This is a genomic window from Arthrobacter sp. Y3221087 (assembly GCF_059089905.1).
Map to the genome: position 1 here is coordinate 55,853 of NZ_JBNHFE010000010.1, position 41,969 is coordinate 97,821.

General features: G+C 61.7%; 36 protein-coding genes and 2 pseudogenes (1 of these 38 cut by a window edge). 18 read left to right on the plus strand and 20 right to left on the minus strand.

From position 1 onward, the window contains the following. Together AC5RUO_RS18930 and AC5RUO_RS18935 are read right to left on the minus strand one after the other, a co-directional pair. On the minus strand, positions 1-372 hold the 5' end (the start) of the coding sequence (locus tag AC5RUO_RS18930) for an ROK family protein (RefSeq protein ID WP_494104336.1). Its footprint begins 867 nt before the window's first position; only the first 372 of its 1,239 coding nucleotides appear in the window; its start codon is at positions 370-372; its stop codon lies off the left edge, out of view. 171 nt (positions 373-543) lie between these two features. Continuing rightward, complete coding sequence (locus tag AC5RUO_RS18935; protein ID WP_494104337.1) at positions 544-1,305, minus strand: FadR/GntR family transcriptional regulator; 762 nt, start codon at positions 1,303-1,305, stop codon at positions 544-546. Between the two features lie 96 nt (positions 1,306-1,401). Here AC5RUO_RS18935 and AC5RUO_RS18940 point away from each other — a divergent pair, with 96 nt between their 5' ends. From AC5RUO_RS18940 to AC5RUO_RS18950, 3 genes are read left to right on the plus strand one after another with little or no spacing between them, the layout of a single operon-like run. Continuing rightward, a complete protein-coding gene (locus tag AC5RUO_RS18940) occupies positions 1,402-2,280 on the plus strand; it encodes a carbon-nitrogen hydrolase family protein (protein WP_494104338.1) in 879 nt (292 codons plus the stop codon). Positions 2,281-2,289: 9 nt separating this feature from the next. After that, positions 2,290-3,639 carry an APC family permease gene (locus AC5RUO_RS18945; protein WP_494104339.1) on the plus strand — a complete coding sequence of 450 codons (1,350 nt, stop codon included), beginning with the start codon at positions 2,290-2,292 and terminating at the stop codon, positions 3,637-3,639. A gap of 47 nt (positions 3,640-3,686) precedes the next feature. Further along, positions 3,687-4,466 (plus strand): carbon-nitrogen hydrolase family protein, encoded by a 780-nt coding sequence (locus AC5RUO_RS18950; RefSeq protein ID WP_494104340.1) that lies wholly within the window; start codon positions 3,687-3,689, stop codon positions 4,464-4,466. Between the two features lie 58 nt (positions 4,467-4,524). Here the strand turns inward: AC5RUO_RS18950 and AC5RUO_RS18955 are convergent, their stop codons facing one another. Beyond that, positions 4,525-5,109, minus strand: coding sequence for a DUF2510 domain-containing protein (locus AC5RUO_RS18955; RefSeq protein ID WP_494104371.1), 585 nt, complete (start codon positions 5,107-5,109; stop codon positions 4,525-4,527). Positions 5,110-5,396: 287 nt separating this feature from the next. Next, the gene (locus AC5RUO_RS18960; RefSeq protein ID WP_494104341.1) at positions 5,397-5,918 is read right to left on the minus strand and encodes a DUF6650 family protein; all 522 of its coding nucleotides are present in this window, start codon (positions 5,916-5,918) and stop codon (positions 5,397-5,399) included. A gap of 536 nt (positions 5,919-6,454) precedes the next feature. On the opposite strand from AC5RUO_RS18960, the gene AC5RUO_RS18965 reads away from it, so the two are divergent. The 7 genes from AC5RUO_RS18965 to AC5RUO_RS18995 all read left to right on the plus strand — a co-directional run bounded on the left by AC5RUO_RS18965 (position 6,455) and on the right by AC5RUO_RS18995 (position 18,351). Beyond that, a complete protein-coding gene (locus AC5RUO_RS18965; RefSeq protein ID WP_494104342.1) occupies positions 6,455-6,802 on the plus strand; it encodes a hypothetical protein in 348 nt (115 codons plus the stop codon). Between the two features lie 46 nt (positions 6,803-6,848). Further along, positions 6,849-7,163, plus strand: a complete 315-nt coding sequence (locus tag AC5RUO_RS18970) for a nitrilase-related carbon-nitrogen hydrolase (RefSeq protein WP_494104343.1) — start codon at positions 6,849-6,851, stop codon at positions 7,161-7,163. Positions 7,164-7,181: 18 nt separating this feature from the next. Beyond that, entirely contained in the window at positions 7,182-9,230 is a 2,049-nt protein-coding gene (locus AC5RUO_RS18975) for a hypothetical protein (protein WP_494104344.1), read from the plus strand. 7 nt (positions 9,231-9,237) lie between these two features. After that, entirely contained in the window at positions 9,238-10,689 is a 1,452-nt protein-coding gene (locus tag AC5RUO_RS18980) for a hypothetical protein (RefSeq protein WP_494104345.1), read from the plus strand. A 10-nt stretch (positions 10,690-10,699) separates the two neighbouring features. After that, positions 10,700-16,261 carry an ATP-binding protein gene (locus tag AC5RUO_RS18985; protein ID WP_494104346.1) on the plus strand — a complete coding sequence of 1,854 codons (5,562 nt, stop codon included), beginning with the start codon at positions 10,700-10,702 and terminating at the stop codon, positions 16,259-16,261. 83 nt (positions 16,262-16,344) lie between these two features. Next, positions 16,345-17,826 (plus strand): DNA cytosine methyltransferase, encoded by a 1,482-nt coding sequence (locus AC5RUO_RS18990; RefSeq protein WP_494104347.1) that lies wholly within the window; start codon positions 16,345-16,347, stop codon positions 17,824-17,826. 111 nt (positions 17,827-17,937) lie between these two features. Then, positions 17,938-18,351, plus strand: a complete 414-nt coding sequence (locus AC5RUO_RS18995; RefSeq protein WP_494104348.1) for a very short patch repair endonuclease — start codon at positions 17,938-17,940, stop codon at positions 18,349-18,351. A 366-nt stretch (positions 18,352-18,717) separates the two neighbouring features. Here AC5RUO_RS18995 and AC5RUO_RS19000 read toward each other — a convergent pair whose 3' ends face one another. The 7 genes and pseudogenes from AC5RUO_RS19000 to AC5RUO_RS19030 all read right to left on the minus strand — a co-directional run bounded on the left by AC5RUO_RS19000 (position 18,718) and on the right by AC5RUO_RS19030 (position 25,481). Further along, the gene (locus AC5RUO_RS19000; RefSeq protein WP_494104349.1) at positions 18,718-20,235 is read right to left on the minus strand and encodes an RNA-directed DNA polymerase; all 1,518 of its coding nucleotides are present in this window, start codon (positions 20,233-20,235) and stop codon (positions 18,718-18,720) included. A 309-nt stretch (positions 20,236-20,544) separates the two neighbouring features. Beyond that, positions 20,545-20,850: a YciI-like protein gene (locus AC5RUO_RS19005; protein ID WP_494104350.1), complete on the minus strand. Its 306-nt coding sequence runs from the start codon at positions 20,848-20,850 to the stop codon at positions 20,545-20,547. Positions 20,851-20,907: 57 nt separating this feature from the next. Beyond that, positions 20,908-21,679 (minus strand): annotated as a pseudogene (locus AC5RUO_RS19010) (DeoR/GlpR family DNA-binding transcription regulator). Next, the gene (pdxA, locus tag AC5RUO_RS19015) at positions 21,673-22,776 is read right to left on the minus strand and encodes a 4-hydroxythreonine-4-phosphate dehydrogenase PdxA (protein WP_494104351.1); all 1,104 of its coding nucleotides are present in this window, start codon (positions 22,774-22,776) and stop codon (positions 21,673-21,675) included. Before pdxA ends, AC5RUO_RS19010 begins: the two are co-directional and overlap by 7 nt. A gap of 502 nt (positions 22,777-23,278) precedes the next feature. Next, on the minus strand, positions 23,279-23,764 hold the full coding sequence (locus AC5RUO_RS19020; RefSeq protein WP_494104352.1) for a GNAT family N-acetyltransferase: 486 nt from the start codon (positions 23,762-23,764) through the stop codon (positions 23,279-23,281). A gap of 47 nt (positions 23,765-23,811) precedes the next feature. Continuing rightward, the gene (locus AC5RUO_RS19025) at positions 23,812-24,078 is read right to left on the minus strand and encodes a type II toxin-antitoxin system TacA family antitoxin (RefSeq protein WP_494104353.1); all 267 of its coding nucleotides are present in this window, start codon (positions 24,076-24,078) and stop codon (positions 23,812-23,814) included. Between the two features lie 122 nt (positions 24,079-24,200). Beyond that, positions 24,201-25,481, minus strand: coding sequence for a GAF domain-containing protein (locus AC5RUO_RS19030; protein ID WP_494104354.1), 1,281 nt, complete (start codon positions 25,479-25,481; stop codon positions 24,201-24,203). 170 nt (positions 25,482-25,651) lie between these two features. Between AC5RUO_RS19030 and AC5RUO_RS19035 the strand changes: the two genes are divergently transcribed. Together AC5RUO_RS19035 and AC5RUO_RS19040 are read left to right on the plus strand one after the other, a co-directional pair. After that, positions 25,652-27,451 (plus strand): NAD(P)-binding domain-containing protein, encoded by a 1,800-nt coding sequence (locus AC5RUO_RS19035; protein WP_494104355.1) that lies wholly within the window; start codon positions 25,652-25,654, stop codon positions 27,449-27,451. A 15-nt stretch (positions 27,452-27,466) separates the two neighbouring features. After that, positions 27,467-28,521: pseudogene (locus AC5RUO_RS19040) on the plus strand (2,3-butanediol dehydrogenase). A 123-nt stretch (positions 28,522-28,644) separates the two neighbouring features. On the opposite strand, the gene AC5RUO_RS19045 reads toward AC5RUO_RS19040, so the two are convergent. Genes AC5RUO_RS19045 through AC5RUO_RS19065 form a run of 5 tightly spaced genes read right to left on the minus strand, consistent with a single transcriptional unit; the run spans position 28,645 to position 34,476 of the window. After that, complete coding sequence (locus AC5RUO_RS19045; protein ID WP_494104356.1) at positions 28,645-29,493, minus strand: sugar phosphate isomerase/epimerase family protein; 849 nt, start codon at positions 29,491-29,493, stop codon at positions 28,645-28,647. 33 nt (positions 29,494-29,526) lie between these two features. Then, positions 29,527-30,750 carry a substrate-binding domain-containing protein gene (locus tag AC5RUO_RS19050; protein WP_494104357.1) on the minus strand — a complete coding sequence of 408 codons (1,224 nt, stop codon included), beginning with the start codon at positions 30,748-30,750 and terminating at the stop codon, positions 29,527-29,529. Beyond that, positions 30,750-31,862 carry an ABC transporter permease gene (locus tag AC5RUO_RS19055; RefSeq protein WP_494104358.1) on the minus strand — a complete coding sequence of 371 codons (1,113 nt, stop codon included), beginning with the start codon at positions 31,860-31,862 and terminating at the stop codon, positions 30,750-30,752. Before AC5RUO_RS19055 ends, AC5RUO_RS19050 begins: the two co-directional genes overlap by 1 nt. Continuing rightward, positions 31,859-32,896, minus strand: coding sequence for an ABC transporter permease (locus AC5RUO_RS19060; protein WP_494104359.1), 1,038 nt, complete (start codon positions 32,894-32,896; stop codon positions 31,859-31,861). Before AC5RUO_RS19060 ends, AC5RUO_RS19055 begins: the two co-directional genes overlap by 4 nt. Continuing rightward, positions 32,893-34,476, minus strand: a complete 1,584-nt coding sequence (locus AC5RUO_RS19065; RefSeq protein WP_494104360.1) for a sugar ABC transporter ATP-binding protein — start codon at positions 34,474-34,476, stop codon at positions 32,893-32,895. The genes AC5RUO_RS19060 and AC5RUO_RS19065 overlap by 4 nt, the downstream gene beginning before the upstream one ends. Before the next feature lie 296 nt (positions 34,477-34,772). On the opposite strand from AC5RUO_RS19065, the gene AC5RUO_RS19070 reads away from it, so the two are divergent. Continuing rightward, a complete protein-coding gene (locus tag AC5RUO_RS19070; RefSeq protein WP_494104361.1) occupies positions 34,773-35,453 on the plus strand; it encodes an SAM-dependent methyltransferase in 681 nt (226 codons plus the stop codon). 86 nt (positions 35,454-35,539) lie between these two features. Here AC5RUO_RS19070 and AC5RUO_RS19075 read toward each other — a convergent pair whose 3' ends face one another. Continuing rightward, positions 35,540-35,890, minus strand: coding sequence for a hypothetical protein (locus AC5RUO_RS19075; RefSeq protein WP_494104362.1), 351 nt, complete (start codon positions 35,888-35,890; stop codon positions 35,540-35,542). Between the two features lie 175 nt (positions 35,891-36,065). Here AC5RUO_RS19075 and AC5RUO_RS19080 point away from each other — a divergent pair, with 175 nt between their 5' ends. Together AC5RUO_RS19080 and AC5RUO_RS19085 are read left to right on the plus strand one after the other, a co-directional pair. Then, a complete protein-coding gene (locus AC5RUO_RS19080) occupies positions 36,066-37,313 on the plus strand; it encodes a S8 family serine peptidase (protein WP_494104363.1) in 1,248 nt (415 codons plus the stop codon). A gap of 31 nt (positions 37,314-37,344) precedes the next feature. Beyond that, on the plus strand, positions 37,345-38,100 hold the full coding sequence (locus AC5RUO_RS19085) for a hypothetical protein (protein ID WP_494104364.1): 756 nt from the start codon (positions 37,345-37,347) through the stop codon (positions 38,098-38,100). Here AC5RUO_RS19085 and AC5RUO_RS19090 read toward each other — a convergent pair. Beyond that, the gene (locus AC5RUO_RS19090) at positions 38,065-38,640 is read right to left on the minus strand and encodes an HNH endonuclease (protein WP_494104365.1); all 576 of its coding nucleotides are present in this window, start codon (positions 38,638-38,640) and stop codon (positions 38,065-38,067) included. The two genes, AC5RUO_RS19085 and AC5RUO_RS19090, sit on opposite strands and share 36 nt — an antisense overlap. 163 nt (positions 38,641-38,803) lie before the next feature. Between AC5RUO_RS19090 and AC5RUO_RS19095 the strand changes: the two genes are divergently transcribed. The 3 genes from AC5RUO_RS19095 to AC5RUO_RS19105 all read left to right on the plus strand — a co-directional run bounded on the left by AC5RUO_RS19095 (position 38,804) and on the right by AC5RUO_RS19105 (position 40,088). Then, positions 38,804-39,034 (plus strand): hypothetical protein, encoded by a 231-nt coding sequence (locus tag AC5RUO_RS19095; RefSeq protein ID WP_494104366.1) that lies wholly within the window; start codon positions 38,804-38,806, stop codon positions 39,032-39,034. An 80-nt stretch (positions 39,035-39,114) separates the two neighbouring features. Next, positions 39,115-39,591 (plus strand): DUF2087 domain-containing protein, encoded by a 477-nt coding sequence (locus AC5RUO_RS19100; protein ID WP_494104367.1) that lies wholly within the window; start codon positions 39,115-39,117, stop codon positions 39,589-39,591. Positions 39,592-39,614: 23 nt separating this feature from the next. Further along, on the plus strand, positions 39,615-40,088 hold the full coding sequence (locus tag AC5RUO_RS19105) for a nucleoside deaminase (RefSeq protein WP_494012006.1): 474 nt from the start codon (positions 39,615-39,617) through the stop codon (positions 40,086-40,088). A gap of 30 nt (positions 40,089-40,118) precedes the next feature. On the opposite strand, the gene AC5RUO_RS19110 is transcribed toward AC5RUO_RS19105, so the two are convergent. Both AC5RUO_RS19110 and AC5RUO_RS19115 read right to left on the minus strand, forming a co-directional pair. After that, positions 40,119-40,601, minus strand: coding sequence for a DUF4231 domain-containing protein (locus AC5RUO_RS19110; RefSeq protein WP_494104368.1), 483 nt, complete (start codon positions 40,599-40,601; stop codon positions 40,119-40,121). Between the two features lie 25 nt (positions 40,602-40,626). Beyond that, the gene (locus AC5RUO_RS19115; RefSeq protein WP_494104369.1) at positions 40,627-41,763 is read right to left on the minus strand and encodes a toll/interleukin-1 receptor domain-containing protein; all 1,137 of its coding nucleotides are present in this window, start codon (positions 41,761-41,763) and stop codon (positions 40,627-40,629) included. Positions 41,764-41,969: the final 206 nt, after the last annotated feature.

Sequence of the window (41,969 nt, forward strand, 5' to 3'; positions counted from 1 at the left end):
TGCTTCATCAACACTGAGGATCGTGGAAACCAGGTCCGTGATGGCCACCATGCTGTGCGAGCCGCCGATGTCAAGGGCTAGCAGTACGCCGGAATCGGGCTTCACGGCGAACGTTTCAGGTGGGCGTCCTCCGCGTGAGTCGAGTTGGCCTACGCTCATGATGATGGAGGCGTTGAGCAGCTCTTCGAGCCGCCGGGCCAGGGTGATTCGCGACCATCCCAGCCGCTCCAGAAGGTCACTCCTGGTGGTAGCCTGCCCGGATCTGATCAGGTCCAGGACAATGCCCGATCCCGTCGAAAGTGATTGCGCCATTTCAACCTCTCGTGATTCGGTCACTGCCTCCGGGATCTGCACCGGTCCCGATTTATGCATACTAATATTCGAAAGCCTACCCCCATGCGTACCCTAACCACTCGAGGCTTAAACAGGATACGGCGGGGCTAAATCCAGAAAACCTTCGGAACTTCGCCGCGTGGACGGCCGGGCCATCACTGGGTCCCGACGTGTTGTTGCCATGCGCTTTCGGCGCCCCAGGTTTTGAAATCAGCCTGACGCGGCGGCATGGTCCTTCGCCAGTCCCATGAACATGGTTCTATGCAGGATGTCCACATGCTTCCGCGACACCTCCACCGCTTCCTCAACATTGCGGGCGCGGAGGGCTGCCACTAGGGCGATGTGGTCCTGGTTGGACTTGTGCAGCTTCTCGATGGGGTAGGGGATGAAGTAGTCGTAGAGTTCGGCGAGGGTCTCGTGGTAGACCTCGACGGCGGAGTCCAGGCATGATGCAGCGCCCACCAGCTGATGGAACTGCTCGTCCATCCGGTGGTAGTAGGACCAGTCGGTCGCCTCGGCCATCTCACGCGTCAGCCGCTCCAGTTCATCCAGCTGCTCCGGTGAGGCGTTGACCGCCGCATAGTGGGTCACCGCGCACTCAAACAGGAGCCGCCGGTCCACCAGCCGGTTCACCGCCTGGGACTCGGCGGGCGACGCCGAAAGTGACGCCAAAACCTCAGTAGGCGGCGCATCCGCCACGAACGTCCCGCCGGCCCGGCCGCGCCGGCGCACCACCACACCCTGGTCGGCAAGACTGGCCAAAGCGCGGCGGGCGGTGATCGGGCTGACCGAAAGGCCCAGGGCCACGTCCTCCTGGTCCGGCAGCCGTTCACCTGGCTTCAGAAGCCCCAGCGAAATCGCCATCCCGATCCGCATCCGCACGGCGTCCATGGCACTGCGGCGCTCCATCCCGGGCATCCTGCCGGCGCCGAGGCGCGGGGGCTCGGCGGTGTCCTCCAGCTGACGGGTCATATCCGCTACCTTACGGCCCACGCCGGCCCCCTTCCCTTTATTGGATCATTCTGATCTAATATAACCCGGATCACACCCCAACGCGGAGAAAAACCCATGCAACGCATCCTTCCCCTCATCGCCGCCCAGGCCCGGCCGCGGCTCATCGGCGAACCCGTCTCGGCCTTCGCCGACGAGGTCAAGAAAGCCCTCGAAGCCCAGCCGCACAGCAAGCTGGTCGTCTTCCCCGAGCTCCACCTCTTCGGCGACGAAAACCCGGACCTGCAGCGCACGGAAATCCTTCAAGAATCCGCCGAGCCGCTGGACGGCCCAAGAGTCAAAGAGCTCCAACAGCTCGCCAAGGACCTCAACATCTGGCTGGTCCCCGGCAGCGTCTGCGAACGCGGCCCTGAAGGCCAGCTCTTCAACACCCTGCTGGTCCTGTCCCCGGAAGGGGAGCTCGCCGGCTACTACCGCAAGATCTTCCCCTGGCGCCCGTTCGAGCCCTACGATCCCGGCGACCGGTTCACCACCGTGGACCTGCCCGGCATCGGCAGGGTGGGCCTGAACATCTGCTACGACGCCTGGTATCCGGAGGTGTCCCGCCAGCTCGCCTGGATGGGCGCCGAGGTGATCCTCAACGTCGTCAAAACCACCACCCCGGACCGCAAGCAGGAACTGATCCTCGCGAAGGCCAACGCCATCGTGAACCAGGTGTTTATGGTCAGCGTCAACTGCGCCGGCCCCACCGGCCAGGGCAAGAGCATCATCGTGGACCCGGAGGGCAACACCCTCGCCGAGGCACCAGACGATCAGCCGCTGCTGCTCACCGCGGAACTGGACCTTGCCGCCGTCGACCGCGTCCGCACGCACGGCACGGAGAACCTCAACCGCCCCTGGTCGCAGTTCCGCGAGGGGGAGCCCGCCGTCGAACTTTCCGTCTACCAAGGCCGGATCAATCCGGCCACCTGGACACCGCCGTCCTACAAGCCGTAAGGAAACACCGTGACAGCCACCCTCACCCGCACGCTGAAGCTGCCCTCGCTGGTCCTGTTCGGGCTGGCGTACCTGACCCCGATCATCGTCCTGGGAATCTTCGGCATCATCGCCGAAACCACCGGCGGCGCCGCGCCCGCCGCGTACCTCGTGGCGCTCGTGGCCATGCTGTTCACCGCGCACAGCTACGGCCGGATGGCCATCGCCTATCCCGTGGCCGGCTCCGCCTACACCTACGTCCGCCGGTCCATCGATTCCCGGGTGGGGTTTCTGGTGGGCTGGGCCGTGCTGCTGGACTACCTCTTCCTGCCCATGGTCATCTGGCTCATCGGCGGCTCCTACCTCAGCGCCCAGTTCCCCGGCATCCCCATCGGCGTCTGGATTGTTGGCTTCATCCTCATCACCACGCTGCTGAACATCCTGGGCATCAAGGTGGCGGACAAGGCCAACTACGTGCTGATGGCGTTCCAGCTGCTGGTCCTGGTGTTCTTCGTGGCGCTGGCCATCGGCAGCGTGGTGTCCGCCAACGGCGCCGGGGGACTGGCCAGCGGCCAGCCGTTCTTCAACGACAGCGCCAGCTTCGCCACCATCTCCGCCGGCGCGGCCATCGCAGCGTACTCATTCCTGGGGTTCGACGCGGTCACCACCCTCACCGAGGAAACCATCAACCCGCGCCGGACTGTGCCGCGGGCCATCATGCTGGTGGCCCTGATCGGCGGCGGCATCTTCGTGGCCGTGTCCTATGTGACCCAGCTGGTGCACCCCGGCGGCGTGTTCGAGGACTCGGCATCCGCGGCCAGTTCCATCGCCCTGCAGATCGGCGGGCAGCTGTTCGGCGCGGTGTTCCTCGCCGGCCTGGTGGTGGCGCAGTTCGCCTCCGGCCTCGCCGCCCAGGCCAGTGCCTCGCGCCTGCTGTACGCGATGGGCCGGGACTCGGTTCTGCCAAAGGCTCTTTTCGGCCGGCTGAGCGCGAAGTTCCATACCCCTGTGGTGAACCTGGTCATCACAGGCATCGTGGGCCTGATTGCGGTCTTCCTGGACGTGGCCACGTCGACGTCGTTCATCAACTTTGGTGCCTTCACCGCCTTCACGCTGGTGAACGCCTCGGTGGTGTTCCACTATGTTCGACAGCGCCGGGCCGGGCAGCAGCTGAACCCGGTGTCCTACGTGGTGGTCCCGGTGGTCGGCGCGATCATCTGCGCCTACCTGCTCTCCCGGCTGGACAGCAACGCCATCACGCTGGGTGTGTCCTGGCTGGTGCTGGGCGTGGTGGTCCTGGCCCTGATCACCCGCGGCTTCAGGGCGGCGCCGCCGGAGATGACGGCCACGGAGAAGGCAACGGTCGAGGCGGCCGCCTGAGCCTTGCGGTTTGTAGTGTGGCCGTTGGGCCGAGGGAAGGAACTCTTGTGAGGGTAGCGCTGGGGCAGCTGGAGTCGGGCGCCGACATCCGGGCCAACCTGGCTGCGATCGACCGGTTCGCCGCCGAGGCAGCGGGCGACGGCGCCGCGCTGGTGGCCTTCCCGGAGTACGCCACCTACGAGAAAAAGAAGGTGGACGCGACCTTCCCCGCGGTGGCCGAGCCGCTCGACGGGCCCGTCTGCCGGGAGCTCGCCGACATTGCCCGCCGCCACCGCATCGCACTGGTGGCGGGCGTGGTGGAAGCGTCGGATGAGCCGGGCAGGGCGTACAACACGCTGGTGGCGTACGGGCCCGACGGCGGCCGGCTGGCTTTCTACCGGAAGATCCACCTTTTCGACGCGCAGGGCTTCGGGGAGTCGACGTTCATCAAGCCGGGACCGTCCACCGCGCCGGTGGTGTTCGAGCACGGGGGAGTGCGGTTCGGGCTGATGACCTGCTACGACCTGCGGTTCCCCGAACTGGCCAGGTCATTGGCCGACGCCGGCGCGCAGGTCCTGCTGGTCTGCTCGTCCTGGGTGCCGGGGGAGCACAAGACGGAGCAGTGGCTGGCGCTTAACGCCGCGCGGGCGATTGAGAACAGCGTGTACGTGGCAGGGGTGTGCCAGGCGCCGCCGGTGTCCGTCGGGTGGAGCGTCCTCGTTGATCCCATGGGGGTGGTGGAGGAGGACCTTGGGCTGGCTGCTGGGGTGCGGGCCGTGGAGGTTTCGCTGGAGACGGTTGAGCGGGTGCGGGAGTCGTTCCCGATGTTCCGGCAGCGGCGGCTGTAGGGAGCGCGCTTAGTTCTGGTTGCCGATGACAAGAGTTGGCCAGGAACGTCTGCCTGTTCTAGCTATCCGTTCTGGTTTGACCGGTCCACGCGTGTCCGTCCCAATATGCCAACACCCCTTGCGTAGGCGTTGGGTACCAACCGGCCGGGGAAGCCAGCTGTCCCGTCGACGGAGGTGGAGCCGCTAAAGGCGGGACCTGCTGCCTTGCCAGTGCCTCCTGAACGGAACATACGTGAACCGTCCACCTTGTCCCATTCCACCAGCGCGCGGTGCCGCGGCCTTCGTGATACCAGCCAGGAGCAGGATCGCGACCAAGAATATTGTCTAGAGCCTTCCATGGAGATGAAGTAACTAGCGAGGAGCTTTTTGGCGGGGGAGTCAACCGGTTATGCCACTGTTCGGCGACAAATACTTCGGCTTGCTCTTTGGTCATGCGGCCTGCGTGAAATTCTTTGTCTGCCCATTGGCATAGATTGGCGTACTCATTTGCCATTTGCTGACGCCGAAGCTGGTCAAGCTGAGCAGCTGCAAGTTGCGCCTGAATCGCTCCCTGCATCGCCAGCTGTCTCTGAATATCGAGCTGCTGCCGGGACGTGATGAAGCTGCCTACGTTGGCTGCCGTGTTCAGGCGGTTGCCTTTCATCTTCCCCACGGGACTTTCCTTCTTCCGAGCGGCCTACGAGTACTTGCCCCAGCCCTTGGCGGCAGATTATCGGAGATGGCTTCGCATGGCTAGATCTCGTTCACACATCTCGAGTCGCCTTGGCTACGCATGTCACAAGAAGTTCACATCCCGATACAAAACCTGAAAGTCATCGGTCTTGTAGGCCCGATCGCAATAGCCCAGAACCTGGCAAATGTCGACGTCGAATTAGCAACCTCAGGGTCATCACCGCCCTGACGCCCGCGAATGCTTTGGTTGTGTTCCGGCTATCTGCTCCTGCCCTGGTCGTCCTCTTTGTTATCTGCTTGGTCCGGCGCCGAACCTGGTGGCGGAGGTTCCAGATAAGGAACCTTTGAGCGTATTTCCACTACACCGGAATGCAGCGATTTCCGCAGCTTCATGAGCTCATCCTGGTAGTTATCAGGATTACGGTCGGAGCGGCTCAGATGGCGGTTACAGGCCACCAGCATTCCAGAAAGTGTTGGGCTGGCATGGGAGCGTGGGGGCAGGCTGTTACGAGCTGTTCTGATCCATTCGCGCATCTCCAGCACGCTTTTCGTTGTGCGGTCGAAGTCGGGAGACTCTCTAGCATTCGGAACCCGTGTGGGGGTGATGGCTCGAAGGGCCCGTTTGTGATGGAGATCGTGAATTAGGTTGGTCAGGACCTGCTTCTCCGTATGCCTTTGTTGTAGCTGAAAAGTCTTGTAGGCAATACCTACAGTCAGGCATGCTCCCAGAACTGCTCCAATGATGGTTACAAGAGTGTCCGACAAGAAGGTGTCCCACATGGTCAAAGTATGCAGCACCTTTCCCGCGTGACCGTCACGACAGGCGGCGCTTATCCATCGAGCCTCCCTACCACCGCCCCTGGTTACACGCTGTCACCACCCTCACGGACAAAACCATCAAACCCCGCCGTACATGTCTCGCGCCGTCATGCTAGTGCCTGATCGGCGGCGGCATTCTCGTGACGGTGTCCTAGGGAACCTAGTTGGTCTACCCGGGCGTGTTTGAGGACTCGGCTGTAATGAAGCGAGCACATCGACTGCTTCCGGGCTGTCGAGCGAGTAAGCTTATCGCCGGATTTGCCCGTAATAGCACTATCGCATGCGAAATTACAGGCGCGAGGAGATCCTAGCGTCGGTGGAATAGGGTTCGCTGGAGCAGGGCAAGAACACCCAACACCGCGAGGGCGTGGCTTGATGCCCGCGACCTCCAGGACGCCTCCTTCGTCACGGTGAACAAGGACGACAAGAAGCACTCGGCGACCAACATGATAGGGACTATGCCATCGGTCCTGAACTGTTCCAGTGGGAGTCGCAGAATGCGACGTCACGGAGCAGCCCGCCTGGACGTGGGCACGTCGACGTCGTTCATCAATTTTGGTGCGTTCACCGCCTTCACGCTGGTGAACGCCTCGGTGGTGTTCCACTATGTGCGCCAGCGCCGGGCCGGGCAGCAGCTGAACCGGGTGTCCTACGTGGTGGTCCCGGTGGTCGGCGCGATCATTTGCGCGTATCTCCTCTCCCGGCTGGACGGCAACGCCATTACGCTGGGTGTGTCCTGGCTGGTGCTGGGCGTGGTGGTCCTGGCCCTGATCACGCGCGGGTTCAAGGCCTCGCCGCCGGAGATGACGGCCACGGAGAAGGTGACGGTCGAAGCCGCCGCCTAACCCTGCCAGTTTGTAGTCTGGCCGTTGGGCCGAAAAAGGAACTCCTGTGAGGACAGCGCTGGGGCAGCTGAAGTCCGGCGCCGACATCCGGGCCAACCTCGCCGCCATCGACACGTTCGCCGCCGAGGCAGCGCGCGACGGCGCCGTGCTGGTCGCCTTCCCGGAATACGCCACTTATGAGAAGAAGAAGGGCGATGGGGTAAGCCGAGCAGAGCGGCCAAGCTCAGGGTCTTTGGGAAGGCCAACAGAGAATAGACGGCACTCCTATTTTGCTCTGGCAGAAAAAAATCTTACACGTCAAAAGAGTGCCTCCGAGGCACTGAATCCGTTCAACCAGTACTGTTGCCGGAAAGAGGCATGAACCATTTAGGAGACTAGCATGACCGTTCCACGCGATTCCGAAGAAGTACTGTGGGAATTCCTAGGAAATCTGTGGGACCGTTTTACCGGCGGAAAGGACGTGGCGGCGCGTCCAGACAAAGCGGTCGATGACGTTTGGCCGTCCGCAACCCGACCGCCAGGGGTTGGCGCTGCTTTGAGTTGGCTTGAGTCAGGTTCGGAAACCGGCACGCCGCGCGTGCTACTGCTAGTGGGTGGTCCCGGAGCAGGTAAGTCGCATGCCACCACGAGTGCCGTCCGTAACATGACAAAAGTATCGATCGGGGACAAAGGGCTAGCGAGCCGGGCGTACCTCTACCAGAGCGATCACCGCAAACTGTTAGTGGTTAATGATGCCACGATTAGCGACGGGAACGAAAGCACGCCTTTAGTCCTCGATATCAATGATTCCTTGACCGCTGGATCAGATGATTCTATCCCCACTGATATTCTGGCGTGCGTCAATCGCGGCATCCTAATTGAAGAAGCTGGGCACCTTTCCGAGAGGGATGAGACACCAGGAGCTCTCCTCGTGTCTTGGCTTGCAGATGGTGCAACCTCACGCGGTGCACTTGGACTATTCAATGATGTAAATCTCACATGCGGTCGGTCGGCAGAACTGCGACACCTAAACAAACTTTTAGCACACGTCGTGGTGATATTTGTAGATGAGTGCTCATTATTCGAGGAAAGCCCCGAACTTGAAATTATAAATAGCTCAATTGTAGAAACATCACCCTACATTATTCGTCGAGTTTTTGAACGCGCTGGCCTCAGTTCAGAAGCTCAGAGGGTACCAGCAGCCGACCTCTTGCATTCGGTGCTAGCGACAATTCACGAACGAACCGACTTCGTGAAACAATCCCAAGACGTGTGGATAGACCCATTAGCGGCGAACCTAAAGTCGCTGGAGTCGGCCTCTATACAGGCATCGATTCTGACGCTTGCCCGGGCAGCAGAACTTGCAACTTCAACCCGCATGACCTACAGGGAGCTGTGGGGATTTTTCGTACGGGCAATAGTTGGATGTGCTCCAGAACAATTAGCACGAGGCGAACTTGCCGCCTTCATCCGTGACAACCAACCCGAAGGTGCGACCTCGATTTCTAGGTTCGAAGCGCTGCGACAACTCTCAGCTCTTCGTTTAACGCAGGGGATATTCGGCGCCGGGACAGAACCGGTCGCATCCGCACGTGTTACCAACGACCCCGTTTTGCGGTTTACCGTAGCCATAGATCCAATTGCCGACGCACTTCCTGGGAATGATCCAACAAACCCTCGTGCCGGCTGGGCGGATCCCGTTCACGAAGCGTTTTCTATGCAATCCGAGCATGCCTCTCCCTTGTCAGCGCTCCTCGGGGGATGCGCCGAGCGTGCGGACGGTCAGCATGTATTCGAAACCCTCTCCGAGATGGTAACGGAGTTTGATTGGGAAGTTGACAAAGCGTTCTCGAAAGTCTGGATCGACGATGCAATTCCTGACGCAGAGCGATTGGCAGCGTCATCCTGGTACGGTGCCTACCTGACTCGTCTCTACGCTGTGGGGCTTGGTATCTGCGGCTTTCGCCGTGAAATTGATGCCTTGATTGAAGCCATAGTCTCAGCCCCCCGGCTACCAGACGTTTTGCGTAAGCCAATGGAGACACTCCTTAGGCCGAAGCGCGACCTTCGCGACGGCGACAGCGAGGCGTTGCTACCACTATTTGACAGCAGGACCGAACCTGTTGTGGGCCACCTAATAGAGCCAAAAGTGGCAGTACGTGTTGAAGACGGAAAGCTAGTCACTTACCGAGGTGATAGCGATCAGGTCTTCCTAGAGATAAAGCACGAGGGAGAGGTCCACGGCAGAATCAACATCGACTTTGCTCTGGTTCGTGAAGCGCTTGCCTGTATTGACGATCATGCAGGCGTCACAAACCTCGTCGACGTGACTGCACCCCGTCTTGAGCGTGTGCGGTCATCGCGGCTTCGAAGCAACCTTGTTACCGGTGCCGAAGTGCGCATCGCAACAGCAGTTGAAAGCCATCTTTTGACCCTGCGGGATAATTAGGATAAGAGTGAAAGAGTCTTTTGCAAAGCATCTGCTTTTGCCGTTCAACCGTCCAGAATATTTTGCCGTACCCGAGGCTTTAGTGTCCGCCCTTGCCTGGAGGGCATATGAGCCAGTGGTGGGGACGGAATTTGGTGTTCCTTTTTCGCGCTTGGGGTTCATGTACAAGGCGGAACCACAAAATCCTACGACTTTTGAGTTTCGTGTCACCTGGCCCGGAGGCCCAAAGGCCGAAAAGTTTGGAGCTGCATTGAAACAAAGGGGCCGATTCTCGACTGAGGCTCCAGATGATCTTCTGGGCAATGCCTTTGCACGAAGCGTGCTCGGTATTCGTAGTGAAAATTCCGGTAGTCAGCCAGCGAGTCCTATGACACCAGCTTTAGCGCTGATGCAAAATTCACGCGGAGTTATGGTAAAGCCAAGTCCTCCGGATTACGGGAACATTATAGAAGCGATGTTCGCGGCCGGCCATTCCGGGCTCCCATCAGCCCAGGGTGAATCTGCGACTAAGAGGTGGATAACTGCTGTCGATCAGCGTCTTGAGGCGGACAAAGTTCTAGCCGCAGTCGATGTTTCCCTCATGGATATGGTTCACGGTGGGAGTTTCAAGCGCCGTCCAGATTTCCCTGTTCACGAAAAAGCCGCAGAGTGGTCGGGATTACTTGGGGGAACTCCGTTCGAGTGGTTGACCACCTCTTGGGAAAGACTCACCTCGCAAGAATGGGTGGATGCACTCCCCGCTCGCGTTTGGGTGGACTGGGCAACCACGGTTCTTCGGTTGGGGGTCGGATTCGGATATCTCTGGGAAGCAGCCTGGTACGAACGAATTGCTGAAGCCATCCTGAGCGATGATAGGATGCCAGCGAGTTTCCAAGAACTTGTCCGCTCAGTTCCCGCACCTTTGCCCTGGAAGTCCAAGCAGGCTTCCATTTCGGTAAGAGAAGTCGGATCCATGATCAAGCTGCGCCTGAATCGCGGTGAACAAGTGCGGAAATTCTTGGACAAAAAGCTGAATTCGCCAGTTCTTGAGAACCGATTCGCGGTACACAGCCAGAACCCGATCGACTTTCTAAAAGACCTTTCAGCGGATTCTAAGGAAGAGCTGCGAGCTGCACTAAATTTCACGGGCGAACCAGCAAGATTAACGAATGAAACTGTTCGATATGGACTTTCGATTCGCGATTCTAGTGGGCCGTTCACGGATTACTATGGCCTGCTCAGGTCTCGCGGGCGGCGGTGGCTTATTATTGACCCGGGCACTGAATGGGTCACTGTTGTTGCAAGCCTTGCATGCATAGTGCCGGGGAAAACCTGTAACGTTGGAACCCTGTTAGGGGACCTATCTGCATTAGGCGTTCGGCCGGATCTAGGTGATCTTGTGCAACTTCTGGAAAAAGCGGGACTTGCGCGTGGAAGTGCCGACGCTGACATTGCGGTTGTGGTTGAAAGTGCATACTAAGGAGTTTGGCGTGGATTTTCCCCTTTCGGTAGCACTTGGAAAGAGCTTCCTGGGCGTAAAAGATCTGACTTGGGTCCATGTTCCCGATGGATTAAGTAAAGATGAGGCTCTTGCCATGGTTGACGCAGCGAATCAAACCACCGGTTTTGATCCTGCATACGCTTTCTTGGTATGCGACGACCCTGATCCGAAGGCTAGCGATAACCGTCCGGAAGTTTCCGTAAAGAAGTCCATTCGTTATCGTGAAGGCCAACATGTTGCTGTCGTTTATGGACGTAGACCTGACTTGCCGTCCTTTCACAATACTTTTCAAGAAAGCTTAGGACAGAGTTTTCCAGATGAGACCGGGGGCGGGATCTCCCTTCAGCGAGTGTCGGAAGTCTTAGTTAGGGACTTGCTGGTGCCGTTGGGCAAAGATGTGACGGACGACCAGCTTGCAAAGGTTGTTGAGTCTTGCCTTGCACAGGTACGCGACTTGTATATCGAAGGTCACCTTGACGTTCGTAGTTGGAACAGCGTTTGGTTCCTTCACTGCAACGCCGGGGTACGCAACTTACGCAGTCTTCTTATGGAGGCCAGCCATGAACAGAGTAGACTGACTCCCCGGGAATTCTTCCACAGATATACTCATGCTGCCTTTGGACTCCCCACGCCGCAACGTCTTTGGCGCGAGAGACGTTCTCAGCAAAGAGACGCCAAGCTCCTCAACGATGCCAGAGGGGATTATTGGAATTCGGCCGAGACGGTTGAAAATTCGGTTCGAATTCTGGGTTTCGCCGCGCGATCGGGTATTGGCTCCTTACTCTCCATGAGTTGGGACGGCTTCGATGAGATGCTAGGTTCCTCGCCGAATCCGTGGCTCGCAATGACTGAATTTCTCGGTAGTGATACCGCGCGCATCAGAGCTTTCTCAGAATTGGATGAACGGGACTTTCTGAATCCTGGGGGTGACGCGCAAAGCAACGTTTCGCTAGCCATTGTTAACGCGCAAGGCGAGAGCCTCAACCTCACTACCGGTGACCTCGCTTCACCTGTTTTTGTTCCGATGGTAGAAGCAAGCGATGGCAATGAGGGCTACGTCTCTGGTGAGTTATCTGTGGTTGTTCCTCTAGCTCGCTCGATTGATTCTAGTTTTCTTACCGGCCGTGAGGTGAAGGTGGTGGTTTCACCTTCATCTCAGGCGGAGTGGTCGACGGTTGATATCGATAGCACTTCAACCGAGTTATTCGTTCGAGGGCAGCTGAAATGGAAGACTGGGACTGGGAAGAACGCGCAACCATTCCGTCAGCTTCGTTTATCTGCCATATTCCAGTCTGGCTTACCAGCCAGCCCGCACCTGCCGTTGAAGGCTCAAACAGTAACGGTCTTTTCATTTGATTCCAGCGGTAATTTCCTCGCATTAGCGCCAAAGAAATCTAAGGGTGCGCTCGGCCAAGCGATCGTTAGAGGTTTCTGGAAAAACGCGGTCGAAACGATTGACCCCACCGTGGAGCTGAAGCCTGCACTTCAAGGCTATCAGGCCTTTGTTTGGAGCTCAAACGGAAACCCTTCATACCTTGACCGGACGGAAATTCCGCACCATAGTGTCCTACCCAAAATGGCTATAAGCCATTTTGTTCCGACCAGCTCGCATGAGTTCATATCCGGTGAGCATCGTTATCGTGTAAATAGCGTTGAGGCCGATTCAGGACAACAATCTGCTCTTCTGGCCGCTGCCCTGAAGCAACTTGTAACGCCCCATCGTCCCGCGTCCGCGACGGTGGAATCCGTTAGGGGCCAGTACGAAGTTTATGCGGCACAGACATTGTGCTCCCCGGACGCTTCCGATTTTCTAAACGCGCTTGGTCATATTGCCTTTCCTGTGGACTTACCGGGAACAATGAGCGAGGTCAGGAGTCAGGATGGCGGTGCCATTCTGATGTCCGACAAAGCCCGACTCGCACTTCGGAACGTTGATTTCGTATCATTCGATTATCCTGAATTTGTCTACGGTGACGAAGTGCGAAACTTTCGAAACGCATTCGAGAAGCTTGCTGTTTCCGCTCGTCTTGGAGTTGAAGAGGACGATGACGGTCTTACATATGAATGGCCCTCCCGTACGTCGTGGCGATTCATTTGGCAGACGGAACAGCTTGCCAACTATCTTCAGGCGTACACAGAGATGGTGCAAAGTGCTAGACGAACCAATAACCCGGGGCTGATTTTTTGGGCAACTTATCCTTTTTGCATAAGCATATGGGATGTGGATAGCGGCGCAGGTTGTAGCAGCCTACTGCTTAGCCCGCTGCATCCAATTCGTTTGGCATGGCTCGCTGGGGTTGAAAATGTTCTTGCCAGTTCCACTGACTCACTCAATTTCTTGGGGTCGATTGAGGGTTGGAACTTTCCGACAGCAGGACCGGGTTCACGATTGGAGCATAAGCTGCTTGCGGTTCCATGTGATAGCGGGGAAGGCCAGCTTTTCGCAAGCTGGGGAATGCTGGTTAAGGCATCAACTTCCGATCCGACGCCCCTCTTATCCCCGACATCTATAGGCAGTTTCGACGCACCAGGAACAGCCGTAAGCGGCTTGAATGCTTCCGCCGTTGACGCGGCTCTCCGTTCGTATCGCAAGATGCACCCACACGTTACTACCCTGACTGTTGACCTCAGCGGCAATAAAAGACAGCCTCGACTGACAGAGATCGACTCCGCTGTGCTGAAGATGGCCGTCAACTGGAAGGACTCCGGTCAAGACGGTTTGCTGGGAGGCATTCGTGTGTTGGACTCGGTCAATCGGTTGGGGAGTCCACCCAGAGCCGAGCTGACACGTTTAGTCCGCGATAATCCCGACCTACTGTTCACGTGGTCCAGATACAACCCCAAAAAAGTCCCGGACAGGGCTTGCAGCGTTCGTTTCCTTCAGGACTCGAGCAGTGTGATTCGGTCAGGCGACAGCGATAAGGCCAACGGGACTGTTGGGCAGGTGCCGCTCCGTCGGTTCGAGGCCAATAGCGGAATCCTCTCAGAATCATTTCTCAACAATGCCTACCCGGGTATCAATCCGTCTGCGGGGTGGCAGCCTTTCACCAGAGCGTTGGCAGCCATAGAAACTCGTCCAGTGGTTTCGTCTGGAATCTCCCGAGGAACTCTTAGTAACAAGTCCGCGAGTTGGACGGTGATGGGAGAAACGTACTTAAGTCCGTCGACCATAGCTGCTCTCATGGGGAATGAGCATCATGGTGATCAGATGCTTTGGGAATGGCGGCCTCCTTTGCTAGATGAAGGCCCGGTTCGAGCCTTGCTAGAAAAGAGACCCTTTGTTTCGGTCGCCCGGGTGCCACGGGCTTTTAGTCGCGAGCTGGATAGGCTCCTCAGACGTGCCTGCCCGGCAGAAGAAACAGGAGAGCTTCGTCGTCAGGTCATGACCACGTTGGGATCACGTGGTGTGGGACTGTCGTCCTTGCTGGCAATGGGAGGTACGCAAGTAGCTGGGGCCATAGGTTTTTACTTGGCGCTTCGGCTCTTTGACCAAACGGCATCTGAAACTAGCAACCGCCTAGTTGTTCCTATCGACGCCGCGGACTACTTCCTCAGGACCTTGGCTGATGGAGCGGCACACGCAGGCCTGCAACGAAGGGCTGACCTCCTAATTTTGGATCTTTCAGATGAGGGCTTGAGGATGACTCCCGTCGAGATAAAGGCATATGGAATGCAGAGCCAAAGGGAGAGCAATGTGCTTCCGCGCCCTACGTCTTCCGATCTCAATCCGGCCTTGGATCAATTAAGGGATAGCCATGGTTTGCTTGTGAAGGTACAAGAGCTTTCTGAGTCGTTGAAAGGCAGTGACGCAATACTCTGGCGTAACAGTTTGGCTGCCCTCGTCGAAGTGGCGGCCAAACTTAGCCCACGCACTTTGGGGTCAGTGCCGGCCTTTGTCCGGCGTATTTCTGCTCTGATAGAAGGTAACCTCCCACTAACAGTGGGGCGACCGATATTGACCTACTTCTCGCACAACGCTCGCACGGACGACGGCAGAAGTTATTACGTCGGCCCGGTGGGCGGAAGCGAGCTCAACGCATGCGGACTGCTTTGTGACGTCGAAGCTGGATTCAAGTTTGCCCGAGCCGGTGATGAGGATTTCACGTCGAACTGGCAAGCAATGGTCAACTCATCCTTTGGTAGTGCACCTACAGACGTTAAAGTAGATTTGCCTGCCAGCGTCCTAGGGGCTGGGGTTCGAGAAGGCTCAGATGAACAAGCTCCAGAAGTCCCAGCGTCGCAGGCCGATTCGGCTTTCGACGTGGGAGGTCAGCCTGATGCGCCTGAGAAAGATGGAAGTGTTGCGGGGGATCCTCAGATAGTTGGCACAGGAGAAATTGAACCAGATGAGGATAGGGATGAGCACCCTACCAAGGAGCCAGAGGAAGTCGCATCTCCAATCTCTTCATCTTCGCCTGGGTGGGGTGTCAAGGGTGAGGGAGTCAGAATAGAAATTGGTTCGATCCTAGATTCTATTGGAAATGCCTCTGCCGATTTCTGGCCGAGCAATACCGGCTTGAACCAGCCGAATATTGGTGTTGTAGGTGATCTTGGAACGGGAAAGACCGAACTAATTAAAGCTTTGATTTACGAAATTCGGCGACAGGTCAAGGTGGTCCAGCCAGGTGTGCCCACTTCTATGCTCGTTTTTGATTACAAGGGCGATTTTCAGCAGCAGGAATTTCTCGACCGTGTAGGGGGCCTGGTTCTTGATCCACATCAGATCCCTCTAAATGTATTCCTTCCGGTAACAAACGAATATTCACGTAGGCCCTATCAGCAGGGCGCGGCTCTAGTCGATACATTCAAGAAGATATACTCCGGTATCGGTCCCAAGCAGATGAGTCTCCTGAATCAGGCTGTGAGGGAATCTTTCGAGGATGCAGATACACCGCCAACTTTGGCAGATGTGAGAACGCGGTACATACAACTATCACCAGATCCCGACTCGGTTAGCTCGATCTTAGATACTTTCGTTTTTGGTGAAATTTTCAGCAGCCGCCAAGACGATTTGCGAAGCTTTGACGAGATTCTTGAAGGCCGGGTCGTAGTACTGGCATTGAATAAACTGGGGCAAGATTCAAATACTAAGAACTCTCTCGTAGCTCTTTTTCTTAATCTTTACCATGACTATATGTTGCGTCTTGGAATACTCCCCTTCGTCGCAGGTACGCCAACGCTTCGTCATCTGAAATCGTTCCTGCTTGTGGACGAAGCCGTAAATATCATGCGCTATGAGTTCCAAGTGCTCGAAGACATAATGCTCAAGGGGCGCGGTGCTGGCGTTGGAGTTATATTGGCAAGTCAGTATTTATCTCATTTCAAGGCCACCAAAACCAACTACATGGAGCCGTTGAGAACCTGGTTCATCCACAAGATACCAAGCCTGAGCGCGAGAGAATTAGCTGCGATCGGCGTAACCGAAGGGGCTGATGAGGTAGCACAACGTGTGCCAGCGCTCGGTAATCATCAAGTGTTCTACAAGTCCTTTGGTTTCGATCAAGGACGCTTCGTTAGAGCGACGCCATATTACGAGTTGGTGAGAGAGTAAGATGTATCTTTGCTTGCCGCCTGGACAGAAGGGCCCAGACGGCTCATACTTGAAGATGTGGTATTCGTAGATATGTTCGAACAGTGAGATTCGTTGACCTCTTTGCCGGCTGCGGTGGTCTGTCCCTTGGTGTCCACCGAGCCGGCGGTACCCTTCACTTTGCTGTAGAAAAATCTGATATGGCAGCGAGGACGTTCTTCCATAACAACGTCGCCAGCACGAGATCGGCTAGCGAATGGACACGCTACCTGCGCCTGCCGATTGCCGCTCAGGCCGATAGAGGCGTTGTCGTCAGTCCGATTGCAGATGTTCTCGCGGACCTCGACGTTATGGAGGCTGCAACAGCAAAGCACCTCGATCTTGTGGTCGGCGGGCCGCCCTGCCAAGGGTTTTCAATGGCGGGTCGCCGCGACAAGGACGATGTCAGAAATAGGTTGGCTTGGGAATTTCTTGCGTTCGTAGAACAGACGTCACCCAAGATGGTGGTCATTGAGAACGTTGTGGGCATGAGTCGAAGCTTCACTGAGGGCGAGGACTCATCTTTTCATCAACTACGTCGAGCCCTCGAGCTCAATGAGCGAGGTCGGCACCGGTATGCCGTCCAGGCGGTCCTTGTAAACGCCATGCATTTCGGTGCTCCTCAGCATCGCCCCAGACTGATGCTGATAGCTCTCCGAAGTGATATAGCAGAGGTTCTCGCGGTGAAGGTGACTCAGACCATTTGGAAATCGGAATTCATGGACGAGATTGATATGCACCTCATTCCGGATCTCGCGCCCGTTCCCACCGTGAGAAGGTCAGAAAGGATGCTCCTTCGTGACGCGATAGCTGATCTTGATTCCTGGCCGGCTCAGCCCACGACAAGAAACCAAAGTTACCTTCTGAAGCTCCGTGAGTTTGAAGAATCGGTAATCAAAAGGGACGAGCAACTTTGGCGACAAAATCACAATAAAAGGCGACACTCAAGCCGTGTTGTGCAGCGTTTTTCCCTGTACCGCCTGTTGCTTGAGAGCGGCATAGACCAGCGTCTCTTATCGGTAATGGGCCAACTCGACGAAGATTCGGCACTGCGATACGCGCTTTATGAGCTAGGCGCGATTAGGTTCCCTGTCGAAATACAGATGGATAGTTCAGGAAATTCCAAGCAGATTGAAACTGTGGAAGAACTCGCGGCTCTTTCTTGGACACTAAGGACAAAGAAGCACAGCCAAAAGGTCTTGCGGGCTGACGAGCCGTCGAGGACAGTCGTTACACTTCCTGATGACTACGGGCATCCGATCCATCCAAGAACTTTCACTGTTCGAGAGCTAGCCCGCTTTCAGGGGTTCCCGGACAACTTTGAATTCATGGGGCGAGAGACGACCGGCGCTGAGCGACGTCGGATTGAGGTCCCGCAGTACACACAGGTCGGCAATGCTGTCTCGCCTTGGCAGTCCTTTGCTGTTGCTGTGCGTCTTAGTAGGATCCTGGAACGATACGAACTCGCGAGAGCGGGTACCCGGGGCTGGGCAAATTTCGAGTCGATGTTCGGCGAGGCGGCGCTCCAAGACCAGCCGGTAGCCTAACCAGGCACTCGCGTGACGGACGAGGACGGGAGGTCCGCATACGGCTTTTGTGTGGCAGGTGAGTTATCTGTACCTTCACGGGCAGTACGTGCCGGTTGATAGAATTCTTCGGTGGCAGACTTCATGACTCCGGCGGATCGAAGTGCCCATATGGCCAAAATTCGGTCGATCGACACCAAGCCCGAGTTGTGGCTCCGACGCGCACTGCACGCTGCGGGCTACCGGTATCGTGTTCATGTCCGAGACCTACCCGGGCGCCCCGACATCGTATTCTCTCGACGAAGAAAAGTGATCTTTGTCAACGGCTGTTTCTGGCACGGACATACGTGCGATGTCGGTAGTCGTTTGCCAAAATCAAACACCGATTTCTGGGAGGAAAAGCGACGACGGAATCAGGCGCGCGACGGCCGGCAGCGCGCCAAGCTCGTCGAAATGAACTGGGAATATCTCGACGTTTGGGAGTGCCAGACTGGCGAAGGCGGAACAGCTTTTACTGCCGCACGAGAATTTCTTGAGAACATATAACTGGAATAGGGCTGCAGACAGTACAGCTTCCTCTTCCTTTACCGGCTCTTCGTGGTTGATGGTGAAACAGGTGCCGTGTCTTGAAAGCTGAAGGGCTCGGAGTGGGCCTTAGGATCGCCATCTGCATTCCACTCCTGCGTGGAATCTAAGTATCGCGTACGTTCTGTGCCTATGAAAACGCTTTATGAACCACGTTGGTACAACATGCCCGCCGTCGTGCTAGCGTCTCGTGCCCGACACAATGCACAATCGGTGATTTGCCTTACGCTAACAACGAATTTACCTTCGGGGTCGATTCCGAATCCGGGACCGGGCTCATCCGTTGCCCAAGCATCGGAACTCTAGGTACTGGTGTTACTGCCCGTATTACGTATAGGTGCTGGGCAGTACTTGATGGGTGAAACTGACGTCAGCCTCACCTATAAGCCGAAGTCCTTGTGATCGATGTTTTATGTGGGCCGACTGCCCGAGAACATATTCTAGGAGCCACCACGCGGTGCCAAGCGCGCCCTTTTGGGCTTCCCTTACAGCCTTGATACATGTACGGACCTGCCCCGAAGACAGGACCTCGTTCGTGTGAAGCAGGCTTAGTCCCACCACGTCTCCCCGTTGCAATATCTCGTCAACCACTCGATTGTCCACCTGACAGCCCGCGGTCAACAGAATGTGAATTGCCCATGCTGAGGCATCTGAACGACCGTACACCGCAGCTCTTGCCGCTAAGTCGTTCAATTCCGACTCATAAGGGACTGCACCCTTGCTGCTGAACGAAAACACTTGATTGAGTAGGGGCATTAGCCCTGGGCGATGAAAAGACAAGTTTAATATAAGGCGCGCCAAAACATCATTAGTATCCGCGTCCTGCTGTTCGGGGGCCAGAGCTTTTATTGCATATTTGAGAACGCTTCCCCCAACTTCTTCTGAGGCTAAACCTATTGCGAGGTCCAAATAAGCCCGGAGCTCGTTTTTACTAGATATTTCTTTTGGTCGAGCTAGGACTAATTGAGATAGCCATCTTGGTCGCGAAACCTTCGGCAACATTTCAATTGAAGTCTTTGCCCCATTTATTTGTAGCTCAAACTCACGCAGCAGGGCCGACAGGTCATCGATAAAACGTTGACCCTCATCATAGCTGTCCGCATAAAACGTGTAGTCGTCAATAACTCGATGAAAGTCGCCGAAACCCCGTTTTGATAATTCGCGGTCTACCGGATGGAGTAAGATTTCTGCTCCTACACTTGAGGTCCCAGGTCCAATCGGAAGACCGTTTGTTTGATTCCTTTGACAGTTTCTATAGCTTGCATCTAAGTCGTTATACCAAGTCTTTTGGGCCATTGTCGTCTTCGCCTCAGGCTTGCCAATCAGCGCCCAAGGAATGGCATGGGTGTAGATGCTGGGAAAGAAGTTCTTTATATCGGTCTTAACGACAAATTTTCGGCCGAAGCGTTCAGCAGCTTCTGCGGAAAAATCTGTAGAACGCGGGTCGGTGTAGCCCATGGAAAAGAGCCGACCATCTGTACGTAACATCGGCCTGAGTGCGCTGTGGGGATTGGTGCCGACGTGCTTTATCTTGTCCCAGTGCTCCCTAATCGTCTGAACTAACTTGGCGTAAGCGGTGGGGTGTGGAATACCCGCAGTGCGGACGCTTAGGTCGAATCGAGTGAGCCCATAGTTCATACACTCGTAGGGCTTTTTGGTTTGGGCGTCTGCTGCCGCAACTTCGGCCAGCAGTTCAACCCCAAATCCCTCAGTATTTATAGAAGGAGGCATCTCGGACTCGTCTGCGGCGTGACTTGGAAAGTAGTTGCGACTCAGCAGCGACTCGGCAATTGCCTCGGAGGTCAACTCGAGGACATTGTCTTCGTCCTCGCTGCTCAAAGTCATTCGTCTCCTTCAAGGTACTTGCTCAATCCCAGACTAGGCGGTCTGCAGAGCTTGCTCTCCGCCAACGCGCCCGCGTCTCATGAATCAGTGGGGAATGCCCTGAATGGTGCGTCTAGGCGGGATGTCCGTGACCGCCTTCAAGTGTTCACGGCAGGGCATCGACCTCCCCGAGTTCACCGGAGCCCGCAGTACATCGAGGGACCAGCGACACGCACGGCTGACGCTGGCTGGCACGCTCCTTCCACCGGAATTTCGTCACAATCACCGCCAATGGCACTGACTCGGGACACGACATGCCCGCAGACTAGTTCAGTGACGGCGGACGGGAGTGGCCGCTTCTTTTCCGAGCACTGTTGTCCAGGGGCTGGCGGCCCACGACGTCACGACGCCATTGATGACATAGGGATCGGCGACTGCAAAAGCTTTCGCGGCTTCCAATGGGTTTTCGCCGGTGAAGATCAGCAAGCCCTTGAAGGGACCTTCGCCAACAGCGCCACCCAGCAGAAGCTCGCCGCGTTCGACTGCCTCCCACCCCGCTTTGAGGTGGTCTGAGCGGTACTTTTCGCGGGTCTCAAGGTAGTTGTCCTCGTACGTGTACTCGAGCACGGCATTCATGCATGGCTCCAAGTTCAGGGGCTTCGTTCGTCGCAGAAGTAGCCTACCCAGCGGGACTTAGCCCGAAACGGAAGCCACCTCAACCTGTACCCCCGCGTCACGGAACTTCTGCACCTGCTCCGGGTCGGCGCCGTCGTCCGTCACCAGGGTCCAGGGCAGTGCCAGCCGGGCCCACGCGTGGAAGGGCCGAAGCCCGAGCTTGGAGGAGTCGGCCAGGACGTAGACTTCCCGGCCCGGTCGGGCCATGAGCTCTTTGAGCCGGGTTTGGGCGTGGTCGGCTTCGCAGATGCCGTCCTCGGCGGTGACGGCGTCGGCGCCCAGGAACACCCGGTCGAAGCTCATCCGCTCCAGCGCTGCCTCGGCCAGCGGGCCCACAAAACTCTGCGAAACGCTACGCAGCCGGCCGCCCAGGCAGTCCACCTCGATGCCCTCGGAGTCTGCGAGTTCCTGCATGGTGTTGATGCCCGGCGTGGTCACGGACAGCTTTTCAAACCCGCGCAGTTCGTGGGCCAGGGCACCGACGGTGGAGCCCGCGTCGAGCAGGACGTTTTCCCCGGGCCGGATCACGGACGCCGCCCAGCGGGCGATGGCGTGCTTCTGTTCGAACGCCTCGCCGGTGCGCTGCCGCAGCGACGCCTCCGGGTGCGCGCCCAGAGCATGGCCCCGCCGTAGGTGCGGGCCAGCCGGCCCTGCCCGTTCAGCAGTGCCAGGTCCCGCCGGATGGTAGACGCCGTCACCTCGAACCGGGCCGAGAGTTCCTCCACGGACGCAAGGCCGGTGTCACGGCAAGGTGGTAGATCTCCTCGCGCCGTGCGTTTGCGCTCAGCATTCCCGGTCTCCTTCCCGTGGCAGTGGTACCCATGCTAGTTCCGGCCCCTGGAAACCTGTGCTGCTACACGGCGACGGCCGGCCGGTGGCCATCTCCGCCGCCTGGTGCAGCGCCTCCACCATGGACCGCGAATCCGCGATCGCCTTGCCCGCGATGTCGAAGGCGGTGCCGTGGTCCACGGACGTGCGGATCACCGGCAGGCCCACCGTGATGTTCACGCCGGCCTCAATGCCCAGCACCTTCACCGGGCCGTGCCCCTGGTCGTGGTACATGGCCACCACCAGGTCGTAATCGCCCCGGCCGGCCAGGAAGAACAGCGTGTCCGCGGGCAGCGGGCCCACCGCGTTGATCCCGGCTGCCTGCGCCGCTTTCACGCCCGGCTCGATCTTCTCCGCTTCCTCGCCCTGGCCGAACAACCCGTTCTCGCCCGCGTGCGGGTTGATGGCGCACACGTCGATCTTCGGGTTGGGGATGCCTGCCCGGACCAGCGCCTCGTGGCCGCGGCGGATGGTGCGCTCCACCAGGTCCGGGTTGATCTTGCGGATGGCGTCCACCAGGCCGATGTGTGTGGTCACGTGGATCACGCGGATCTTGGGGGTGGAGAGCATCATGGACACTTCCTCTGTGCCCGTCAGGTGCGCCAGCAGCTCGGTGTGCCCGGGGAAGATGTGCCCGGCGGCGTGCAGCGCCTCCTTGTTCAGCGGTGCCGTGCAGATGGCCTGCACCTTCCCGGCCATCGCCAGCTCGCTGGCCACTCGGATGTACTCGTACGCGGCGTGCCCGGCCACGGGGGAGAGCTGCCCCCACGGCAGGTCCTCCGGTAGCAGCGCCAGGTCGATCACGTTCACCCGGCCCGGCGTGAACACCGCGTCCTCCACGTCCTTGATGCTCTGGATGTCCGCCTCGATGCCCAGAACGTCGGCGGCCTGGGGCAGGCGCAGCACGTCGCCGATCACCACCGGCCGGCACTCGGCGTTGCTCTGCGGATCCAGCACGGCGGCCACCACCACCTCCGGCCCCACCCCGGCGCCGTCGCCCACGGTCGCGGCCACGTAGGGGAGGGCGTTCTGCTCAGTCTTGCTTGCTTCGGTTGTCATGAGTACTCCAGATTGTTCGGAAGTCTTGCGGGAAGGGTGTTGGCCGGGCCGTTTCACCACCGGTAAGGATTAGGTCAGCTGGTGTTGCTTTCGCTGCCTCGGCTGCGAACGTGGACAGGGCATGCACTATTCTGGCTAATCCGGACGGGTCCACTTTTGAAGCGGCAAGTGTGATGGCTACGCGGTGGCCTGCCTTCAAACCGTCTATAACCTGGGCCAGTTGGGAAGCATAGGCCCCGACGGCACCGGCGTATTGCGGGTGCAGCCGGACCACGGTGAAACCTTGGGCTTCCAGTTGGGCCAGCTGCGCCTGCGCGGTTCTGGATGCGGAGTGGCGACGGCGAAGCACCGGCCTCGCGCTCTCCGGCGTTTCCGCGGCGGTTGCGTCAGCCGGTGCCCCGGGTTGCGCATTTCGCGCAAGTTCTTCAGCCAAACGCTGCGCGAGCACGTCCGCCGTTCCGCCGCCGCGGCCACCACCAACCGGACCTCCTGCGGCTCGACGCTACTTGGTTGGCCCCAGATACTTTCTGGCCGTTGCCACCTTCATGTACATCCGCAGATTGCTCCTGCCGGTGGCAGCAAAGCCGTGGCGTCCATACCACTCGAGCAGTCCGGCGTTGTCTGCATCGACCACAATGATTTGGCCGCCGCCTATCTCTGAGGCACGGATGATCGTCTCCAGGGCTGCCCGCAGCAACTGCGAGCCCCACTGATTTGAGTGATCGCCGCGCTTGGTACGGTCGAGTGCCAGCTTGGCCAAGAACCAGCCCGGTGCCCTGCGGAGCACTTTCGGCTGGAGTGGCTTCGGCATGTCATCGCGGATTACCAGGGTGGGGCAGATTGCGAAGTACCCCATAACTTGCGCCTGAGTGCCAGGCGCTTCCTCCAGAAGCAGGCAGACCATGCTCGCCCCGGCCTCGACCGACTGCAGGGCATGGTCCGTCAGCCACTGGTTGTAGGCCGGTTCGCCGCAGTCAAAAGCCCCCAAATCCTACCAGGGGGTGAGCCTGGCGATGCGGAGCGAGGATTCGCCAGTCACCCGATCAGTCGAGGAAGTTTGGCCAGTGCCGCAAGTTCCTCGGACTCGTCCGGGGTATCGAGGGAAGCCATCATCACGTCGAAGACCTCCGGGGCCATCAGCGTCATGTCCGCCCGCGAGACAACCTTCTGGGCAGCCTGCCGTGCGGCGTCGGCCACGAACGCGGATTTGGTCACGTGGAGCAATTCGGCCGCCTCCGTGATCGAAGCGTCAGTGCTCTCGTCCGTGCGCAACTCAAGCCGGCGTGATTTTGGATTAGGCATAGGAACCTCCAGAAACAACTGTATGGCGCTTGTACGGTCGCTGTTAGAGGTTCACATAGCGCCGATGCGTCAAACGGGTTTCTGTGGAGCGTCACTTCTCGGCTTGGCGCGCTGACCCGAGTTCAATTACTGCAGGCTGCCAGGAACGACAGGTACCGTGCATCCCCGCGTCCCACCAGCCGGCCCAGTGCTTCCACTGCTTCGAAGTCCGCAGCACCCATATCCGTGGACAACCAGTGCACCAACAACCCAGCATCCCCGCTGGCCCTCACCGCCGCTCCAACAGCTAAGTCCAGCTGGTCCCGCAGCAGCTGCACCGCCAGGACGCCGGACCGGCTGAGCAGGGGAGCAGTGTAGGCCTCCAGTGCCTCGGCCACCCGCCTGTCCCGCAGCAGCCGCAGCACCCGCCCCGAATCCGAACATCCGGCCAGCCCGGCAGCCAGCCGGTACGGGTTCGACTCCACCGCATCTTCCAGCATCGACCGGACCCGGAACATCTCCGTTCGGATCGCCTGCGGCGTCCCGGCGTCACCGTGCAGCTCATACGCCAGCTCCTCGGCGCTCCAGCCCTGCGACCGCGAGTCCAGCAGCGCCAGGATCTCCGCCCGGCGCAGCGTCAGCGGCACCCGGCTCCCGTCGGCAAACACCGCGGAAGGCTTGTCGCCCAGCAGCTCCAGCCGCTCCACCCCAACACCAGACCGGCGGACAGCCTGCCGGGACGCGCGCACGGAAGAAGAGGCACGCGCGGAGGCGCCGCCGTCGGACGTTCCCAGCAGCGACTCCGCCACGCGGACCGCGCACCGCACCATCCGCAGCGTGTCCGCGCTGATGGTGTCCAGCGGCCCGGAAACGTCCAGCACGCCCAGCAGCCGGCCGGTGGCCGGGTCCGTGATAGGCGCCGCCGTGCAGGCCCAGTCGTGGTGGGTGCGGACCAGGTGCTCGGCGGAGAACAGCTGCACCGGCCCGCCGGTGACCAGCGCCTCGCTGATGGCGTTGGTGCCGATGCCCGCTTCGGACCAGTCGGCACCCTCGGAGAATTCCAGCCGGTCCGCCCGGCGCAGCGCCTCCCGGCTGCCCACCCGCCACAGGATCTCGCCGGTGGCGTCGGTGAGCACCAGCAGGTGCCGGCCAGCACTGGAATCGTCTGCCAGCAGGTCCTGCAGTGCCGGCATCACCTGCTGCAGCCGGTGCTCACGCCGCAGCTGCAGCACCTCGGACGGATCATGCAGGTGCCGCGGGCTGTGCTGGTCCGGGCTGATGCCCAGCGCCATGGACCGGCGCCACGACTCCGCCAGCGGCACGGGGATCTCCGGACGGGGGACACCGGCGATGACCAGCTCGTGCGCGCGGCGCAGGGCACGCGCGTACTTCGCCGGGTCCGAGAACCTCAGGCCGTAGTCCACCGTCTCCTCCTCACCGCCGGCGTCCTTGCCGGCAGTGCCCGTGTAACGCGCTTGTTACCCCCGCCGCGTTCCAATAGTGATGCAGCTCACGGCCGCCCCAGCATACCGCAGGGACCCCGGCGGGATGGGGCCGCCTGGACCACCTGAGGACCGCACACAAAGGAGTGGAGATGACCGAAACACCCACCGCCGCCGCCAACGCCTGGCTGGCCAGCCTGGACGGCGCGCTGCAGCGGCGCGACGTGGACGCCGCACTGGACCTCTTCGAGGACGAAAGCTACTGGCGCGACTTCGTGGCGTTCACCTGGAACCTGAAAACCCTGGAAGGCAAGGCGGACATCCGCCGGATGCTGGAAGCCACGCTGGACCACGTGCAGCCCGCCAACTGGGCGCTCGCGGAGGACGCCACCGGCAGCGCGGGCCCGGACGGGACCGTTGAAGCCTGGATCACTTTCGAGACCGGCGCCGCCCGCGGCTACGGCCACCTCCGGCTGCGGAACGGCAAATGCTGGACGCTGCTCACCACCATGCAGGAGTTGAAGGGCTTCGAGGAGAAGAAGGGCGCGCGCCGCGAGCAGGGCGTGGCGCACGAAATCGTCCGCGGCCGCCGCTCCTGGAAGGAACTCAAGGAGGAACAGGAGGCGGGGCTCGGCTACGAGGAGCAGCCCTACTGCGTGATCATCGGCGGCGGGCAGGGCGGCATCGGCCTCGCGGCCCGGCTGCGGCGGCTGGGCGTGCCCACCATTGTGATCGAGAAGAACCAGAACCCGGGCGACTCCTGGCGCAACCGCTACAAGTCCCTGCATCTGCACGATCCCGTCTGGTACGACCACCTGCCCTACCTGAAGTTCCCGGACGACTGGCCCGTCTTCGCCGCCAAGGACAAGATCGGCGACTGGCTGGAGTACTACACCCGGATCATGGAGCTGACTTACTGGTCCGGCACCGAGTGCGTGGGCGCGGAGTACGACGACGGCACGCAGGAATGGGCGGTTAAGGTCCTTCGCCATGGGTCACCTGTGACGCTGCGGCCCAAGCAGCTGGTCTTCGCCCTGGGTGTCTCCGGCTACCCGAACATCCCCGCGTTCGACGGCGCGCAGTCCTTCCTGGGGGAGCAGCGGCACTCCTCCCAGCACCCCGGCGGCGGCGACTGGACCGGGAAAAAGGCTGTGGTGATCGGCTCCAACAACTCCGCGCACGATATCTGCGCGGACCTCTGGGAGCACGGCGCCGACGTCACGATGGTGCAGCGCTCCTCCACGCACATCGCCCGCAGCGAATCGCTCATGGACCTGGCGCTGGGGGACCTGTACTCGGAGAAGGCGCTGGCCAACGGCGTCACCACTGAGAAGGCTGACCTGCTGTTCGCGTCCCTGCCGTACCGGATCCTGCCCGAGGCGCAGGTGCCCGTGTACCAGGAGATGGCCAAGCGGGACGCGGAGTTCTACTCCCAGCTGGAGGCCGCCGGGTTCGAGCTGGACTTCGGCGTGGACGGGTCCGGGCTGTTCGTGAAGTACCTGCGGCGCGGCTCCGGCTACTACATCGACGTGGGCGCCTCCCAGCTGATCATCGACGGCCGGGTGAAGCTGAAGAACGGGCAGGTTTCCAAGATCACCGGCAACGCCGTGGTGATGGACGACGGCACCGAGCTGGAAGCCGACCTGATTGTCTACGCCACCGGGTACGGGTCCATGAACGGCTGGCTGGCGGACCTGGTCTCTCCCGAAATCGCGGACAAAGTAGGAAAATGCTGGGGATACGGCTCGGACACACCGAAGGACCCTGGTCCCTGGGAGGGGGAGCTGCGCAACATGTGGAAACCAACCAACGTCCCCAACCTCTGGATCCACGGCGGCAACCTGCACCAGAGCCGGCACTACTCCTCCTACCTGGCCCTGCAGCTCAAGGCCCGGATGGAGGGGCTGGAGACGCCGGTGTACGAACTGCAGCCCAGCCACCACACCCGCTGAAAGGAAGAGCCCATCATGAAGGCAGCCCGTTTCCACGGCCGCGAGGACGTCCGGATCGAGGACATCCCGGAACCAGAGCTCCGCGCCGGGGCGGTGAAGATCGACGTCGCCTGGTGCGGCATCTGCGGCAGCGACCTGCACGAGTACCTCGAGGGCCTATCTTCGTCCCCGCCCCGGGCCACCCGCACCCGCTCTCCCACCAGGATGCGCCCATCACCATGGGGCACGAATTCTCCGGCACCGTCTCTGAGGTCGGCGACGGCGTGGAGGGGCTCGCGGTGGGGGACAGCGTCGTCGTCGAACCCTACTTTGTGGACGGGACCTGCGACATGTGCCGGGCGGGCAGCTACCACCTCTGCCGGCAGATGGGCTTCATCGGGCTCTCCGGCGGCGGGGGAGGCCTGAGCGAGAAGATCGTGGTGGACCGGCAGTGGGTGCACCCCATCGGCGACATCCCCCTCGATGAGGCCGCCCTGATCGAGCCGCTGTCCGTCGCGCACCACGCGGTGGCGCGCAGCGGCGTGAAGGCCGGTGACACGGCGCTGGTGGGCGGGTCCGGGCCCATCGGCCTGCTGACCGCGGCCGTCCTGAAGGGCCTGGGCGTGACCACGATCGTCAGCGAGTTGAGCCAGGCCCGCAAGGAGAAGGCCACGTCCAGCGGGGTGGCGGACCATGTGCTGGACCCCAGCCGGGAGGACGTCCCGGCGCGCGTGCTGGAGCTGACGAACGGGACCGGGGCCGACGTCGCGTTCGAATGCGCCGGCGTGAACGCGGTGCTGGACACCATGCTCGACGCCGTCCGGCCCGGGGGAGTGGTGGTGAACGTGGCCATCTGGGGTGCGCCGGCCACCGTGGACATGCAGAAGCTGGTGCTCAAGGAGATCGACCTGCGCGGCACCATCGCCTACGTCCGCGACCACCCCGCGGTGATCAGGATGGTGCAGGAGGGCACGGTGGACCTCAAGCCGTTCATCACCGGCCGGATCGCGCTGGAGGACCTGGTGGAGCAGGGCTTCGACACCCTGATCAACCACAAGGACACGGCGGTGAAGGTGCTGGTGCACCCGTAGGGGTGCGACGACGGCGGGAGGCAAGTCCCGCCGTCGTCGTTCCAGCCCTTCCTGCTGGCCCGGCAACGGAATCCGGCGCCCCTGGCCGGGTTGCACCTGGCGCACGCCGCGACCGCAGAACGGTCATAGGCCGCGCAGGAAAGCCAGGCCGCTGGCAGCCAGCTCATCCTGGCTGGGGGCCAGCGGCCGCCAGATGGAGGCCGCAACGGCAATCGCCGCATTGTCCCCGGTGAAACTTTCAATGTTCAGCGGCCCGCTGTAGCCCACCTCATCCAGGGCATGCAGGAACGCTTCCCAGTCAGTCTGGTCCCCGCCGGGGGCGCCGCGGTCGTTCCCGGACACCTGCACGTGAACCACGTGTTCGCCGGCCGCCCGGACCGCCGCGGCCAGCGAACGCTCTTCGATGTGCAGGTGGTAGCTGTCCAGGGCCAGGCCCACGCCGTTGCCAAGCAACGGCCCCAGCGCCTCGAGCGCCTGGTCCACCGTGTTGATCAGCGACGTTTCATACCGGTTCAGCGGTTCGATGCCCAGCACCACGCCCGCTTCAACAGCCCGGGCCGCCACCGGTTCCAGGTTGTGGCGCAGTTCGGCGTAGGCCTCCCGCCGCTGTTCAGGCGACATCCGCCAGACCCGGCCCGTCTGGGCGTAGAAGGGACCGCACACAGTGGGCGAACCGATACTGCCCGCCATGCTGATGCAGTCCAGAAGGTAGGCCTGCGTCCTTTCCACGGACGCCGGGGCAGTGGACACGAGGTCCCGCCCCGGGGCCATGGCACCGACAAGAAACGGTCTCAGCCCCGTGGACTCGAGGGCTTCGCGCACCGCGGCGGAAGTGAAGTCGCCGTCGTTCTCCAACGGCAGTTCGACGGCGTCAAACCCCAACGCAGCGATCCTTGCCAGGAGTCCGCCCAGGTTGGCATCGGTCAGGGGAGACTCCCAGACCCAGGTGCTGATCCCGATGGAACGCTTCACGCCGCTCCCTCCCAAGCCACCTGCAGCGCAGGGTTACGGTATTTGCCGCTGCTGCCAGACCTCCGGGTAGCCGGGAAGGTCTTCTCCGCCGAACTTGGCGTAGTGACCGCCGGGCATTCCCTGGTTGCGCTCCAGCCAGGAGTCCAGTTCGTCCGCGAGGATGGGTTCCTGCGGAAGAATCCATTCGGCCGGAATCTGCTCACCCTTGAAGATCTTCTCCAGGGCCAGCAGCGGGGTCCGCCACTGGAAGTTGGAGTAGACAGGGGCCATGGCATCGATGCCGGTTTCCTTCCACTTGGTCAGGAAGCTCATCTCATCCTCGCCGGTCATCACCGGAAGGTCCTTGCCGGCATCCTCGAAAGCCTCGAGGGCAGCCACCGCACCGTCGCCGGCGTCCATCCACACGCCCTGGACGTCGCCGGTGGCCAGTTCATCGGAGATGATCTTCTTGATCTCGGTAGGGTCCGCTCCGGTGAAGTAGTCCGTGGCCTCGATGCCCTTCTCCTCAAAGATCTTCTCTGCCGCCGCCCAGCGGTGTTCCAGCACGTCCACGCCGGGAAGGATGCGGAGGGCCACCACCTTGTCACCGGACTGCAGCCTCTCGGTGAGGAACGTGGCAGTGTCGATGCCCCAGGCAAAGCCGCCGATCGGATGAATGAACGTGGTGGCGCAGTCCGTTTCCACCCCGCGGTCAAACACCACTACCGGCTTGCCGGTCTCGCACGCACGTTCCACGGCCTGGGTCAGGGCCGCCGTCGAGTTGGGCGAGATAACGAACGCATCGCAGTTTCCCTCGTCGATGAAGTAGTCAATGTCCGCGATCTGTGTGTTGTCGTTGTCCTTGGCATCCCGGGTCTCCATCTCGGAAATGACCCCCGAGTCCTGCAGGACCTTGAGCTGCTGGTTCATGGTGATCCAGCCGGTCTGGCGCCACGGGTTCGAGATGGAGGCGTTGGCGAAGCAGACCTTCTTTGGTCCGGATGAGGCGAACTTCGCGGTGTCCGTCATGTCCCCGGCAATGTACTGCAGGTAGGGCTGTTCCGCGTCCCCTTCGAAGGTCGCCGAGCGTTGCTCAAACTGGTCATCGTACAGCTCCTGGTCAAACCAGTCCTGGCTGGCCGGACTGGTTGCTGCGGGCGAGCCGTCGCCCGGATCCGTCGTTTCGGTAACCGACGGATCCGTGGTGGTGCAGGCTGTCAGCACCACCAGCGGCAACGCCGCCCCAAATGCGATCGTGCGGAGAGGGTGTTTGCGCATCAGAATCGATTTCCTCCTTGTTCGGTGCCCTCGTGGGGCATGGGTGCTGCACTTAGCCGGTGCCGTTCTTCATGGGCAGCGGAAGTGGCTCCCTTGCGTTTGCGCTGCCATGACTTGGACGCTGCTGCCACAGCGATGATGATGATGACCCCCTGGACCGTGTCCCGCCAGGTGGCCTGGACACCCATGAAGTTCAGGAGGGTAAACAGCGCCTCGAGGGCGAACGCGCCCGCCGCCGCGGACAGGACCCAGCCGCGTCCGCCTCCCAGCACCACGCCACCGAGGACGACGGCGGTAATCGCCGTGAACTCGTAACCCCGTCCCACCGACGGATGGACCCCCGCATAGCCCACGAGCAGGATGCCGGCCACCGTGGCCGACAGCGACGAAATGATGAACGCCCGCGTCCGCACCCACCAGACTTGGGAACCGGACAGTTCCGCAGCCCGTGGATTGTCGCCGACGGCGATGAGCATGCGGCCAAAGGGGCGGCGCATTACGACGACCGCCAGGATGGCCACCGCCGTCAGGATGATGACCGGGTACGGAATGATGTCCAGGACCGGGACATCCTGTATCCCGCCGCGCCCGATCTGGCGGAAGCTATCCGCCGGGTTCCCCTGGGCAGCGCCGCCGGTCCAGTAGAGGACCAGTCCGAGCAGGGCCAGCATCATGCCCAGCGTCACAATGAAGCTGGGCACCTTCAGCAGCGTTGTGATCAGTCCGTTCACCAGCCCGATGAAGGCACCGAGCACAAACATGAGGACCAGGACCGGTATCACCCTGGAATCGTCCTGCCGGATGAGGTTGCCGGCGACGATGACCTGCATGGTCACCACCGATCCCATCGACAGGTCGAATTCGCCGCCGACAATCACGAAGTACTGGCCGACGGCGGCGATGGCGATCGGGGCTGTCCTGCCGATGAACCTAATGAAGGAGCCCGGCTCCCCGAAGGAGGGATTCAGTGCGATGATGGCGGCCAGGAGACCGATCAACAGGATAAAAACGGCGCCGCCCGGAGTGCGCACGGCCCGCAGGAGCCGTTCGGAACGGCTGGCACGGTTCTGCCGGAGGACTGTGCTGCGCCCGGAGGGGAGTGCCGTGCTCATGGCCGCTCCGCGGATACAGCCTGCGCGGCAGGCGCTTCATTGGAGTCCTTCGAGCTGAACCGCTCCGGTCTGTTCACGATCCTGCGCCGGGCATACACGGCGACGGCGACCACAATCACCACGCCCCTGACCACGTCCTTGAGGAAGGGGTTGATCTGCATGACGGACATGATGTTGTCCAGCATGGCGAAAATGAGGACGCCGCCGAGGGTGCCGGTGATGCTCCCTTTGCCGCCGGCCAGCAGGGTGCCGCCGAGGACCACCGCGGCGATGGAGAGCAGGTCGTAGCCGCCCTGGGACCCTACCGTCGGGCTGCCCACGCCCAGCCGGCTGGCGAGGAGCAGCCCCGCCATTCCTGCCAGCACCGAGCAGATCACATGAGCCGTGATGACCGGCACATCGACGCGGATTCCGGAGGTCCGGGCGACGGAAATGTCGCCGCCGACGGCGTAGAGGTGGTGGCCCATCCGGGTGCGGTGGAGCAGCAGCATGGCCAGGCCCGCGCAGGCCAGCATAATGATGGTCGAGATGGGAACAGGCCCCAGGCCGGTGGCCCCGATCAGCCGGAACGAGAGCGGGGTCTGTCCAAAGCTGCCCTTGAAATTTGTGGCGAGGTAGCCGCTGATGATCAGGCCCATGCCCAGGGTGGCGATGAACCCGTGCACATTGAGCCGGGCCACGATCAGCCCGTTCGCCAGGCCGATGACCGCCGCGGCACCCAGCGTGAGCAGCACGCCGGGCAGGACGTTGCCCGGGTTGTTGGCCATCACCCCGGCGGCAATCAGGCTGGCCAGGCTGGTGACATAGGGAACCGAGAGGTCCAGGCTGCCGGCCAGGATGACCAGCGTCTGTCCGATCGCGATGAAACCCAGGACGCTCGTTCCGGTCAGGATGCTGGAGATGTTGCCCTGGCTGAAGAAATTCCGTCCCACCGTGCCGACCAGCACCGAGCCAACGATCAGCGTCAGCAGCGCCACCAGGTAGACGATCTGTGTGGAGGACAGGCGCTCGATTAGGCTGGCCCGTTGTTTCATGTTCCTCCTCCAGGTGCGGTCCTGGCGCCGGTTCCCAGCTGCAGGATGGCTTCCTCGGATGTGCCGGCCGGAAGCTCGCCGGCGAGACGCCCGTCGCGCATGACCAGGATCCGGTCGGACATGCCGATGACCTCAGGCAATTCGCTGGAGACCATCAGGATGGCTTTGCCTTCGGCCGCCAGCTGGCGCATCAGCCGGTAGACGGCCACTTTGGCTCCCACGTCTATGCCGCGGGTAGGTTCATCCAGCAGGACCAGCCGGGGGCTGATGGCCAGCCACTTGGCGAGGACCACTTTCTGCTGGTTCCCGCCGGAGAGGTATTGCACTTCCTGGTCCAGGTCCCGGGCCACAACCTCCAGGGAGGAAAACACGCCGGGTATCTCGGTCCGGACAGCTTTTGTGCGGCGCGGGAAGACCGATCTGATGACGGTCAGCGCGTTATTGAGGATGGACTGGTTGAGGCTCAGGCCCTCGGCCTTGCGGTCTTCCGTGATGAGGGCCATGCGCGCCCGGACCCCCTCCCGCGGCGACTTGGGCAGGACGTCCCGGCCCTCCACCTTCATGGTGCCGCGGGTAAAGGGGGCGGCGCCAAAAATGGCGTGCAGCAGTTCAGTCCGGCCGGAGCCTTGGAGGCCTGCCACACCCACGATCTCACCCGGCTGAACGCTGAAGCTGATCCCGTCCAGCTGGCCGTTTCCGGCGCGCCCCACTTCGAGGATCGGCTGTGCCGGGCTGCCCGCAGCGGCGTCGCTGTCAGTCCGGGGGAGTTTGTCCGGGAAGAAGGATGAAATAGGCCGGCCCACCATCAGCCGGACCAGCCTTGTATCGTCGAGTTCCGAGGCGGGGCCGGTGCTGACCACGCGGCCGTCCTTCAGGACGGTGATGACGTCGCACAGATCGAAGAGCTCCCGAAGCCGGTGGGAGACATACAGGATTGCCGTTCCACGTTCCCGGAGGCGGGCCACAATCTGGTAGAGGAGCTCAACTTCGGCACCGGCCAATGCAGCGGTGGGTTCGTCCATGGAGACGATCCGGGCGTCGTAGCTGACAGCCTTCGCAATCTCCACCACCTGCTGCTCCGCGACGGTCAGGCTCCGCACCTGCGCGGTGGGCCGGATCGCGGTGATCCCGAGCGACTCAAGCAGCTCCGCCGTTTTCGCGTTCATCAGCGCCTTGTTCACCAGGACTCCGCGGCGGGGCTCCCGGCCCAGGTAGATGTTCTCGGCCACCGTCCGGTCGGGAAGGAGATTGAACTCCTGGAATACAGACGACAGCCCGGCTTCATGGGCCTTCGTAGGGTGGCTGAAACTGACTTCCCGGTCGTCCAGGAGCACCGTTCCGGCGTCCGGCTGGTAGACCCCCGCGAGAACTTTCATGAGGGTGGATTTCCCGGCACCGTTTTCGCCCACCAGCCCGTGGACCTGGCTCCGGTGAAGGGTGAGGTGGGCGTCTTCCAGAACCGGGATGCCGAAGAAGCTCTTGGTCAGTCCGCGGACTTCCAGCAGGGGCGGTTGGGCCTCGGATCCTTGAGTGAGCCCACCGGGGATTGACGCCGCGCCCGTCCGCCCGTGGTTCTCCATCGATCCGCCCACGCCTAACTGTTACAGGGCGGGTTCTGTTCCGTCAAGGGATAAGCGATTGCTCACTACCAGGCCTACTTGGCTGGGTTTTGTGGATATCGCGCCACGTCAAACAGGGGTGGGGCGGTCAGTGATCTGCGCTGGCCGCCCTGTTCCATCATCGCATCCCGGCTATCCTCCCCTTCCTTCCTTCTGGAGCACAGTTGTAGGGTCGGGGCGTGATAGTCCCCGACATCTCCCAGGACGCCGCGGCGGTGGCGGATCACTACGACGCGCTCGATCCCGTCTATCGCCGGGTGTGGGGGGACCATGTCCATCACGGGCTGTGGGCGACGGGTTCCGAGACGCCGGGCGAGGCGGTCGAGGCGCTGGCGGACACTGTCGGCGACCGGCTGCGCCTTCTCCCCGGCCAGGAGTGCGTGGACATCGGCTGCGGCTATGGGGCCACCGCCCGCCGCCTCGCGGCGGCACGCAGGGTCAGCGTCACGGGCTTCACGCTTTACGCCGAGCAGGCCCGCTACGGCGCCGCTCACCCGCTACCGGACGTGGACATCCGTGTCCGCGACTGGTTGGTCAACGGCCTGGCCGATGCCTCGGTTAATACGGCTTGGGCTATCGAGTCCAGTGAGCACATGGTCGACAAGCCCAGGTTCTTCGCCGAGGCGCACCGCGTGCTTACGCCCGGCGGCCGCCTGGTTGTCTGTGCGTGGCTCACCGGGACTGACGACGGCGGGTGGAAGGTCCGCCACCTGCTGGAGCCTATCTGCCGCGAAGGGCGCCTGCCGTCGATGGGAACGCGCGAGGAGTACGAGGCGATGGCAACGGCAGCGGGCTTTGCGGTCACCGGCTATGAGGACGTCAGCCGCGGCGTTGCCCGCACCTGGTGGATCTGCGCCGGCCGGCTCGTAAACCCATGCTCACCGATCCCGAGATGCGCCGCGTCGCCCTTGGCGCACGCAACCGCGGCGCCGTCCTAAGCATTCCCCGCATGATCCTGGCTTACAGCACCGGCGCGATGCGCTACGGGATTTTTACACTGACCAAGGCCTAGGTGGGCAGCCTTCTATCCGGCGTGCCTGTCCCCAGCTAGACCTTCTTTGAGCCACAGTGTGTCGTCCTCCACCCGGTCCAGTTCATCCGCAGCAAAGTAGGCGTGGCCCGTCAAGAGGCCGGATTTGTCGACTTCCACATAACCGATCCGCAGCAACCTCTCCGCGGTATGGTGGGGCAACTTTGACGCCGCAGCAAAAGCGGCAATCCCGGTGTTGACGAGGCCCCCTGTTTCCGGGTCGGTTTGACCTTCCGCGGTAATGGCCTCCGGATCACCCATTTTCAGGTCCTTGACCTTGCCGACCTTTTTCCCATCGGACGCCATGACGTGCATTCCTTCACGCACCTGTTCGATGACCTCCATGCTCCTCCTTCGGGTCGCAACCAATGGGGTTAAGAGCCAGTGTAGGACTGCCGGTCCGCCAGTAATAGAGGGGAACCGGGCTGCTGCAGGGGCCTATCCTATCCGTGCCAGCAGCGGAATTTTAGGGGTTCCTTCCCCCTATCCAGCCAGTCCGGATGCGCGGAAGATGTCCCTTATGAAAAAGCTCGTGCTGGCCGGCTTTGCCGCCCTTGTCATGGTTACTGGCACCCTCCTGGGCTTCGTTGTTCCGGCCGGTGCCGCGCCCGACCCCACAATCACGGTCGGGCAGATCCTCGTGAAGTTCCGCGACGGCGGGGTGGCCGCGGGCGTGCTGCGACAGCACGGACTCACTGACGGGCCCGTGGTCGGCAGCACCGGGGCACGCGTCATCACCGTACCGGCCGGAAAGGAGCTTCAGCTCATCGAAGCCCTGAGCAGGAACCCGGTGGTTGAATATGCCGAACCGGACTACGTGGTCACGCCTGCCTCAAACGACACCTACTTCAAAGACCAGTACGCATTGCAGAACAATGGGCAACCATTCACCAACACGGCCGGCACCATCGAGATAGCTGCCGGCACGGTGGATGCAGACGTCGACGCCGTCGAAGCGTGGAAGATCACCACCGGCAACGGCATCAAAGTGGCTGTCCTCGATTCCGGTGTCGCCACCGACAACCCCGACATCAATCCAAAGGTCGTTGCACGGGCCAACTTCACCACGTCGAGAAACAACGAGGACAACTACGGCCACGGCACCCACGTTGCCGGCATCGTTGCCGCGATGGCAGATAATGGCATTGGTGTCGCCGGCGTGTGCTCGGGCTGCACCATTCTTGCGGGCAAAGTCCTCAGCGACTCTGGGATGGGGTCCAGCTCAGGCCTCGCGAACGGCATCAACTGGGCGGTCAAGAGTGGCGCGAAGGTCATCAACATGAGCCTCGCCGTGGGGTCGTCAACCACTCTGCAAACTGCGGTCAATAACGCCTGGAATGCGAACGTGGTGCTCGTTGCTGCAGCCGGCAACGGAGGTAGCACCAGCATGATGTATCCGGGGGCCTATGCCAACGTCATTGCTGTGGGGGCAACCGACAACAAGGACCTGAAGGCAACGTTCTCCACTTATGGCCCATGGGTGGATGTCGCAGCGCCAGGGGTCAGCGTCTACTCCACCTTCCCCAACCACAGGTTTGTTATTGCGAGGGAGTACAACCGTTCCCAGGGTTATGACATCGGCAGCGGCACGTCCATGGCTTCGCCGATTGTCGCTGCCACTGTTGCCCTCGCCTGGAGTGTCAACCCAGGCGCGAGCAATTCGGTAGTCCGTGCCAAGGTCGAGTCAAGTACCGACCCCGTTGGCCGCATCGGGACTGACTGGGCACATGGTCGCGTGAACGCAGAGCGCGCCGCGACGTGGCCTTAGGCCCCGGAGCGCTCTGTTACAGTCAGGCTTCATGACGGAACTTCGCCCCGCCACTTCCCGCACCGTCGGCTTCCTCCATACGGCGGAGGTCCACCTGGCAACGTTTGAGGCCCTGGCCCGGGAGCTCCTGCCCTCGGCAGCCACGGTCCACCGTGTGGATCCCGAAGCGCTGGAGCTTGCCCGGCAGGACACGACGGCGGAGAGCGTGCGAGCCGTCGTCGCCGCCCACCTCGCGGCACTCCGCGGCGACGGGTGTGAGGTAGTCCTCTGCACCTGCTCCACCCTTGGCGGGATTGCGGAGGAACTCGCGGCGGACGGCCTGAAGGTCATCCGGATCGACCGGCCGATGCTCCGCCGGGCCGCAACCCTCGGACCGCGGATCGGCGTCCTGGTCACCCTCACCAGCACCGTCGAGCCAACAACCCGCCTCCTTCCCGAGGAGGCTGCGGAAGCCGGCGCCAACATCACGGCCGAAGTCAGCGTCGTGGAAGGTGCCTGGGACGCTTTCCTGGCCGGCGACGCGCAGGCTTATCACGCAAGCATCGCCAAGGCGGCGCGTGCGCTCGCAGGCCGTTGCGACGTCGTCGTCCTCGCCCAGGCCAGCATGGAACCTGCCGCCGCCCTCCTGGCCGGGCTCGAAACACCTGTCCTCACGAGCCCGCGCGCCGCGGTCGAAGCGGTCGCGGCTGTCTTCCGGCCAGCCCCAGTCTGTGAACCCGCATTCGGCCTAACGCACGCGGATGTACCACGGTCAGGGGAGCGGCTGCCGTTCGCCGACGCTCACTAAAGCCACGGACGTGACGTAGTCCCGCCGTCGTCGTTCAAGCCGTTGCTGTTGCCCCGGTGAAGGGATCCGGGCGCGCTTGGCCCGGTTGCACCTGGCGCAGGCGGCGACGAAGTTCTGAACGCTGGTGGATCCGCCTTTGGACCACGGATAGAAGTGGTCGCCGTGCTCGGCGGGGCGGGTGCAGCGGCGGCCGAGCCCGGCCTCCAATTCGCACTGGCCGCCGGCCCGGGCCATGCCCTCGCGGCGCTGCTGGCGGGTGAAGCGCCGCACCGGGTCCCGGCGTCGGATATCCCGGCGGGTGAGGACGGCGGCCACGATGCCCAGCACGACGGCGGCGATGCCGGGCAGTGAAGCCGCAGCGACGACGCCGCTGACCATTTTGGCTAGAACCTCCCCGGCGGTGGAAGGCCCCGTGCCGGCAACAGATGCGGCTTTCGGCATGAGCGCGGTCATCGCGGCGACGGCGAGCCAGACCAACACTGCTGAGTAGGCCAGGCGAAGGCCCTGGCTTGTCCAGTAGATGCGTTTGAGATCCAGCATGAATCGTCCCCCTCGTCCCCGGCCCGGTGAAAACTTCCTGCCCGGACTACGGGGAATCGTACAGTCCGGGCGTCGTTAAGCGGCAGTGGCTGGACCGGCAAAGCCTGTAGGGAACTCGGGTTTTCGCCTCCTATTCCGATGTCCTTCGTGGAAGACTTCGCGTATGGGCATCGAGCAGTGGTGGACAAAACTGCAGCCATCAACGCAGGAATGGCTGGTTGAGAACAACGGCGGCGTGGTGCCGGAAGACGTGGTGGCCGAGATCAGCCGCGCCGGGGGACCGGCCAGCACCGATGCGTGGTGGGCAGGACAGGGCGGGCAACCGGGCCACTATTTCCCGGACGAAGCCATTGATTGGGTCGAGGCGATGGCGAATGATGAGAACCCGGTCTAAGAAGATGCTGCCCGCTGCAGCCATGGGAGGTGGCCTTGAACGGAGTCTTTGGTCTAAGCGGCCCTCACTGGCGCAGGGTCATGGCAGCGCTCGCCAACCGGGAGGCACGTACAGCGTACGCGCAGATTGTGCTCGGTGAAGAGGTACTTCCCGGCGCGAAAGAACAGCGGCGCGCCAAAGCCATCGGGATGCTGCTGGAAGCCGGCCTGGTCGAGTGGTCCGGGAACAAGGGCCTTGAGGCCACGGACGCGGTCTTCCGGGATCTCCTGTCGCAGCACCCGAAGCGCCAGCCGAAGACCGGGGTGGACCGATTCCTGCGGCTTGGCCGGATTGACCGGTACCCGGCCAGCCCTGCGGACCGGCGCGAGCTCCTGGCGTGGGTGGTGGGCCAGGCCATCCGGCCGGGGGAGGACCTCACCGAGCGGCAGGTGAACGAGCGGCTCCTGAACTACACGGACGACGTCGTATTGTTGCGCAGGTATCTCGTCGACTTCGAGCTGCTTGAGAGGACTCCGTCGGGGTCCTCGTACCGGCGGCCAGCCGACGAGCCTGCGTAAAAACCGCATGCGAGAATGACGCCATGACCCACGAACAGCACCACTTCACCGCGCCGCAAGCCACCGCCGACCCCGGGTTCGAAGCCGCCTACCAGGCCGCCCAGAAGAGCCTGGCTGAAGGCGGTATTCCCATCGGAGCAGCGCTCGCCCGGGATGGCATGATCGTGGCCAGCGGGCACAACGAACGGGTCCAAAACGCGGATCCGATAGCGCACGGGGAAATGTCGGCGCTCCGCGCCGCCGGTCGGCAGAAAAGCTACCGGGACACCACGCTCTACACCACCCTGGCCCCGTGTGCCATGTGTGCAGGAACCATCATCCAGTTCAAGATCCCCCGCGTGGTGGTGGGGGAAGCAAGGACGTTCGACGGCGAACTCGAGCTTCTGCGGTCACGCGGGGTTGAGGTGGTGGTCCTGGATGATCAGCGGTGCGTGGACATGATGCGGGGTTTCCAGTCCGCCCACCCGGAACTATGGTCCGAGGATATCGCCGAATAGGGTCACGCCGATGGCATGACGTCCCGCAACCTAACCCCCTTCGGAACCCTTCGGGGCCTGCTGCTGGCTGGTGGTCCACTTGGCGTGCTCCTGGGAGATCAGGCCCTCGATCCTCTCCGCCAGCTGCCGGTGCCGGTCCGCGCCGAGGTAGGGTCCGGCCTTGGCCAGGTAGAGGTAGCGCTCATGCTTGAGCGCCTCCGCGGTGGAGCGGTACGTGATCCAGCGCTCCTGGAACTGGTAGAGGTGCTGGGCGCCTTCCAGGACCACGATGACGGCGGCCAGCGCGCCGGTCGCAAGGGCCGGGCTGCCGATGCCGGCCACCACCGGCAGCGCCGCCGCGACCGCCAGCTCCAGGAGCTTCAGCCACTTGTAGCGCCGCTGGTTGTCCCCGCTCCTGCTGTCGTACCAGGTGATCTGGTCCTCCAGCCGGTCCCACGTGGGATCCGCCGTGGCCGGCGGAGGGACGGCCTTGATCCGCCGCGCCCGCACGGGTCCTTCCTCACCGCGCTCCATCCGCATCCCCTTTGATCGACGCCGGCTATTCGGCCAGGACGAAGAACTCCTGCCACCTGTCAGGGCAGAAGCGTTCCCCGGCCAGCACATAGCAGGGCCAGATTGTCCACGTGCCTGCGCTGTCGATCAGGACCCGGCCCTGGGCGTTGACGGTTTCGCCGGGCTCAAGGACCTTTCCTTCGTTCATGTCCTCGGTATCCCGGTGCTCATCAGCCGGGTCCCGCACCCCCACAAACGTGTATTCCAGCTCCAGTCGCTGGTCCGTGGTGTTCGTTAGCGCATAGCTCACCGTGACGGTGTCACCCACCCGGGGAGTCTCGGGATCGCGCCGGCTTGCCGCCTGCAGCCCCGTCAGGCGCAGCCCGTCCTCGCTGGTCACCGGCGAGGAGTCGATTTCGATTCCGCCCCCTGCCTGGACCGGCGCTCCGCCGCCGGAGTTGGCATCCGGCGACGATCTCGGCTGCAGGTTCGCGAAGAGCAGGACCACCAGCAGGACCGCGACGATGACGGCGGCCGCCCCGCCCAGGATCAGCGCCCGCTTGGGGAGGGGCCGGCGCTGCCTGTCCCCGGGTTGGGGCGTGGCTGGAACCGGCCCGGGCGTTTCCTGGTCCAGGGGAGCGGACGCGGCGCTTACCGCCCCGGCCGCCATCCCGCCGTCGTCCTGGCTTCTCCGAACCTCCGCAAGGGTGGTGTCCAGGACCTTGAACAGCCGGCTGGTATCGAACTCGAAGCGGGCCGGGCTGAACTCGAGGGCCTGCCGGCGCGTTAGCCGTGCCAGGCTGTCCGGCAGCTCATCGGCCCGCGGCATCCGCGCTTTGTCCACTAGGATGGGGATCACCCGGACGTTGCGGGTTAGGGCGGCCTGGACCTCGAGGCGCACAAAGTCGTCAGGGTCGTCGAGCCGGCGCCGGCCGTGCTCATCTGCGATGGTGAGCCACTCATCGCCGATCAGCACGAGCACCACGTCGCAGGAACCGACCGCCCTGGTGATCGCCTCCACGAAGTCGTCGCCCAGCTGGATGGAATCGACGTCCTTGAAGACCTGCCCGCCGCCGTACCGGTCAGCCAGCCGGTCATACAGCCAGCCGGCCGGGTACGCCGTCTCTTCCCGCCGGTAGCTGATGAAGATCCGGCCCGTAGCATTCGGGGGAGAACCAGGCATTGCCCACGCCCTTACGACCGAGCCAGACCCCCGAGGGCATTACACCGCCGGGGGCGTTACTGGGGCGTTACGGCCGTGGGGGGCGTGGCGTTCTTTGCCCACGCAGTCAGCTGATGGCGGTCATGTTGTTCCAGCCGTCGCCGGCGCTGGTGGGCCAGCCGAGGTGGCCGGTGCCGGTGCCGGGGTAGATCAGGAGGGTGCCGTTG

What these genes read in the sequence shown, in the direction of transcription:
- AC5RUO_RS19105 (WP_494012006.1), top strand. Translation starts at nt 39,615, where the DNA reads ATGACCCACGAACAGCACCACTTCACCGCGCCGCAAGCCACCGCCGAC.
- AC5RUO_RS19055 (WP_494104358.1), bottom strand. Translation starts at nt 31,862, where the DNA reads ATGAGCACGGCACTCCCCTCCGGGCGCAGCACAGTCCTCCGGCAGAAC.
- AC5RUO_RS18965 (WP_494104342.1), top strand. Translation starts at nt 6,455, where the DNA reads ATGCGACGTCACGGAGCAGCCCGCCTGGACGTGGGCACGTCGACGTCG.
- AC5RUO_RS19065 (WP_494104360.1), bottom strand. Translation starts at nt 34,476, where the DNA reads ATGGAGAACCACGGGCGGACGGGCGCGGCGTCAATCCCCGGTGGGCTC.
- pdxA (WP_494104351.1), bottom strand. Translation starts at nt 22,776, where the DNA reads ATGACAACCGAAGCAAGCAAGACTGAGCAGAACGCCCTCCCCTACGTG.
- AC5RUO_RS18975 (WP_494104344.1), top strand. Translation starts at nt 7,182, where the DNA reads ATGACCGTTCCACGCGATTCCGAAGAAGTACTGTGGGAATTCCTAGGA.
- AC5RUO_RS19035 (WP_494104355.1), top strand. Translation starts at nt 25,652, where the DNA reads ATGACCGAAACACCCACCGCCGCCGCCAACGCCTGGCTGGCCAGCCTG.
- AC5RUO_RS19060 (WP_494104359.1), bottom strand. Translation starts at nt 32,896, where the DNA reads ATGAAACAACGGGCCAGCCTAATCGAGCGCCTGTCCTCCACACAGATC.
- AC5RUO_RS19090 (WP_494104365.1), bottom strand. Translation starts at nt 38,640, where the DNA reads ATGCTGGATCTCAAACGCATCTACTGGACAAGCCAGGGCCTTCGCCTG.
- AC5RUO_RS19000 (WP_494104349.1), bottom strand. Translation starts at nt 20,235, where the DNA reads ATGACTTTGAGCAGCGAGGACGAAGACAATGTCCTCGAGTTGACCTCC.
- AC5RUO_RS18955 (WP_494104371.1), bottom strand. Translation starts at nt 5,109, where the DNA reads ATGAAAGGCAACCGCCTGAACACGGCAGCCAACGTAGGCAGCTTCATC.
- AC5RUO_RS19050 (WP_494104357.1), bottom strand. Translation starts at nt 30,750, where the DNA reads ATGCGCAAACACCCTCTCCGCACGATCGCATTTGGGGCGGCGTTGCCG.
- AC5RUO_RS19100 (WP_494104367.1), top strand. Translation starts at nt 39,115, where the DNA reads ATGGCAGCGCTCGCCAACCGGGAGGCACGTACAGCGTACGCGCAGATT.
- AC5RUO_RS19080 (WP_494104363.1), top strand. Translation starts at nt 36,066, where the DNA reads ATGAAAAAGCTCGTGCTGGCCGGCTTTGCCGCCCTTGTCATGGTTACT.
- AC5RUO_RS19085 (WP_494104364.1), top strand. Translation starts at nt 37,345, where the DNA reads ATGACGGAACTTCGCCCCGCCACTTCCCGCACCGTCGGCTTCCTCCAT.
- AC5RUO_RS18935 (WP_494104337.1), bottom strand. Translation starts at nt 1,305, where the DNA reads ATGACCCGTCAGCTGGAGGACACCGCCGAGCCCCCGCGCCTCGGCGCC.
- AC5RUO_RS19095 (WP_494104366.1), top strand. Translation starts at nt 38,804, where the DNA reads ATGGGCATCGAGCAGTGGTGGACAAAACTGCAGCCATCAACGCAGGAA.
- AC5RUO_RS18940 (WP_494104338.1), top strand. Translation starts at nt 1,402, where the DNA reads ATGCAACGCATCCTTCCCCTCATCGCCGCCCAGGCCCGGCCGCGGCTC.
- AC5RUO_RS19025 (WP_494104353.1), bottom strand. Translation starts at nt 24,078, where the DNA reads ATGCCTAATCCAAAATCACGCCGGCTTGAGTTGCGCACGGACGAGAGC.
- AC5RUO_RS19110 (WP_494104368.1), bottom strand. Translation starts at nt 40,601, where the DNA reads ATGGAGCGCGGTGAGGAAGGACCCGTGCGGGCGCGGCGGATCAAGGCC.
- AC5RUO_RS19075 (WP_494104362.1), bottom strand. Translation starts at nt 35,890, where the DNA reads ATGGAGGTCATCGAACAGGTGCGTGAAGGAATGCACGTCATGGCGTCC.
- AC5RUO_RS19005 (WP_494104350.1), bottom strand. Translation starts at nt 20,850, where the DNA reads ATGAATGCCGTGCTCGAGTACACGTACGAGGACAACTACCTTGAGACC.
- AC5RUO_RS18960 (WP_494104341.1), bottom strand. Translation starts at nt 5,918, where the DNA reads ATGTGGGACACCTTCTTGTCGGACACTCTTGTAACCATCATTGGAGCA.
- AC5RUO_RS19115 (WP_494104369.1), bottom strand. Translation starts at nt 41,763, where the DNA reads ATGCCTGGTTCTCCCCCGAATGCTACGGGCCGGATCTTCATCAGCTAC.